The following is a 57671-nucleotide window of genomic DNA, read 5'->3' as shown; positions in this document are numbered from 1 at the left end:
GTGATCGTCGGAGAGCTCGGGCAGCGCGGGCACGAGGTGTGGTTGGAGGCGCGGCACCGAGCGATCCTGGACGGCGCGGTGGCGGCGGTCCGCGTGAAGACCGCGACGGAGATCAGCCACGAGGCAGCGGAGGCGGCAGCGGCGGCGGACGCGCAGCCGAGCGGCAGCGGGGCGACGCGGGGAGAGCGGGCGGACGCGCTGCCGGTGATCTCGTTCGAGCAGACGGGGATCGCGCGCGAGGGCCGGCCCTACGGCAAGCGGTTCGGGACGCTGGTGCACGCGGTGCTGGCCGAGGTGGACCTCCGGGCGGGCGAGGACGAGGTGCGGACGGTGGCCGCGGCGCAGGCGCGGATGCTCGGGGCGCCGGCCGAGGAGGTCGACGCGGCGGTCTCGGCGGCGGTGGCGGCGCTCGATCACCCGCTGCTCCGGCGCGCGGCGGCAAGCGCGGCGCGCGGCGCGTGCGAGCGGGAGACGCCGCTGCTCCTGCGGCTCGAGGACGGGACGATCGCCGAGGGCATCGTCGACCTCTCGTTCCGCGAGAGCGTGGGCGACGTGGGGATCTGGACCGTGGTCGATTTCAAGACCGGCTCCGACGCGGGCACGGCGCACGCGGCGCAGGAGGCGCAGGTGCGCCTCTACGTGCAGGCGATCGCGGAGGCGACGGGGGAACGCGCGAGAGGGGTTGTGCTCAGGGTGTGAGTGGCGCCGGCGTCACGCGCCGGCGATCGGCGGCTCAGCTCGGCTCCCACACCGTACGGATCCTGAACTTTCGCGTCGGGAAGCTGCTGCCATTGTCGGTTCGGGCGGTGGCGACGATGCGATAGCTGTGGGTGGCCACCATGGGAGTATAGAACTTGAGTCCGTAACTGACGCCAACGTTGCAGCCGCTGCCAGCGACGTAGTGGCCGGGTCTCTGCGCCATCTCCACGGGGACCATCACCCCGTCATCCTCGTAATACAGGGTGGCAGCCATGAACAGATTGCGACACGCCTCCGGGTCCGTCGGCAGGGTGTCCGCCCAATCCACGTACGTATTCAGCTCGTAGTTGGGGCCGGGCGCCGGAGTGAAACCGGCCTCATAGCTGACAACGTCGACCGCCAGGCTCTTGTAGCAGCCGGTCGTGGTGTACGTCTGCGGCGAGTAGTAGTTGTAGCCACCAGTGTAGGTCGCCACCGGAGCGACGGTAGCGCACGTAGCCTCGCTGTACGCCTGCTCCACCTCAGCGACGTCCTCGTCGACCGAATCGACCCCGTCGACCTGATCGTCCTGCATCTCCACGGTGCAACCCGTGGCGGCCATCGCGACCATCGAAGCGAATAGACACCCCACCACAGCATAAGTTCGGCTCATCGTGCGACTCTCCATGTGTAAAGCGTATGAGTACGGCGTCTCGACGTTCAGCGGGGGACCGCGGAGCTCATGATGCGCTGGTTCGCCCAGCCGGAGGTGTGGAGGCGAATCGCCTCTTCAGCAGCGCATCCCCTCGCCCGGCTCATCGTCGCCGCAGGGGCACTTCGCAACAGAGATGCCAGCCCGGCCCCCTCTGCTTCAACGTCATCGCCGAGCCCCCTGGCCCGGACCGATACCGCTCCTCGACACGGGAAATTCAGCCAGAAGCGAGCTCCTCGCGTCGCGCGAAGAAGCCGCAGCGCTGCCCGCGCGAGCAGCTGCAAGGCCGTGACATGTCACGCAGCGCGCCGTGACATGTCACGCAGCGCGCCGTGACATGTCACGCAGCGGGCCGTGCCATGGGAAGGTGGGTACCCCGGTGAAGCTCTGACCGCCGGTCACGCCTCAACCCCCGAGCCGTCGCGATAGGAAACGCCTGTGGGCGAGGGCGCCGGGGTCCGACGGGCGCTCACCGCCGGCCGGGGGTCCGCACGAACCGCTCGTCGTCCACGGTGGTGGGAAAATCGTCGGCGTCGATGTGCTTGTACAGATCGCCCTCGCGGATCTCGTAACGCATGTACATGGCGGGCTCCTCGATGGGCTCCTCGACTCCATCCTGCAGGATGCGGGTGTACTGGAGCGCGATGTGGCCACGCTCGGTGTCGTACGAGACGACGCGCGCGTAGAGGTCACGCGGAGCGCCCATGTACGGAAAGCGGTGGTGGAAGCTTGTAGCGCTCAGCTCGATGAGCGAGCCATCATCCTCGCTGACCCACGTGCCCACGAAGGGCAGGCGCTCTGTCTCGTTGACCCGGGACCCCGGATCGTCCGCCGCCAGCTTGGGCACCGGCGCGCCAGGGCGCGAGGGCGGAAGCACGAGCTCGACCGGGGCGGCGGCCCCAGACGACAGCTGAGCTGGCGAGGGACCGCAGCCGATGATGTAGAGCGTCGCGAGCGCAAGGGCGGCGCAGGTCGCGCGAGAGCCACGTCGGTACATGAGGCGAGTCTACACCCGGGCGGTGGGCGCCGGCCCCCTGGGCGCGCGATCTACGGCGGGCCCCGGCGCCGCTCGACGCCAGCACCGAAGGGCCTCTCCGAGGAGCTCGGCGTTCCTCGCACCGGAGCGCATCCGGTGACACAATCGCGGCCCGTGAGCGCCCTCCTCGCCGCAATCGAGCGGTTTTACGATGCCGTCCCTCGTTGGCGCGCTGACGCAGAGGACCACGGACCGCTGACCCTCTTCGTTCGCCGCGGCAACGGCTGGCCCTACTATGCCCGCCCCGCCTTCGGCCATCCCGGCCCCGTATCGGTCGAGGACGTGGCCGCGGTGCGCGCGCGTCAGCGCGAACTCTCGATCCCGGAGGCGTTCGAGTGGGTGCTGGAGACCACCCCTGGGCTCGACGCCACGGCCGAGGCGGCCGGCCTGCACGTCCGGCGCTGCCCGCTGCTCGTGCTCTGCGGCGAGCCCCACCCGGCGCCTTTGCCGGAGGACGTCTCGCTCTCGATCATCACCGCCCAGGACCCGGATCTCGCCGCCGTGCAGGCCGTCGCGCACGTCGCCTTCGGCGCGCTCGACAGCGCGGTCGGTTCTGCGGGGCCGGCCGAGCGGGACGCCGCCGCAGCCGTGCTCCCGGCCGGGCAGGCGGCCGCATGGCACGCGTCGCTGATCGAGGGGACGCTGGTACACGCGGCCGCTCGGGGCCGCGAGGAAGCGCTCGCTGGTCCGCTCTGCACCGGCAGCTACCAGCACGCGCGGGACATCGCCGAGATCGTCGGCGTGGGGACGCTGCCGGCGGCCCGGCGGCGCGGCCTCGCCGCCGCGGTCACCGCGGTTCTGGCCCGCCATGCCCTGAACGCCGGGATGCGCACGGTGTTCCTGTCCGCGCAGAACGACACCGTCGCGCGCGTCTATGAGCGGGTCGGATTCCGGCGCGTCGCCACCGCCTGCGTCGCCGAACCGCCCGTGCAAGCGGAGAACGTCAACGTCCTCGAGACGTGACGCAGCGCCACACCGCGGCGCCGGTCAGCCAGCGGCAACGTGGTAGTCCGGCCCCTCTTCTCCACGCAGGATCTCGGTGTGGACGACCGATGCGTCCCGCAGATGCGCCACCGCCCCGAGCTCGGCATCGCGGCGATATGCCGAGAAGGCTTGTTCGTCCGGAAAGGTGACGAGGTGAATCTCCTTGAGGGTGAGCCCAGCGCCGTCGGGCGCGGTCACCACGGTCCGCTCGATCGCGCCGCCGTACCGCGCCATCACAGCCGCGGCCTTCCTCTCGTACGCGCGGAACGCGTCGAGCGCCGCGCACCGCACCGTGAGGATCACGACCAGCGTCACCGGGACACCCGCTCCTTCACGCCACCGCAAAGCACCAAAGAAAAAGAGCGCCCATTCGACGGTGGGGGGGGAAACCGTCACGGGCGCTCTGTCGTACGTGATTAGCAGGATGCGGGCCAAGGCATGCCCACTCGCCATCCGCGCATTTCCCCTAGGGGACCTGCGTACTCCTTTCGTTCCTGAAACCAGCACCTTCAATCCTGATATCCCTGACGCTACCGGAGCCCCGTCCAGAGGGTGGCACGGCCGGCCGACGTCGGACGCATGACGCAGGAACCACGCATACGAGCGCGGACGCGCGCTCGCGACACACACGCATCATGGATCCGCGCGACAGCTGACATCGCGGCCCGCCCGAGTCGTCGGGCACCGCTGAGGAGAGCGCACCATCGCGGGCCGACCGCGAAGCGCATCAGCCCGCCATGGGGTGGCGTGGCGCATCGCGCAGCGGCCCCGGCGCGCCGGAGGCGAGCGGCCGCCCCTTGAATCGCCCGCGCGCCGCGCGCCCATGAGCGGCGTTGACATCACCGCCAGGCTTGCTCCAATGCGAGTGCCCGTTCCGCGCCGTTCAAACGAGGAGGCATCCGATGCGGCACTTCCTGACCACGATGGACTACACCCGCGCAGAGATCGAGGGCCTCCTCGAGCGCGCGCAGCGCTTCAAGCGGCGGCCGATCGAGCCGCGCCTCAAGGATCGCACCATCGCGCTCGTCTTCTTCAACCCATCGCTGCGGACGCGCACCTCCTTCGACGTCGGCATCCGGGAGCTCGGCGGCCATGCCGTCGTGCTCGAGCCTGGCCGGGGCGCCTGGCCCATCGAGTTCGAGGAAGGCATCGTGATGGACGGCGAGCCGGAGGAGCACATCCAGGAGGTCGCTCGCGTGCTCTCCCGCTACGCCGACCTCATCGGCGTGCGCGCGTTCCCCAAGTTCCAGCGCTGGGAGGACGATCGCCAGGACAAGGTGCTCCAGGGCTTCGCCCGCCACGCCACCGTGCCGGTCGTCAACCTGGAGACGATCACCCACCCCTGCCAGGAGCTCGCGCTCGCGCTCGCCATGAAGGAGCGCCTCGGCCGCCTCGAGGGCAAGAAGTTCGTCCTCACCTGGACGTATCACCCGCGCCCGCTCAACACCGCGGTCGCCAACTCGGCCGTTCTCATCGCGTCCAAGCTCGGCATGGACGTCACCCTCCTCTGCCCCAGCGAGGAGTACCACCTCGACGAGCGCTACCTCGACGCCGCCAGGAAGAGCGCCGAAGGCAACGGGCAGAAGCTCTCGATCACCTACGACATCAAGTCCGCCTACGAGGGCGCCCACGTCGTGTACGCGAAGAGCTGGGGCGCGATTCCCTACTTCGGGCGCTGGGAGCAGGAGAAGCCCATCCGCGACAGGCACAAACACTTCATCGTCGATGAGCAGAAGATGGCGCTCACCGCGGGGGGGCTCTTCTCCCACTGCCTGCCGGTCCGGCGCAACGTGAAGGTCACGGACGCGGTGATCGACTCGCCAGCATCGATGGTCATCGACGAGGCCGAGAATCGGCTGCATGTTCAGAAGGCCGTGATGGACGTGCTGGCCAACGGGTGGTGACCACGATGGGTTCGACGCAAGACGTCATCGTCCGCCTGCTCAGGAACCTCGGCAGCCGCAAGGAGGTCGAGCAGTACCTGAAGCAGTACGCGGCCGTCGATCAGCAGAAGTTCGCCATCATCAAGGTCGGCGGCGCCATCCTCGACGAGGACCTCGAGGCGCTCGCGACCTCGCTCGTGTTCCTCAACCAGGTCGGGCTGTATCCCGTCGTCATCCATGGCGCCGGGCCGCAGCTCGATCGGGCGCTCGCCCAGGCGGGCATCCCGACGGAGCGGGTCAATGGCCTGCGCGTCACGACGCCCCGCATCCTCGAGATCGCCCGCCGCGTCTTCCTCCGCGAGAACCTGCGGCTCGTCGAGGCGCTCGAGGAGATGGGCACGCGCACGCGGCCGATCACGGCGGGCGTCTTCGAGGCGTCGCTGCTCGACGAGCCGCGCCTCGGGCTGGTGGGCAAGGTGGAGCGCGTCCATGTCGACGCGGTGAGGTCCAGCCTCCGCGCCGGGCACCTGCCGATCCTGGCCTGCCTCGGGGAGACGCCGGGCGGGCAGATCGTCAACATCAACGCCGACGTCGCCGCGCGCGAGCTCGCGCTCGCGACGCAGCCGTTCAAGATGATCTTCCTCACGAGCACGGGTGGCCTCCTCGACGAGCACGGGCGCATCATCTCGGCGATCAACCTCGAGGAGGATTTCGCGGGCCTCATGGCCCAGCCCTCGCTGAACGGGGGCATGCGCCTCAAGCTGCAGGAGATCAAGCTCCTGCTCGACGGGCTGCCGGCGACCTCCTCGGTCTCGATCACATCACCGGATCACCTGGCGAAGGAGCTCTTCACGCACACGGGCTCTGGCACGCTCGTCCGCCGCGGCGAGCGGATCCTCCGGCACGACGCGCTGGACGACGACATCGACCGCATCCGGCTCCGCGATCTGCTGGAGACGTGCTTCCAGCGGAAGCTCGATGAGCACTACTTCGAGAAGAAGCCTTTCTATCGCATCTACCTGTCCGACTCGTACCGGGCGACGGCGATCCTCACGCTCGACCCGGGCGGGAGGGCCCCGCTCACTCCGTACCTCGACAAGTTCGCGGTGACCTCGGAGGCGCAGGGCGTGGGTATCGGCGGCTCGCTCTGGACGCGGATGAAGAACGAGAACCCGAAGCTGTTCTGGCGCGCCCGGAACGGCAACGAGATCAACCCCTGGTATTTCCAGCAGGCCGAGGGCAGCTACCGCAACGAGAACTGGACGGTGTTCTGGTACGGCCTGTCGAGCTTCGACGACATCCGGGCCTGCATCGATCACGCGCTGTCCTTGCCGGCGACCCTGCGCCAGCACGGCACGGCCTAGAGCGACGGTCACCCGCTTCGGATACGGGCCCACCTCGACGTTTTCGGTGCTCAGCGCACCGGAGTGCGCTTGCGCGCCGAAAACGCCGATCTGGGCCCGTCTCCTGTGCGGGAGACCGCCGCTCTGCTCGACATGGTGCAGAGGGGGGCGGAAACCGCTCTAACCCCGACCGACGCCGCCTTTATCCGCCGTGGCGAGGGCGCCTCGTCGCGCTCCGGGCTCACGGCGGGTCGCCCCCGCCGTCGGTCTCCACGTCTTCGAGCAGATCGCTCTCCTCGTCCGTCGCGGGGCCCGGCGGGCGCGACGCCGGCGGCGGGGCGCTCGACCTCTTCTCGCCGGCGCGCGCCTTCGGCGGCCGCCGCGGCGCTCGCTTCGGCTTCGCGGGCGCGCTGAGCGCCTCCGGGTTGCGGGGCTTCTTGAGCGCCCGAGGCGGCAGGAGCTCCGCGTCGACAGCGACCTTCTTCGCCATGAAGATCGCGGCGTCGAGCCGGTAGAAGCTGCGCTTCCGGTAGAACTTGAGGGCGCCGTCGTTGTTCTCGGCCACCTCCAGCACGAGGTGGGTGCAGCCGTGGATGCGCGCGAGGTGCTCGAGCTGCTCCAGCATGAAGGCGCCGACGCCGCGGCCCTGGTACTCGGGGTGGACCGCGAGCTCCTCGACGAAGAGCGGGCGCATGTCGTGCTTCGTGAAGTAGCGCTCGTTCATCCAGTTGTCGGTCCCGGTGATCTCGAAGGCGCACTCCGCGTAGCCGACGATCTCCTGACCATGCGCCGCCCGGACCTCGAAGAGGAGCTGCTCGACCCCTTCTTCTTCGTAGACCTCGAGGAACCGCTTCTTCGAGCGAGGCCGCTGGTATTCGACCGTCTCCCGGTTGACGTCGCGGAACACCTTCTTGAGGAATTCCCAGACCCGGTTCAGGTCGCGCCGGTGGATCCGGCGCACGTAGATGAGGCACTCTTCCCCGGCGCCGCGGGTGCTCGACTCGGCCTTGCTCATCGCCGCGCCCAGTCTACAGGACGAACGCGGCCGGGGCACATGGCGCGAGCGACGATCCGGAAAGCAGCCTCTCGCCTGGCAGCCCGACCCGAGGGGAGGTGGCCGTCACGCGGCGCGCGCACCAGGTCATCATCACGCCTTGGCGGGCGCTCGTCTCAGCCTGCGACGGACATGAGGCCCGAAGCGGCATCACGCGCTGAGAGGCGTCAGTGGATCGCGGGGTGGTGGGGCCCCACCGAGCTTAGCTCGGTGGGGCGGCGGGGGCGCGTGCCCCCGCCGTTGAACTGAAGGCGCGTGCCCCCGCCGTGTAACAACAGAATCAACCCTGCTGAGCGTGCGGCCCGATCTGCGCGAGGCGCGCGTTGATCACGTCCCAGTTCAGGCCCGAGAGCACGTTGGCCACATAATCCGCCTTCTTGGTCTGGTAGTCCGCAAAGTACGCGTGCTCCCAGGCGTCGATGGCGACCATGATATGCGTGTTCGCGAACAGACCGACATCGTGCTCGGTCCGGACGAGGTTATTGAAGAGCTTCTGCTCCTGGTAGTCGTACACGAGCACCGTCCAGCCGTGCGCGCTCAGGAGCGACGCCTTCGCGTCGGCCAGCCAGGCGTCGAAGCTGCCGAACGACGCCTCGATGAGCTTCTTCGACTGGGCGCTCGGCTGCGTCGAGCCGTTGCCGATGTTCTCGAAGTACAGCTCGTGGAGCACCGTGCCGTTGAAGGCGACCGGCTCGCGGCGCTTCAGCTCGCTGTACGCGTTGTACGAGTAGTTCGGCGCGCTGCGGTCCGCCTTGCCAAGCTGCTCCCAGATCTCGTTGAGCTTCTTCACGTAGCCCTGGTACAGCGTGAAGTGCGCCTTGAGCTGCAGGTCGCTCAAGCCCTTGGCGTTGCCGCCGAGGAGGTTGTCGAAACTCTTAGGTTCGCGTGACATGGAGCCTCCTAAACGAGTACCGCAAGCAGTGCGTGCCGCGGGGTGAGGTCGCCGCTTTACCGCTGCCGCTCCCCGGTAGCAACCCTGCCGTGCGACGTCACACACAGCCGACTCACGACGCCATCGGGCCTGACCTTCCGCGCAGGAAACTCCGGACGCCGGCTCGAGCCGCACCGTGAGCCCGCGTAGGGACGCCACACCCCCCCGCGCCACAGCGCGCAGCACCCGAGCTGGCCCGATCGGCCGGCGTGCGCCCAAAAACCTCGTGAAACGTTGAACGCCGCCGCCGTTTCGGTCGATACTCCTGGTGCTTGCTGTTCCTTCGCGCAAGGAGGCGACCTCGTTCATGCCGGCTCGTACACAGGGGACCCATCCGACGGCCGCGCTCGCGGCGACGCTGTGCCTGCTCGGCGCAGCGGCTCACGCCGAGGCGCAGGAACCCGCGAGACCTGAAGGCTTCGCGCTCGACAGGTTCCAGCCTGCACCCGCCGGCGACAGGATGTTCGGAGTCCAGTCCGCCTACACGGCAGGAAGCACCGCACCCCACATCATGCTCCTCGGCGATTATGCCCAGGATCCGCTCGTGTTGCGGCGGTTGTCGGGGAACGAGGATATCGGCGACGGCAAGGTCGTCGGCAGCCAGCTCCTGCTCCACCTGAGCGCCTCGCTCTCGCTCTGGGAGCGCCTCACGGTGAACATCGATCTGCCCCTCGCGCTCCAGTCGGGCGACGGCGGCGCCGCCTCCGGCGCCTTGCTGCCGCCGCCGACCAGCAGCGCCCTCGGGGATCTCCGGCTCGGCGCGCGCGCGACGCTCTTCGGCGGCTACTTCGATCCGTTCCAGATCGCCCTCGGCGGCTACGTGTGGCTGCCGACCGGCGACCCGGAGGCGTATTCGGGCGACGGCAGCGTGCGCGGCGGTCCGCAGCTCATCCTCGGCGGCCACCTGGATCGCGCGGTGTGGTCGCTCGCCGCGGGGCCGGAGTTCCGGTCCACGAAGCAGTTCGCCAACGTCGAGCAGGGGATGACGGTGCACTGGGGCGCCGGCGTCGGGCTGCTGCTCGACGACGAGCGACGCCTGCAGATCGGCCCTGAGATCACCGGCGCGCTCACGGTCACCGACGTCCAGCAGCGCACGACCAACCTGGAAGCCCTGCTCGGCGGGCGCTACCGCTTCGCGGACGACTTCGAGGCCGGGCTCGGCGTGGGCCCTGGCCTCACCCCCGGCGTCGGCACCCCCTCGTTCCGCGCGGTGGCCATGGTCGCCTACTCGCCCGAGGTGAAGCCGCCGGTGCAGGACCAGGACGCCGACGGCATCGCCGACGCGGACGACGCCTGCCCGCACACCGCGGGCGTCCGCAGCCCGGATCGCGCGAAGAACGGCTGTCCGCCGCCCAAGGACGCGGACCACGACGGCATCCTCGACGCGGTCGACGCCTGCCCCGCCGTGGCCGGCATCGCCTCGCCGGACCCGAAGAAGAACGGCTGCCCGCCGCCAGGGGACCGCGACAAGGACGGCATCACGGACGACGTCGACGCCTGCCCGGAGCAGGCCGGCCCGGCGAACGACGACCCGAAGCAGCACGGGTGCCCGCCGCCGCCCGATCGCGACGGCGACAAGGTCCCCGATGCGTCGGACGCCTGCCCGGATCTGCCCGGCCTCACCACGACCGATCCGGCCACGAACGGCTGCCCGGGCGACACCGACGGCGACGGCATCCGCGACGACAAGGACGCCTGCCCGAACGAGAAGGGCAAGCCGAACGAAGATCCGACGCAGAACGGGTGCCCGGTCGCGGTCCGGGTCACCGAGACCGAGATCGTCATCCTGCAGCAGGTGCAGTTCGACATTGGCAAGGCGACCATCCGTCCGGTGAGCAACGAGCTGCTCGACGAGGTCGCCGGCGTGCTCAAGGACCACCCGGAGATCCTCAGGATCGAGGTCCAGGGCCACACGGACGACCGCGGCACGCGCCAGTTCAACACGAAGCTGAGCCAGGCCCGCGCGGAGTCGGTGCTGAAGGCGCTCGTCGAGCGCGGCATCGCGGCCCAGCGCATGCAGGCGAAGGGCTACGGCCCCGACGTCCCCATCGCGGAGAACAAGACCGAGGCGGGTCGCCAGAAGAACCGGCGCGTCCAGTTCAACATCATCGAGAAGGAAAAGAAGCAGCCCTAGGCTGGAGGCGTCGATGGCAAAGCGATTGGCATTCACGGGGCTCACCAGCGCCGCGCTGCTCGGGGCGCTCACTGCGACCGCGAGCGCGGCTCCAGTGCGGCGGGTCCAGGTGGCGCAGCGGGGCGATTTCGTCCTCATCGGCAACACGCTCGCGCACGACTGCGCGTCGTCCACGCCCGCGCCGGCGGCGGGCAGCACGGTCGGGACGTGCGGCACGGCCGCGACGCTGGGGGACTCCGCGCCCGATATCTACTGGCGGGCCGACAGCCCCCTCGCCGGGCAGGCCGAGGCGAACAACACCATCGATCCCGCGGCTGCCCGCAGCACCGCGGTCCTCAGCCTCCCCGCGGGCGCGCGGGTGACCCACGCGTACCTCTACTGGACGGTGAGCCGCGACAGCGGCACCTCGGCCGATCTCTCCGTGACCCTGGATCGGCCTGGCGCCTTCTCTTCCAGCGTGACCGGTACGCTCTCGGGCCAGACGGAGATCTCGGGCCTCGCCCACGCCCAGGTGGTCGCCAACGTCACCTCGATCGTGCAGACGCGCGGCCAGGGGGCGTATCGCCTGAGCGGGATCTCCAACGGGACCGATCTGGACAGCGTGAGCCAGCAGATCGCGTTCGCCGGCTGGTGGATGGTCGTGCTCTACGAGCTGACGACAGCGCCCGCGCGGAACCTCGCCGTCTTCGACGGGCTGGATCAGGTGATCGACGGCGCGACGGTGGCCTGGAGGATCTCGGGGTTCGTCGTCCCCTCGGGCGCGGGCCAGGCGAAGCTCGGCGTCGTCGGGTACGACGGAGACAGCTCGACCGGCGACGCGCTCGAGTGGAACGGGACCGCGCTGTTCGACGCACAGAACCCGGCGAACAACTTCTTCAACAGCTCCCGTTCGTTCCTCGGCGCGCCGATGTCCTCGGCGGGCGATCTGCCGAGGCTCACCGGCGGGCCGCTGAGCATGAGCGGCATCGACATCGACGTGACGCAGGTGCCGGCCAACCTGCTCACGGCCGGCGACACGGAGGCCAATGTCGGAGCGGCCGTCAACGGCGCCGACAGCTACCTGCTCGGCGGCCTCATCACGTCGGTGCCGACGCGCCTCCCGGATCTCTCCACGTCGACCAAGTCGGTCCTCGATCTCAACGGCGGCGGCGTGACGCCTGGCGACACGCTCGAATACACGATCCTCGTCGCCAACACCGGGGATGACAACGCCGCGGCTGTCGTGCTGAACGACCCGCTGCCCGCCGGGGTCACCTTCGTGCCGGGCTCGCTCGAGATCGCCGCGGGCCCAAACATGGGCGGCGTGACCGACGCGCCCGGCGACGACGAGGGCGAGTACGTCGCCGGCTCGCGGACGATCCGCGTCCGGCTCGGCGACGGCGCCGACGCGGCCCAGGGCGGGTCGCTCGGCGTCAGCGAGACCACGACGGTGCGGTTCCGCGTGACCATCGATCCGGGCACGGACGGCGAGATCGCGAACCAGGCCATCATCACCGGGCAGAGCCCCGAGGGAGGCGCTGCCCAGGACTACCCGACGGACGGCAACGGCGCGGAGCCGGGCACGCCGCCCACGGAGATCCTCGTCGACAGCGACGGCGACGGGCTGAGCGACGGCGACGAGAACGGCGCTGGCACGGACCCGAACGACGCCGACACGGACGACGACGGCGTGAGCGACGGCGACGAGCAGCTCTGGGATCGCGACACCGACGGCGATGGCCTCGTCAACGCGCGGGACGTCGACAGCGACGACGACGGGCTGTTCGACGCGACGGAGATCGGCTTGACGGACTGCGATGGTCCGGGCACCGACGCGACGGCGGGGCACTGCGTGCCCGACGGCGACGCCGGCGCGACGACGACCGACCCGCTCGACGCGGACACCGACAACGGCGGCGTGCTCGACGGCTCGGAGGACGCCAACCTGAACGGCGTGCTCGACGCGGGCGAGAGCGACCCGGCGGCCGGGCACGGCGCCGACGACCAGCGCGCCGACGCCGACAACGACGGGCTCGGCGACGAGCTCGAGGAGACGCTCGGCACCGATCCGAACGACGCCGACAGCGATGACGACGGCGTGCGCGACGGCGACGAGCCGAACCCGACGGACGACAACGACGGCGATGGGCTGATCAACCCGCTCGACGTCGACAGCGACAACGACGGCCTCTTCGACGGGACCGAGCTCGGGCTCGGCTGCGACGGCCCGGGCACCGACGCGACGGCGGGCAGCTGCGCTCCCGACGGCGACGCGGGCGCCACCAGGACGTCGCCGCTCGAGGCCGACACGGACCGCGGCGGCGCGAGCGACGGCTCCGAGGACGTCAACCTGAACGGCGTGCTCGACGCGGGCGAGACCGACCCCCGTCTCGGTCACGGAGACGACGATCCGCAGAACACGGACACCGACGACGACGGGCTGAGCGATGATCTCGAGGTCTCGCTCGGCACGGACCCGAACGACGCCGACACCGACGGCGACGGCGTCCGCGACGGGCTCGAGCCGAACCCGGCGGACGATACGGACGGCGACGGGCTCCTCAACGCGCTCGACGTCGACAGCGACAACGACGGCCTCTTCGACGGGACCGAGCTCGGCCTGGGTTGCGACGGCCCTGGCACCGCGCCGTCGCGGCACTGCGCCCCGGACGAGGACTCCGGCGCCACGAAGACGTCGCCGCTCGACGCGGACACGGACAACGGCGGCACGAGCGACGGCTCCGAGGACGCCAACCTGAACGGCGTCGCGGACAACGGCGAGACCGACCCGACCCGCGGGCGCGGCGAGGACGACGGCGACAACGACGACGCGGACGAGGACGGGCTGAGCGACGATCTCGAGGAGACGCTGGGCACCGATCCGGACGACGCGGACTCGGACGACGATGGCGTGCAAGACGGGCGGGAGCCGAACCCGGCGGACGACGCGGACGGCGATGGGCTCATCCATCCCCTCGACGTGGACAGCGACGACGACGGCCTCTACGACGGGACCGAGCTCGGCCTCGCCTGCGACGGCCCTGGCACCGACGCGGACGCCAAGCACTGCACGGCGGACGGGGACAGCGGGGCCACGACGACGTCGGCGGTGAGCCGTGACAGCGACCGGGGCGGCGCGACCGACGGCTCAGAGGACGCCAACCTGAACGGCGCGCCCGAGGCCGGCGAGACCGACCCGACCGCCGGCCACGGCGCCGACGACAGCCAGAACGCCGATGGAGACGGCGACGGGCTGAGCGACGATCTCGAGGTGTTCCTCGGTTCGGATCCGGAAGATCGCGACACCGACAACGACGGTCTGCTCGACGGCGAGGAGCCGAACCCCAGCGACGACGGCGACGGCGACGACCAGGCCGACGTCCTGGACGCGGACAGCGACGGCGATGGGCTCTTCGACGGCACCGAGGCGGGGAAGGACTGCGCGGACGCGGACACCGATGCCGCCGCCGAGAGCTGCACGCCCGACGCCGACGGCGGGACCACCACGACGAGCGTGGTGAATCCCGACACGGACCGCGGCGGCCAGAGCGACGGCGATGAGGACGTGAACCACGACGGCAAGGTCGACGAGGGCGAGACCGATCCGAACGACCCCGGGGACGATCGCGGCGATCGCGACGGCGACGGCCTCTCGAACAGCGAGGAGACGGCGCTCGGCACCGATCCGGACGACGCCGACAGCGACGACGACGGCGCGCTCGACGGCGAGGAGATCGAGCCCGGCGTCGATACGGACAAGGACGGGAAGATGAACGCGCTCGATCCCGACAGCGACGGGGACGGGCTCTTCGATGGGACCGAGCTGGGCAAGGGCTGCTCGCACGAGGACACCGACGCCGACGCGGCGACCTGCGTGCCGGACGGCGACGACGGGGAGACGACGACCTCGCCGACGCAGGCCGACACCGACGGCGGCGGAGCGATCGACGGCGACGAGGACGCGGACCACGACGGGGTGATCGACGAGGGCGAGCGCGATCCGAACAACCCCGCGGACGATCAGCCCGCGGAGTGCGAAGAGGACAGCGCTTGCGGCGCAGGGATGGTGTGCGACGAGGAGACGAAGGAGTGCGTCCCGGGTTGCCGCAACCCCGACGACACGATCGGCCCGTGCACCACGCCGCTCCCCGGTGACGGCGTCGTGGTGCAAGGCGGCGGTTGCGCCTGCACGGTGGGCGCGGACGGCGACGGCAGCCGCTCGGCGCCGTGGGCCTTGCTCGTGGCCGGCGCCTGCGCCGCCGCGCTGCACCGGCGCCGCCGACGCAGCTGAGCTCTCCCCCCCGGGCGCCTCCGCACCCGCAGCAGGGGGCGCCTGTGCTACAAGCCAACGGAATAACTATGCTTTTATGCGAGGCGCGCCCGCTGGCGGGGCGCCTCCGCCTGCGGCGACCGATGCGCCGCGGGTTGCCATCGGCCGTCCGTGGCCTAACGATGATTTCTCACGGGAGAGTGCCTCTTGCCCCGACATTCTGATTCCGTCGTCCGCGCCATCACGATGGATGGCGCTTTTCGCGTCATCACGGCGCTGACCACCGAGACCGTGCGGGGGGCCGTCGCGGTGCAATCTGCGACCGGCGCGACCGCGCAGCGGCTGGGAGAGCTGATCACCGGCGCCATCCTCGTGCGTGAGGCGATGGCCCCGAACCTGCGGGTCCAGGCGATCGTCAAGGGCGCGGCCGGCCACGGGAGCCTGGTGGCCGACTCGCACCCGGACGGCACGAGCCGCGGCCTGGTCAACCTGGGCAAGGGGGCCCCGGCGGAGAGCGCGGTGGAGATCGGCGAAGGGTCGCTGCTGCAGGTCATGCGCACGCTGCCGAGCGGCATGCTCCACCAGGGGGTCGTCGAGATCCCGACCTCGGGCGGCATCTCTGCGGGCCTGATGACGTACATGCAGGAATCGGAGCAGGTCGTCTCGATGATCGCGGTGGCGACGCTGATCGGCGAGGACGGCGTCGGCGCTTCCGGCGGCTACCTCGTGCAGCTGCTCCCGGAGGTCGAGCGCGGTCCGCTCATGGTGATGACCGAGCGGCTCAAGGACTTCGAGCGCCTCGACGACGTGCTCGCGCACGAGGGAGCCTCGGCGGACGTGCTGCTTGGGGAGCTGCTTTACGGCATGCCGTTCTCACGGCTCGAGGACTCGCCGCTCAGCTTCAGCTGTCGCTGCAGCGAGCTCCGGGTGATGGCCACGCTGGCGAGCCTGCCGCGGAGCGACATCGAGGAGATGGTCACGGACGGGAAGGTCCTCGACATCCGCTGCGATTATTGCGGGAAGGACTACCAGGTGTCGCCGTCGCAGCTCCGCTCGCTGCTGACGACGAGCTGAGCCGCCGCGCGCCCGCGCGCCCGGCGCGACCTCACGCTGGCAGGCCGGGCGAGAGGCCGCGGCTCACGAACGCGATGACCCGCTCGATCTCCGCCTCGTCGTCCCACGCCGCGTCGGGAGCGATGAACACGCGGTGGAGGATGTACCCCGCGAACGTCGAGATGATGGAGCGCAGGACGAGGGGAGGCGGCCACGGGACGATCTGCCCGTCGCGCTGGAAGTGCTCGATCAGGGTGATCGCCTTCGCGAGGATCGGCGCGTACACCCGGCTGGCGATGCCGATCCGCAGCTCGGCGTCGAACGGCAGCTCCTGCGCGAGGATGCGCACGAGCTGCGGGTGCGCGCGCACGAACGCGGTGCGCTCGGCGAGGAGCGCCCGCAGGAACGCCTCGAAGGTCGGGTAGCTCGCGTCGAAGAGCGGGTCCATGGAGCGCGCCATCGCGGGCCCCACGAGGTGCTCGATGGCGGGACCGAGCACCCCCAGGAGGAGGTCCCTCTTGCTCGGGAAGTACTTGAAGATCGTCGCCTCGGCGACCCCTGCGCGCCGAGCGATGTCCCGCGTCGCGGTCCCGTGGAAGCCCTGCTCGGCGAAGGCCGCCACCGCGGCCTCGACGATCTTCTTCTGCGCCTCGGTCAGCGTGTCGTTCGAGCGCGGTCGTCGGCTCATCGGCGTTCGCCCTGGTCACCAGCGGCTTCGGCCCTGCGCGTGAAGAGCCGGTCGAGGGCCCGGCGGAGCTCGCCCTCGTCGAGCGGATCGCTGCGCACGCTGACATGGCCGTCTGGCCGGACGAGGACGGCGGCCGCCGACGCGGCGCCATACGCCGCGTGGGCGTGCCCGTCGGGATCCGCGTATCCTCCGGCGTCGGGCGCGCCGATGACCAGGACCTTGAGGTCGGGTCCCCCGAGCTTCGCCGCGAGCTTCCGTGCATGCTCGCGCGCCCCGCCGTCCGCCTGCGGGCCGGTGAAGAGCAGCAGCATCCATTCTGCGCCGCGCATCAGGTCGAAGAGGTGGACCTGCGCGCCCGCCTCGCTGCGCAGCACGGCGTCCGGCGCGCGATCCCCGGCGTGGGGCCCGTGCTCGGGAGGGCTTCCGATCTGCACGGACAGCGGGCTCTTCCGGTAGCGGATCTTGAGCTGCGAGAGGAATCCCAGGATCCGGCGCTGCACGGCGGGGATGCCGAGGAGGCGGACCGCGAGGCGCGGCGCTACCGCGCGCAGCGTCCGGCCCAGCAGACCGTGCCCTGCCATGAGCCCGAAGAGGCGGTCTGTGAACTCGACCAGCCGGCGGGCGACCGGCAGCCGCTCCAGCTCGTAGGTGTCCAGCAGCCATGCTGGCATCCGGCCTTGTTCGACGGCTGCGAGCTTCCACGCCAGGTTGTAGGCGTCCTGGATTCCGGTGTTCATGCCCTGCCCCCCGGCCGGGCTGTGGATATGCGCCGCGTCTCCGGAGAGGAAGATCCGGCCCTTGCGCAGCCGCGTGGCCACGCGGTGGTGCAGCCGGTAGCGCGAGAGGACGTTCGCTCTCTCGACCTTGAACGATACCGGGATCATCTCGCGCATCGCGGCCTCGAACTCCTCGAGCGAGACCGGCGCGCCGTGCGCCGGCGACGGTTCGGGCTGGATGAGGATGACGCGGAACCGATGGCTGCCGGGCACCGGAAAGGCCGCTGCGACGCCGCGACGCGAGGGGCTGATGTAGATGTCTCCGTCCGGGAGCGGCCAGTCGACGATGAGGTCGCCGAGCATGCAGTGATCGTCGTAGGTGTCGCCCTCGAAGGCGATGTCCGCGCCCTTGCGGACGGCGCTGTGCGCGCCGTCGCAACCGAGGAGCCACCTGGCGCGCACCTCGTCGATGGTCCCGTCGGCCCGGCGGAGCGTGCAGGAGACGCCGGCGCTGTCCTGCGTGTAGGAGGCGAGCTCGACGCCGCGCTCGAGCGTCACGCCGAGCCCGGAGAGCCGGGAGCCCAGGACGCGCTCGGTGTCGAACTGCTGGATGGTGAAGATTCCCGGGAGCGGCGTGGATAGCTCCGGGAAGTTGAAGATCGGCAGCCGGGCGCGCTGTCCGTTCGAGAGAAGGACGTTGAGCCCTCCCACGCGCACGGCGTGTTCCATGGCGGCATCGAGGATCCCCATCCTGCTGAAGAGCTCCATCGTCCGCGTCTGCACTGCGAGTGCTCGCGAGTGATCCGACGGCGGCTCCGCTGCCTTGTCCACGATCCGCACCGTGAGCCCTCGCCGGGCGAGCTCCCCAGCCATCGTCAACCCGGTCGGCCCTCCGCCGACCACCAGCGCATCCAGTGCTCCCGCCATGACCCGCCTCCGATGATGGTGAGTAAGTACTCACTCACTATAGGTACGAGCGGCAGGTTGGCAAGAAGCGACCGCACCGGGGTTGGGCGACGGCGGAGCGACCGCACCGGCGGATGAGCGCACTGGGGTTGAACCGCCGACCGGGGTTGAGGTCACCCAACGGATCCGATCCGACATGATCGGATTCCTCGGTCAGGAACGCATCTGTCCTCACCGAGGTTGAGCTAGCAGCTCACCGTGGTTGAGCTTGTATGTGTGTGTGAGCTCGCGCCCACCCTTCCAAGCCCATCCCAACCATATTCCGTCCCGGAAGGACTCTCTCGCAGCCTCCCCGCCCGAGCACACCGCCTGCCGCCGCTCCCCGGGCCCTTCAAGGCGCAGGCGTCAGGCGCGTCCGGCCGGCTGCCGGCCGGACCTCGCGAGCGCATCGATGGTCACTGCCGCGAGGAGCGCTGCGCCGGTCACCATGAACTTCACCGACGACGGCAGTGCCAGCAGATCCATTCCGTTCGAAATGGACCCGATCAACAGCGCCCCGGTCAGCGCCGACCAGACGGACCCTCGCCCTCCGAACAGGCTCGTCCCCCCGATCACCGCGGCTGCGACCGCGTTGAGGAGCACGTCGCCGCCGCCAGACGACTGGTTCACGGCAAGCAGCCGCGATGTGGCCAGGATCCCCCCCGCGGCCGCGAGCGCCCCACACAGCGTGAAGACCGCCACCCGGATCGCGTCCACGCGGATGCCCGCGCGCCGCGCCGCCTCTGCGTTCCCGCCCACCGCCAAGATGTGCCGCCCAAACCGGGTGCGCCGCAGCAGCAAGTCGAAGCCGATCACGAAGCCGAGCAGCAGCAGCAACGCGAGCGGCACCCCTCGGTCGGCGTTGAGCAGACCGACGACGGCCGGTACCAGGACGACCACCACCGCGAGCCGCGCCGCCACAGCGCCCCTCGGGACGGGCGATAGCCCGGCCCTCACCCGTCGCTGCCAGGTCACCGCCTGCCCCGCCACCGCCATCCCGACGCCGATCGCACCGAGCGCCCACCCGAGCGCGGGCGAGAGGAACGTCCCGACCAGCCCCGAGATGAGCGGATCGTAGACGTTCACGGTGCCTGTCGTGCCGAGCACCCAGAGCAGGGCTCCCTGCCACGCGAGGAGCCCCGCGAGCGTGACGACGAACGAGGGCACCCGGAACCGGGTGAACCAGAACCCCTGCAAAAACCCGATCGCGGAGCCGGTCGCCACCCCGGCGAGCAGGGACAGCACCGAGCTCACCCCGTGCTGCACGTTCAGGATCGCCATCACCGCCGCGCTCATCCCGCTCACCGCGCCGACGGAGAGATCGATCTCGCCGAGCAGCAGGACCAGCACGAGCCCCACCGAGATCGTCCCCATGGCGGCGATCTGGAGGACCAGGTTGGTCAGGTTGCGCGCGGAGAGGAAGTTCTCGTTCTGAGACGCGAAGATGCCCCAGATCAGGATGAGCCCGAGCAGCACCGGCAGCGAGCTCGCGTCCCCCTGCCGCACGCGCCGCACGAGCGCAGCGAGGCCGGCCGCCGGCGGCTCGGAGGCCGCGACCTCGGTCTGTCCCGAGACACCCGTCATCCCGCCCTCCTTGTCTCCGCGACCTCTGCGCCGGTGATCCTGCCGACGACCTGCTCGCGCGACGCCGCGCTCGTGGTGAACGCGCCGGCGAGCTGGCCGAGCCGGAGGACGACGATGCGGTCCGAGATCTCGAAGACGTCCGCGAGGTTGTGGCTGATGACGAGGACGCCCAGCCCCTGCTGCTTGAGCCGTGTGATGAGCTCCAGGACTTGCTTCGTCTGGGCGACGCCGAGGGCGGCCGTCGGCTCGTCCAGCATGACGAGCTTCGCCTCCCCCATGACCGCGCGCGCCACGGCCACGGATTGCCGCTGTCCGCCCGAGAGCGCGGCGATCGGCGTGCGCACCGAAGGGAGTGTGACGTTGAGCGTCCTCAGCACCGAAAGGGCGCGCCGCTCCATGTGCTCCTCGTTCATGGCCCGCGAGAGCGGCTCGATTTCCTCCCTTCCAAGGAAGAGGTTCGCGACCACATCGAGGTTGTCGCACAGCGCGAGGTCCTGATACACGGTCGCGATCCCGAGCCTCGACGCGTCCTTGGGCCCCCGGAGCGTGACGGCCTGCCCGGCGAACCGCACCTCACCGCTGTCAGGCGGGAAGATGCCCGCGATCGTCTTGATCAGGGTCGACTTGCCCGCACCGTTGTCACCCACGAGGGCGACCACCTCGCCGGGGAAGACCTCGAGATCGACCCCGGAGAGGGCCTGCACCGCGCCGAATCGCTTGGTGATGCCGCGCAGTTCGAGGATCGGAGTTCGCCGCTCAGTGCTCATGGGCGTCGAGGACAGCTCCGGACCTAGAGGATGCCTGCCGCCTTGCAGGCCTCGACGTACTGGGCCGTGCAGATCTCCTCTTTGGACCAGAAGGCATCTGCGATCACCGTGTCCTTCAGGTTCTCCTTGGTGACCGCGAGGGGGACCAGGAGCACCGAGGGGACGTCCTTTTTCCCGTTGTTCACCGTCTTGCCCCCCGTGACGTCGGTGGGCACGGGCTTGCCCGTCGCGAGGTGGTACGCGATCACCGCCGCGGCCTCCGCCTGCGGCTTGATGGCCTTGTACACTGTCATGTACTGCTCGCCGAGGAGGATCCGCTGGACGGCCGCGAGCTCGGCGTCCTGGCCCGTCACGGGCGGCAGCGGCTTGATGCCGGCCGCCTTCATCGCCGCGATCGCGCCGCCGGCGGTCCCATCATTGGCCGCATACACCCCGTCGAGCTGGTTGTTCAGCGCGGTGAGGGCCTGGGTCATCTCGTCCTGCGCCTTGTCGGGGCTCCAGTCCGGCGTGTCGTATTCCTTGACCACCTGGATCTTGCCGTCGAGCGCGACGTGCGCCCCCTTCTTGAAGAGCATCCCGTTGTTGTCGGTCGCCGCGCCGTTGATCATCACCACGCGGGCGCTCGCCTTGTTGTCGAGCGCCTTCAGCAGGGACTCGCCCTGGAGCCGCCCCACGGACTCATTGTCGAACGAGACGTAGTAATCGATGGCGTCCGTCCCCGGGACGAGGCGATCGTAGGCGACGACAGGCACCTTCTGGGCCTTCGCCTTGGTCGCGATGACGGCCGCCGAGGCGCTGTCGACGGCGTCGAGGACGAGCACGCTGGCGCCGTTGGTCAGCGCCGCTTCGGCCTGGGCCTGCTGCTGCGACGCGTCCTGGTTCGCGTTGCTCGCGAGGACCTGGCAGTCCGGACAGAGGGCCTTCACCTTCGCCTCGAAGAAGGGGCGATCTTTGGACTCGTAACGCGCCGTCTTCGACTCCGGCAGGAGGAGCGCAATCTTGGCCCCGCCCGGCTTACCGCCCTTGTCGCCCGCGGCGGCGCCCTTGTCGCCCTCGGCGCCTCCCCCTTGCTTCTGCGAGCACGCGCTCAAGATGAGGCCACTCAGGGCCCACACTGCCAGTCGACCGCTGATCGCTGTGGTCTTCATGAAACCCTTCCCCTCGACGTGAACTACGGCTGGGCGGACCTATACTCTCGCTGGAGCGCGCCGTCCACAGAGGGCACGGGCGACGCGTCCTGCGGTTCGGTGCTCCCGTTTCGCGACGGGGAGAGACGGGCGCAGTGGTCAACGCGGTTCATCGAGGACCCCGAGTTCAACGGGCTCCACGGACCGCCTCCGCTGGAGGACGCGCAGCGCGGCCCCGTCACCCCACATGACCGACGCCAGGAACGCCACATCGACGCCGCTGGCGCCGCGGAGCGCGGTGTCCGCAAAACACACGAAACGTCGTCCAATGTATGGCCAGCATTCATCCGCCCGATCTGTGTGTAATGCATGTAGACGAATACCCTATCATCTACGACATCGCCGGAAAGTTCCCATGGCAAGCCGCTTGCTGATGCCATGCGGTTCCCTATAAGCTGTTGACCTCAACTTCCTTCCGTTCGGCCCTCGGACTTGGTCGAGCGGTCGCAGGGGTGTTCAAGATGCGACCGATGGCAAGGTGTGCGCCGCTGCTCGGCCCGATGACCTCGGGAGCAACTCGTGTCCGGGGTTCCAGGGGGAAGACGTCGACGAGGGCAGGAGCGCTGGCGCAGGTGGGCAGTCGCGGCAATCGAGTCAACCGAGTCAACGGGTCGAGCTCCTGGCCGAAGAGAACCACCGCGCTCTGCGCCATCTCGCTCCTGACCCTCGTGGCATGTGCCCAAGGCTCCAGCCTGGACGGCGAGAACACGGGGGGCGGGGGCGGCGCCAGCTCGGGCGGAACGCCGTCGTCCAGCTCAGCCGGCGCCGGCTCCACCGTGTCTGCAACGAGCAGCACGACAGCGAGCGGTACGACGGGCTCCGCGACAGGCGGCTCGTCCAGCGCGAGCGGCACTGTCACGAGCGCAGCGGTGAGCAGCTCGGCAGGCTCCGGTGGTGCCGACGGCACTGGCGGCGCCGGGGGCCCAGGCGGCGCTGGCGGCGAGGACGCCACGAGCTCAACGACGAGCAGCGCCGCCAGCTCCTCGGCGAGCAGCTCCGCCAGCTCCTCGGCGAGCAGCTCGGCCAGCTCCTCGGCGAGCAGCTCGGCCAGCTCCTCGGCGAGCAGCTCGACCAGCTCCAGCTCCACGACGAGCAGCACGACAGGCGCCGGAGGTGGTACCGCCACGAGCTCCACCACCGCAAGCTCCACCACCGGCGGCGATCCCACAGGGGAACTCGAGGTGCACTACGCCACCAGAGACGCCGCCGCCCAACCCTCCTCTCTTTCCTTCAAGGTCCGAGTCAAGAACACCGGAAGCACGAGCGTCGCGCTCAAGGATGTGACGATTCGCTACTGGTTCACATCCGACGGTTTCACGGCGGCACTGCTGAGCCGATGCGACTTCGCGTCGGTCACCGACGGGTGCGACAGCGTCACCAGGGCGATCCACGAGGCGTCTGGCACGGACGCCGATCACTACCTCGAGCTCGGCTTCTCCTCCGCAGCAGGCAACCTCGCAGTGGGCGCCACGTCGGGATACGCAGAGATCGCCATCTACAACGCAGCCTACGATAAGCTGACGCAGGCCAACGACTACTCCTTCAGCGCGACGACGACCACGTTCACACCTTCGATGCAGGTGACCGGGTACCGCGCCGGCGAGCTCGCCTGGGGTATCGAGCCCTAGCTCGGCCGCACACGCCCACGACGCCCCAATGCCATGCTGAGCCGCCCGCGGCGGGCGCGCCTCCGGTAGCCACCGGCGCCTCGATGCGCCCCTCGTTCGCCTTCCCAGAGCTCGCGTCGATCCAGCGCCGCTGTGGAAGGGTGCCCCCGCCCCCCCGTCGGTGGGCTGTGGCAGCCTGACTCGCCGCGCGCGCACGCCACACCCCGCAACATGCCGTTACACGCCCTGGCCCGTCCCAGGTTGCCGCGATGTAACGAATTTTCCATGGAATTCCGTCGCGCCATGGGACGCGAGCGCTTCCGCTCCATCTGGAGACGGGCAGCACGGGCGGCACCATCCTTGAATGGCCCCGCTCGGACCCTGAACTCTATGGATGCCACCGCGCGCGCAACTCCTTCTCCCCCGCCGTCCCACACCCGACCTGTGCAGTCCCCGATCTCGCGTGATGCGCCGCGGAGCGGGCCACGGCTCAGACAAGGCCTCGACCCGTTCGAGCCCCTGAAACGGCGGGCCACGGACACACCTGGCCTCATCAGCTTCGCGGGCGGGCTGCCCGCCCCGGGCGAATTCCCGCGCTCAAAGCTCGCAGCCTCGTTCGTGCGCGCTCTTCAGAACCCCAGCTGCCCGGCGCTCCAGCGCAGCTGGCCCGAGGGCGACGAGGACCTCCGCGCCTGGATCGCCGGGCAGCTGCGCCGGCGCGGCGCACAGGTGGCTCGCGACGACGTCATCGTGACCAGCGGCGCACAGCAGGCCGTGTCCCTCGCCGTGCAGCTGGTCCGTGGATCGCGCGCCTGGATCGGCGTCGACCCCGAGAGCTCCCCCGGCGCGCTCGATCTGTTCCAGGAGCTCGGCGCGACGGTCGTCGACGGCGGCAGCAGCGTCGATGCCTATTACCTCATGCCGGCCGTCTCCACTCCGCGTGGACGCAAGCTGTCGCGCAGCGATCGAGCCAGGGTCCTCTCGACCCTCCGGCCCATCATCGAGGACGACGCTTATGCGGATCTCTCCTTCGACGGCGCCGCCCCGCGACCGCTGCTGGCCGAGGCGCCTGATCGCGTGTTCCATGTCGGGACGTTCTCGAAGACGATCTGCCCCGGCCTCCGCGTCGGCTGGCTCGTGCCCCCGCGCTCGCTCCGGGCCGACGTCCTCCAGCTGCAGCAATCCACCGACCAGCAGGCGGCCAGCCTGCAGCAGGCCGTCCTGGAAGACTACCTCCGCACAGGGGACTTCGATCAGCGGCTCGTGCGCCTGCGGGAGTTCTACGGTCGCCGCGCCGCCCGCATGGAGCGGGCGCTCCGAAAGCACCTGCCCGGCTGGCGGTTCGACCCGCCCGCCGGCGGCTTCGCGATCTGGGTCGAGCCCGACGCCGAGCCGAACGAGGCCTTCTTCCTGGCCGCCGCCATCGAGCACGGCGTCGCCTTCGACCCGGGCTCGCTGTTCCGGGCTCACGGCGCCGTGCGCCCATTCGCCCTCCGGCTCTGCTTCTCCTCGGTGGCGTGCGACGAGGACCTGGACGAGGGCGTGCGCCGCCTCGCGCGGTGCTGGGCCGAGGTCGCGTAGCGTCGCCAGCGCGTGCCGATTCACGCCAGCGCCCTGCGCGACCTCTCTCCCTCTCTCTCCACTCCCGCTCTCCTTGAGCGCCGCTGCAGGCCGCTCACTGCGCCAGCGGGCCGCCTGGTTTGTGCGGGACGGGCGGACGGCGATCGAGCAGCTCCCGCGCCGCGGCCCGAACGACCGCGGGCACGTCCGCCGCCGCCGCGAGCCGCAGGAGCTCGGGCCGCAGGAGGAGGCGCACCATGGGCACCGCGATCTCCTGCGGCGCGCCCGGGTTCTGCACGATCGCCATGCGCACCCGCGCGCGCTGCGGCCACTCGGGGTGCTTCGCGATCTCCGTCAGGACCTCCGCGTTCGCCGGGCGGCGGGCCGCGAGGCGGACGACGTCATCCTCGGTCAAGCGCGGGTTCGCGAGCAGGTTGCGGATGACCAGCGGGTGCGGGTCCCGGAGCAAGGCTTCGAAGGCCGCGCGGGTCGGCCGCCGGGCCAGCGCGCGCCGCTCGCCGAGCGTGAGCGCGCGACCGGCGCTCGACGTGGCGACGAGCCGCTCGTCGGGCGCCGGCGAAGCCGGCTGCGCCTCGGGCCGCCGCGCCTTGCGGCGCAAGAGGCGCGAGAGCGGCAGCAGGGCATGGGAGGACGCGAGCTCTCGGAGCTGCTCGACGCGCTCCGAGAGCTCAGGATCCACGAGGACCGGCACGACGGCGCCCAGCACGTCGCGCGCAAGAGGGTTGGCCTGCTCGGCGTCGCGGCAGAGGTCGTCGAGCGCGCGGGCGACGGAGGGGAGATCGGCGCGCAGCACCTCGCTCCGCAGGAACGAGACCCGCAGCCGGAGCTCTTTCAAGGACGAGACGGCTCGCCTCCATCGCCCCGCCAACGCATCCACGCCGTCAATCTACATCGCCGGCGTCCCGGCGTGGAGCGGATGCCAGGCAGTTTGCGCTACGCAACGTGCGCGGGGCGATTATCCTGCGCCGCGCCATGAGGGGACGGCGAAGCCGGTCCCCGATCACCGACGGGACGGCATAGCCGATCCCTGATCACGGACGGGACGGCGCAGCCCACCCCGTCTCGAAAGGGAGGAGTCGCATGTCCGAAAAGGTTTCGTTCCCCGCGAAGGACGGGTCCTCGGCGACCGGCGAGATCGTCTGGCCGAAGCAGGGCGACAAGTCGCCTGCCGTCGTCTTGATCCAGGAGTGGTGGGGTGTGAACGACCACATCCGCTCTCTGCTCGATCGGCTCGCCGCCGCCGGGTTCATCGCCCTCGCGCCCGACCTCTACCACGGCAAGACCACCAAGGATGCCACCGAGGCCAACCAGCTGATGGTCGAGCTCGACAAGCCGCGCGCCCTCGCGGAGATCGCCGGCGCCGTCCGCTTCCTGTCGGCGCACGAGCGGTCGAACGGGAAGGTCGGCGTCATCGGGTTCTGCATGGGCGGCGCGCTCAGCTTCGCGGCCGCCGCGACGATCCCCGAGCTCGCGGCCGCGGTGCCCTTCTACGGCATTCCGAGCCCCGCGCCCGACTACGCGCGCGTCAAGGCGCCCATCCTCGCCCACTTCGCCGCGCGCGACGGCTGGGCGACGCCGGCCGCCGCCGAGGCGATCCAGAAGGAGCTCGCCGCCCACGGCCAGTCCATGGAGCTCCACGTCTATGACGCCGACCACGCGTTCGTGAACGACACGCGCCCCGAGGTCTACGCCCCCGAGGCCGCCAAGCTCGCGTGGGAACGGAGCATCGCGTTCCTGAAGCAGCACCTCGGCTGAGCACGACGCCATGATCCTTCCCGGGGATCCGCGGGGCGCGCGGGGCGCGCGGGGCGTCAACCGGGCGCGTTCTTTGCCGCCGCGCAATGAACCCTGATATACACGCTTACATGGCCCTCCCCCCGGTACTCCCGGGCTCGATCCAGCAGGCGGAGTCGCCGATCGACCGAGCGCTCTCGCTGGCGCTCGCGGGAGAGCGGGACGCCGCGCTGCGCTGGGCCGCTGCGCTGGTCCGGCACGACCCGACGATGCCGTCGGCGCTCTGCCTCTGCGGTCGCCTCCTCGGCGAGCTGAACCGGCACGAGGCCGCGCGCGAGGCGTGCTCCACCGCGACCGCCCGCGCGATCGACCTCGAGAACCTGCCGCTCGCCGTGGCGGCCGCGCGCGAGAGCGAGCGCTTCGGCGGCGATGCCGGGCCCGGGCTCGACCTGATCGCCGAGGCGTTCTGCCGGGACTCGCCGCGGCTCGGCGAGGGCGCGCCGCCGCCGCCGCCCCTGCCGGCCGCCGAGGCGTTCCAGCCGCTCGCCTCCGTGCTCACCGGCGCGCTCCTGCTCAACAAGGCGACGGAGATCATCCACGACGCCACGCGCAGGCTGGCCGCCCAGGCCGATCACCCCGGGATCGCGCCCCAGCCGGTCTTCTCGTCCGTCGGGCGCGACGCGCTCCGCGCCCTCTGCACCGCCTTCACGCCCATCTGGGTGGCGGCGGGGACGACCGTGATCGAGCAGGGCGCCGCGCGCAGCGAGGCCTACTTCGTCGCGCGCGGGGAGCTCGAGGCGCGGCGCCGGCGCGTGGACGAGGAGATCATCCTCGCCCGGCTCACGAACGGCGCCATGTTCGGGGAGATGGCGCTGCTCTCTCGGGCCCCGCGCACCGGGAGCGTCGTCGCCACGCGGCCCTCCATCGTGCTCGAGGTGAAGCGCGACGCGATCGACGACATCGCGCAGCGCGAGCCCGAGGTGGGCCTGGAGCTCGCGGCCTACTGCCGGGACCGCATGGTGGAGAACCTGGTCCGCATGAGCGACGTGCTCCGCGTCGTGCCCGAGGCCGACAGGCCCGCGCTCGTGAAGCGGTTCCGCACGCGCACGTTCGAGAAGAACGAGCGGCTGCTCATCCAGGATGAGCGGCCCCCCGGCCTGTTCCTCATCGCCTCCGGAGAGGTCGCCGTCGTCCGGCGCGACGCGGCGGACGACGCCCGCGTCGAGCCGCTCGTGCTCTCGACGCTCGGCCCCGGCGACGTCGCCGGCGAGATCGCGATGGTCCTCCGCCGCGCGGCGAACGCCGATGTGATCGCCGTTCACCCCACCGTGACGCTGTACCTTCCGGCCACCGAGTTCATGGGTCTGGTCGAGGATCACCCGGCCGTGCTGGCGCAACTCTACAAGCTCGCCGTCCAGCGCGACGACGAGACCACGAGCATCATGGCCGAGGAGGTCTCCGTGGCCGAGGACTTCGTGTTGATCTAGGGTACCGATCCGATCGAAAAATTGACGAAACGAACCACGGATGCGTCGAGGTTTTGTTGTTGTCGCTTCTGTGTCTCTGTGGTTCAAACTCTCTCTCGCGCGGCGTTTCAACCTGTTCGGTGCTCTAGCGACGTCCTGCGAGCACGCGGCGGGTGCACCGATTGACGCTCCGCGCCACGCCCCGTAGACTTTCAGTCTATCCGTTGTTGTTGTTGACCAGCACTGAACAACCACCAGCGTAGGGAAGGCCACGCGCGCACCACAGGTCCTGCGACAATGACGACGAACGCGTTCGGGCTGGAGGGACAGGTGCTGGTCGGCCGGTATCGGCTGCTCCGCCCTCTCAGCTCGGGCAGCATGGGCACCGTCTGGCGCGCGGACGATCTCACGCTGGGCTCGCCGGTCGCGATCAAGGTGCTCGGGCCTCTCTACGCGAAGGACGAGACGGTCCGCGCGCGCTTCTACCAGGAGGCGCAGGCGGCGGCGGCGCTCCGCAGCCCGAACGTCGTGCAGATCCTCGATCACGGCGTCGAGAACGATGTCCCTTTCATCGCGATGGAGCTCCTCGAGGGTGAGGACCTCGCGCATCGGCTCGACCGTGTCGGCGCGCTCGATCCGGCCGATACGGCGCGCATCTTCGCCGACGTCGCGCGCGCCGTGCGCAAGGCCCACGACGCCGGCATCGTCCACCGCGACCTCAAGCCCGACAACATCTTCCTCGCCCGCGACGACGACCGGGAGGTGGCCAAGGTCCTCGATTTCGGCGTCGCCAAGACGCGCCTGTCCGGCAAAGAGGGCATCGGGACGCAGGCAGGCGTGCTGATCGGGACGCTGCCGTACATGAGCCCTGAGCAGGCGCAGGGCGCGACCGTCGATTACCGGTCGGACCTCTGGGCGCTCGGGGTGATCGCGTTCGAGTGCGTGTGCGGCCGGGCGGCGATCACGGCCGAGGCGCCTGGCGCGATGATCCTCGAGATATGCAGTGATCCGCTGCCTGTCCCCTCGAAGGTGGCGTCTGTGCCCGTGCCGCCGGCGTTCGACGAGTGGTTCATGCAGGCGTGCAGCCGTGACCCGAACGGGCGGTTCGCCTCGGCGACGGCGATGGTCGACGCGCTGCGCGACGCGCTCTTGCCGCCCAGCGACGCGCAGGAGGGCGGGCGGGCCTCGGTGAGCTCGATCCCCGGTGGCGCGGGCACCGCGTCGCCCTCCGTCCCGCCGATCTCCGCTGCGCCGCTCTCCGCCGCGCCGCTCTCCGCCACGCCGCCTTCCGCCGCGCCGCTCTCCGGTCCGCCGATCTCCACCTCTCCGCTCTCCGTCTCGCCGGGTGGGAGCGTCGCCTCACCGCCGGGCCTGTACGACGAGGCCGGGGTCGACTCGAGACCTCGCCGCAGGATGCCGGCCCCGGCCGTCGCGCTCGGCCTCGCGGCTTCGGTCCTCTGCGGGGTGCTCTTCATCGGCTGGCGCGCGCTCGGCGACGACCCGATCCCGCATGCACCGCGGTCCGGCGCGGCCTCGCCGCCGGGGACGCTCGAGACACCGCCTGTCGCTGCGCCGACGAACAATCCGCCGGCGGAAGCGAATTCGTCCAGGTTGGCGCCCGAGATCGCGCCTTCCCAGGACACGACGGCCGCGGCGACCTCGACGCCTGCGCCCCGCGCCGGCCCCGCGCTGGCCGCCGGCGCTCCGGCCGCGGCCGCCTCCTCGGCCCGGGCGACGCCCGCTCGCCCGGGCAAGGCCGCGTCCTCCTCGCTGCGGCCCAGGCCCTCGTCCGCGGCCCCGCCCGCGGCCTCCAGCGCGACGCGCCCCAAGTCCGACCGCCTCGGCTTCTGAGGAGACGAATGCGCGCGCGATCGAGGGTCTCGGGCACCGCCACCATCGCGTTCGCGCTCGCGTTCGCGCTCGCGACCACCGCGCGGGCGGCCGACGTCGACCCCGCCACCATGAACGCTGCCCGGGCCCTCGCCGAAGAGGGCCTCGACCTCTTCGACAAGGGACAGTATGCGGCGGCGCTCGACAGGTTCGGGCGCGCGGACCAGCTGATCCAGGCGCCGACGATCGACCTCTATGCCGCGCGGTGCCTCGAGCAGCTCGGGCGCCTCATCGAGGCCTCCGAGCGCTACCTGCAAGTGAGCCGCACCTCGCTCGACGCCTCGGCCAGCGACGTCTTCGAGGCCGCTGTCGCCGACGCCGGGAAAGCGTACGACGATCTCAAGCCACGAATCCCCAGGCTCTCTGTGGGGGTGCGCGGCGCCCCGGAGCGCGAGGTGCAGATCACCATCGACGGCAAGCCGATGCCACCCGCGCTGGTGGGGGTGAGTCAGCCTGTCGATCCTGGCAAGCACGTCGTCGAGGCCGCGTGGGCGGGGCGTGTCGTCCGGCGGGAGGTCGCGCTGCAGGAGCGGCAGGAGGCGGCGGTCGCGCTCGAGTTCCCCGGCGGTGTCCGCCCGCCGATCGTCCTCCCCCTCCCCTCGCCCGCCGGCCCCGCGCCGGGCACCACGCAGCGCGTGCTCGGCTGGACCGCCGTCGGCACGGGCGCCGCGGCGCTCGTGGCCGGTGGGATCACGTTCGGCATCACGAGCGCGCGGCGCAGCGAGCTGATCGACCTCGGGTGCACCGAGGACGTCGTGTGCCCGGACACGCCGCAGACGCGCGACAAGCTGGGCTCGTACAACGACATGCGCCTCGTCCCTGCGCCGGCGTTCATCGTGGGCGGGGCGCTCGCCGCGGGCGGCGTCGCGCTTCTCCTCACCGCACCGTCTGCGGCGGCGAGGTCCAAGGGCGCCGCGGTCCGTCCATGGATATCGCCGTGGGGCGCCGGGATCGCGGGGGTGTTTTGATGAAACGCAGCGGCTTCATGGTCCTTTGCGGCGCGGTCGGCGTGGCCGGCGCGCTGGGCGGGTGCTTCGACGAAGGCGTGATCGTGCCCGGCGCCATCAGCGGCGGCGGCACCGCCCAAGGCGGGATGGGCGGCGTGGGCGCCGCCGGAGGCGCAGGCGGCGTTGGCGGCGTGGGCGGCGTGGGCGGCGCGGGCGCCGCTGGAGGCGTCGGCGGCGCAGGAGGCGCGGGTGGCGCGGGGGGCGCAGGCGGCTGCGCGCCTTGTTATACAGGCCCCGAAACGACCAAGGGAAAAGGCGAGTGCAAGGAAGGCTGCCAGCGAGGCGACTCGTGCGTCGACCAGGTGGTCCCCACGGCCGAGAGCTGTACGACGAAGCAGAATGACGAGAGCTGCGACGGTGTGGCGGAGTGCACCGGAGATCACGAGTGGAGCGCCAAGCTCGGAGCGAACGGCGAGCAGATGGGCTATGACGTCACCTTCACCAGGGAAGGGAACATCCTGGTCGCGGGTGCCTTCAGCATCAGCCTGGATTCCGTCAGCAGCCAGGGATCGTACGACGGCTTCGTCGTCGAGCTCGCTCCTGGCGGCGCGACGGAATGGTCGAAGGCGTTCGGGGGGAACGGCTCGGATTCTTGCAATCGCGTGGCGCTCGACAAGAACGGCGGCGTGATCCTGGCCGGGACCTTCGAAAACACACTTAACTTCGACGGGACGCCCCTCACGAGCAGAGGCAGCTCGGACGTGTTCGTGGCGAAGCTCGACGCAGATGGCGTCCTGGACTGGATCAAGACCATCGCCGGTCCGAGCGTCGATAAAGTGAACGGGCTCGCGGTGGATTCGGACGACAACATCGTCGTCGCTGGCAGTTTCACCGACTGGGCCGACGTGCTGGGCGGGGACCGCCTGGCGAGCGAGGGTGGAGAGGACATCTTCGTCGCGAAGATGGACGCCCGCGGCAACTTCGTCTGGAGCAAGAACTTCGGCGATTCGACCGCTGAGGTCGCGAACGACGTTGCCGTCACGCCCGACGGAGGCGTGGTCGTGGTCGGCCGCATCGCGGGCAAGGTGTACGTCGGGACGACGCTCCTCAATGCTCAGGGCGACGACGCCTTCATTGCGAAGCTCGACGGGGGTGGGACGCCGCTTTGGGCCAAGATCTTCGGCGACACCATGAGCCAGGAATTTACGGCGGTCGCGGTGGACGCGAAGGAGGGAAGCATCTTCGTCGCAGGGAACACCGGGGGAACGATCAACTTCGACGGAGCGCCGCGGAGATACGCCGGAGGAACCGACGCGGTCGTCGCCGCCTTCGACGCGGACGGCAAGCATCGCTGGAACCGTCTGTACGGGGATGCGCAAGATCAGAAGGCGCTGGGGGTGGGGGCCGATCAGGCGGGCAACGCCATCGTGGTCGGAGAGTTCAAGGGCGCCCTCGACTTCACCGGCTCGAGGCTCCAGTCCCTCGGCGGCAACGACGCCTTCTTCGCGAAGCTCGCTCCGAACGGCGATACAGCCTGGGCCAAATCGTTCGGCGACGCGAACGAGCAGCGCACCCGGGCCGTCGCCGTGGATGCGCTGGGGGCCATCGCGCTGACGGGCAGCTTCAGCGGCAGGATCGATCTCGGGGGCGAGCCCCTGACGAGCGTCGGGGGCGCCGACGCCTTCGTCGCCAAACTGCAGCCCTGACGGCCACCTCGCGGCGAGGTGCAGGACCTCCGTTGGACCAGGGGACGCATCGAGGTCCGGTGAGCGATCCATGCACCAGAACAAGTGATCCACCCGGATCTCGCGCGACTCGCCTTTGGAGCGCCTCGCGCGTCCTCGTTTTGCGGTGTGAGTCCTCGTTTTCCGGCGCGAGCCCTCACTTTACGGTGTGAGTCCTCGCTCTGCACCTCTGTTTGCTTCAGGGACAATGCACGCGGTGCCAAGTCAAGGCGCGCTCACCTGGCATCACACTTGCTTAGAGGCCCCCCCACTTGCTTAGAGGAGGAATGGCTCACGCAGGAGGAGGTCTCGCGCGATGATGAACACGCAACAAAGCCCGGGAGTGCTCTACCAGGGGACGAGAGGGCCCAACAGCATCGCGCCGGTGGCGGCGAGCGTGCCGCCCATGTCGGGGGACCTCGAGCGCGAGCTCGAGGCGATCGCCCAAGGCGTGCGGCAGAAGCGGCGGGGCCGGTTCGCGTTCGGGATGGGTCTGGTCGTGGCGGCCGTGGCCGCGGTCGCGGTGACCACCTTCGCCGGCAAGATGAAGGAAGCCGAGGCGGCTCAGGCCGAGGCCGTGGCCGCCCGCGTCGCCGAGCAGGACAGGATCGCGCAGCTCAACCTCCAGCTCGACGAGCGCAACCGGAAGATCACCGAGCTTACCCTCGCGCTCGACGCCGCCAAGAGCGACGCTGAGAAGGCGCAGAAGGCGTTCACCGATTACAAGGCGACAGCGGCGACCAAGGCGCTGGCCGAGGGCGAGGACGTGGCCGACGTGAAGACGTCGAACGTCAGGGGGGCCGCGACCCTCCGCGGCCGAGCGGCGACGTCCGGCAAGGCGGCGCGGGGCGCGAGCGCGGCGGCGCCGGCCAAGAAGGGCGGAAAGTGCGTGTGCAAGGCGGGCGACCCGCTCTGCGGCTGCCTGTGAGCGCCCGCACACGGCTCATTCCTTCTTGAGTTCTCCCCACCCTCTCCAGACACAGCTGACAGGACGAAGACACCGGCGCGCGCGGCGTGGACCGCGCGGCGGCGCCGGGCGAACAGCGGGCCTCCGAGGCGCGCTGCGCTGAGGAGCGCAGCGCCTCGGCCGGGGCTCACGGCGCGTTCGCCGCACCAGGGGTGATCGTCGCGGAGAGCGCCCAGTCGGCGGCGGCCTGGTTCGTGTCCGTCCCGTCGGGCAGGCGGCAGAGCGAGCCAGCCGCCATGCCGCCGTCCGCCACGGTGGCCGGCAACGCGTCGCCTTCGACGAGGCTCACGCTGGCGCCCCCGATCGTGACGGCGGTGATGCTCCCCTCGTAGGAGAGCGCGTCGATCACAGCCCCTGTCATGGTGTTTATCAGCGCGATCCCGTCGGAAGCTCCGTTCTGCACCCGGTCGGTCTGCGAGCCCGGAAACGCGATCGTCACCGCACCTTCCGCCACGACGCCTGGCATGGTGTCGGTGCCGACCACTGCCGTGCTGCCGACAACGAGGTACTGGCCAGCCGCGAGCTTACCGGCGGAGCTCAGATCGAGCGTTCTGTAGGCGGAGGGCGCGCTGCTGGATCCATCGACCAGCACGACCGCATGGCCCGTGAGATCCACGGGCGCGCCGGTGCCATTGTAGATCTCGATGAACTCGGCTGCATCGCCGCCCGGCTGATCGTAATCCACCTCGTTGATCACGAGCCCTCCCGTCGCGGCTGCCACCTCGAGGTCCTCGACGCCGCGCGGCTCGACCTTCGAGCCGTCGTTCCGGTGGCTGAGGATGCCGCGGATGCTAGCGAAATGGTCGCCTTCCGCCGGAAAGGGGTCGGACCGGTACAGGAGGTCGTCCACGCAGAGATCGCCTGTGACGATGAATTCATAATACATCGTATCGAGCCCGAGCACCGTGACGGCCTCCACCTCGACGAGGACCCCCTCGAGCTCGCCGGCGCGCGCGCCGCCCGTCGCGATGTCGGCCGGCGCGACGTGCTCCGGCGCCGGCGCCGCCTCGCCGAGCGACGCGATCACCTCGATCACGGCGGACCCGAGCTGGATCTGCCCGAAGAAATTCGTGATCACCGCGCTCGTGATCCGCACGCGATCGCCGACCAGCACGGTGCTCTGCGGGCTGTACACGTAGACGCCGGAGTACGCTGGCCCTGCGTACCCCGGGTCGCCTGGCTTCGCCTGGACGAAGAAGCCGCTCGCGTGCTTCCCGGTGACAAGCACGTTCTCCAGGGCCACCGTCTCGCCTTCCGCGCGCGTGCCGTCCTTGATATCGTAGATCTCCACCGTGCAGCCCAGGGCCCCTGCGTTCGCCTGGTCCGGGCACAGGTCGCACGGGTCGCCCTTGCCGTCGCTGTCCGCGTCGGCCTGATCGGGGTTCTGGAGGTTCGGGCAGTTGTCCGCGCCGTTCGGCGTGCCGTCGTTGTCAGCGTCGTTCGGGTCCGGCGGCGAGCAGAGCGTGCTGCCCGCGTCCAGCGGGCACGCGTCGCAGGCGTCGCCGTCGCCGTCGCCGTCGAAGTCGGCCTGGACCCCGTTATCGAGCGGCCGGATCGGGTTGAAGACGCTCGGGCAGTCGTCCGCGCCGTTCTCGATGCCGTCGCCGTCGAGATCCGCGTCCGCCGGCTGCCCTGTGTAAACGGTCGAGCCGTTCACCGAGGCGTTCAGGGGCCCGCTCTCCGCGCGCGACGGGATGCAAAGCGGCTCGCGCTCGGGCTCGCCGCAGAAGAAGGTCGGGTAGATCTCGCCCGCCTGCTGCTCGAGGTCCTCCAGCGTCATCCCGATCTCGTCCTGCAGACAGACCTGCTTCGACACGCCGCACACCTCGACAGCGTCGCACGCGTCCGCGCCCCGGACCGCGGACACCACGGCCGCGTCGCCATACAGGACCTTTCCGCCGCGCATCACGAGGACAACGTCCTCGGGATCGGCGGCGACGACCGCGCGGTGGTCTTCGCGCTCCCTGCCGTCGAAGATCGCGATGTCGGCGACCTTCCCCGTGGACAGCGCGCCGATCACGTCGTCCGTCGCGGTGACCGCGGCGGCGCTCCCGGTGACCATCCTCCACAGCTCCTCATCGGTGAAGAAGCCGTCGTAGTACGTCTGGTTGAGCGCCGCCGCGCACCGGAGCTCGCGCAGGAGGTTCATCGACCCGGTCGCGATCCAGTCGGTGCCGAGCGCGATCTGCACCCCGAGGCGGGCGGCGGCGGTGACCACGGCGGTATCGCCGTAGAGGGTGATATTGGAGCGGGGAGACCAGATGAGCGCCGTGCCCTCCGCCGCCATCGCCGCGTAGTCAGGCGCGGTCAGGCCGATCCCGTGGATGAACGCGCTCTGCGGCTCGAGCACGTCGTTCGGCGCCGTCTTCAGGCAGACGAACTCGTTGCGCGCCGACGCCTCGATCCCCTCGGCGACGTGGGGGCAATAAGCGTCCTCGCCCTCGACGTCCTCCCCCGTCACCCGGTCGGCCGAGTAGCCGCAACCGCTCACGATCTCGCGGCCGCCCGTGTCGTCGAGCGGGAACGTATCGAAATGGACCGCCTTCTGGCCCAGGCCCTCCTGGTCGCCCCGATCCAGGTTCCGGAGGAGCCCTGGCGCGCTCCCCGAGCCGACGATCGAGGTCGCGCCGCCCATCAGGAAGCGGAGCTCGCCCCAGTGGATCTGCGCCTGGCTAGCCATGCCGGGCGTGTCGATTCTCGTGTGCTTGTTGTTGCCGGTGCGCCAGTCGTGCCGGTGCTCATAGCGCTCCTCGGTCGGGGTATACGGGCTGTTCTGCGTGTACGTGATGTGGTCATGCGTGTTGATCAGCGCCGGGGAGACGACGCCGGTCGGGCACGTGATCTCCGTCGCCCCCGCCGCCTCACAATCGCAGCCGACGCACGCGATCGCTCCCCGCTCGTCCACGAGCACCCGCCCGCCCCGGTACACCCTGCCCGGGGCCAGCACGACGCCCCGGATCAGCGTCGCGCCCGCGCCGGCGACCACCTCGCACGCCCCCTGCGCGAGCGGCAAAAGCTCCTCGCAGACGGTCTCCTCGGCTGGCGTCTTCGTGCAATCGATCTCGCAACCGTCGCCCGTCGCGACGTTCCCGTCGTCGCACTGCTCCCCCGGATCGAGCGCGCCGTCGCCGCAGCGCGGGGGCACCTCGATCTCGCATACCGACGAGCAGCCGTCCCCGCCCGCCGTATTGCCGTCATCACACGCCTCGCCCGCGTCGACGGCGCCGTCGCCGCAGCGGGGCTCCGCTGGCTCCTCGCGCTGGCACGTCGGCGAGCAGCCATCGCCCTCCGCGGGATTGCCGTCGTCGCACACCTCGCCCTCGTCGACCACGCCGTCGCCGCAGACGTCGAAGCGATCGCCCGCGCCGTCGTCCCCGCAACCATTGAAGAGCAAAAGTCCAACGTGCACGGCGATCCGCCGCGCGAAGCGCGCCGAGCTGTGAGGCATGCCTCACCTGTCGGCGACAAGAGCGCTCGAGTTGCCTTCAAACGACGCGGCGGCGGCGCACCATCGCGATCGCGCCGATCGCGAACAATGCGAGCCAACCCACATCTGGCCGCGTTCCGCCTTCGCTGGTCGCGCCCGCCGCATAACTGCAGGCGCTCGCGCGCCGCTTTCCGTCGATCGGCCGCCCCATCTGTCCGCTGCTGCCGGGCGGCGAGCCGGCTGCGACGCCGCCGCCGCTCGATCCGCTCCCCCCGCCGCCGCTCCCCGTCCCCCCGCCTTGCTCCGTCGGCTCGCACTTGTCGGCCGACTCGCTGAACGCGGCGAGCGCGAGCTTTTCCACGCCGGCCTCGTCGACGAGGCCGAAGGGCTGCTCGTCGAGCGGCGCGTCCTGGAAGCTGGCCCAGACCACGCCGGCGACGTCATCGCGCTCCGAGAGGAGCTCGAACGATGTGGTCAGGTTCGCCGCCTGGAGCTCCTCGCCGACGAGCGCGCTCGACCACGCGATCCCGGTCACGGCGAAGGGGCTCTCGTCCCCCTCCTCGTCGGCGAGGTCGCGCAGCTCGTCGAGGTAATCGCCGAGCGCCACCGGATCGACCTCGGTGCCCTGATGGAAGAACAGCTGTTGACCGAGGCGAGACCACGGCGTCCGCTGGCCGAAGCGCGCCTCGAGATCGTCCCACACCGGCTGCTCGTAGAGCTCGCGCAGGTAATCGACCCCCGAGAACGGCGCGGCCGCGTCGTCCGAGGCGAGCAGGCCGCCCGTGGTCAGCGACAGCTCGTCGACGTTGAAGAGCGCCTCGTTGCGGATGCGGATCTGGGCGAGGATCTGCGCGAGCACCCGGGGCAGGACGAAGGTGCAGCCGGCGTGCTCCGGATCGAGCGCGGGGTCGGGGAGGTCGGAGCAGTTCGGCTGACTCCAGATCTCCCACTGGACGACGTCCCCCGCGTACCTCGTCATGAGCGCCTCTGCCGTCTCGGCGAACGCCTCCACGTACGCGTTGTCGCCGTCCCGGTCCGGATCGTCATTCCAGACGTCCTGTCCTTCTCCGAGCGTACGGTGAGAGAGGAGCCCCACCGGCTCGAGGCCAGCGGCGCGCGCCGCGTCGATGATGTCGTCGTACTGCTCGAGCTTGTCATCGTCCCAGGCCTCGGCGTCATCGAGCACGAACTCGACGCGCACGGCGCCGGCGCCCGCCCGCGCGAGCCGTTTCGCGTGGTCGTCGTCGAGGATCACCTCCCCTGCGTCGACGGGCGCCCCTGGATCGATGCCATAGAAGCCGCACGGCACGCCTCGGGCACCGAGCGCCGGGGGCGCGACGAAAAGGGCGGAGGAGGCGGCAAGAGCGACAATGGCTGCACGCATGTCGCGAGGATAGCTGGGATGAGCGCCTCGACCAAGAAACGACCCCGACATGAACCATCCATGGTAGGGAGAGGCTTCACATGGCTTTCCTGGAACCGGAAGAAGCAGAGCACGGGCAACTCGGGGTCGCCCCTCCGAGCGGCGAGGCCGACGGCGACATGGAAGCGGCGGACGACGGCGCCGTCGAAGGCGCACCCCCGGCCCGGAGCTGGCGCGACTGGCTGCGAGGCGCGCCGCTCTCCGAGCGCTTGCACCTCGCGTTCGGCCTCGTGTTGCCGGCGTTCCTGCTCGTCGTGAACATGGTGCGTGTGCGCTCGTTCACGATCGACGACGCGTACATCTCCTACCGCTACGCGCGCAACTTCGCCCGGGGCCTCGGGCTCGTCTACAACGCCGGCGAGCGCATCGAGGGGTACACGAACTTCCTCTGGACCGTGCTGCTCGCGGGCGGCATCAAGCTCGGCCTCGACCCCGACGTCGTCGCCAAGGTGCTCGGCGGGCTCGCCGCCTGCGGCTCGCTCGGCGCGCTCTACCTGCTCTCGGCCCGGCTTCGCCCGCACGGCGCGGTCCCTTGCATCGCCACGTGGCTGTTCGCGAGCTCGATCGTGCAGAGCGGATATGCCGTCTTCGGCCTGGAGACGCCGCTGTTCGTCCTGCTCGTCCTCGCGGGCACCGAGATGATGTTCCGCGAGCGCGATCGGGGGACCGGCTTCCCGTATTCGGGCCTCGTCTTCGGGCTCGCTGGCCTGACGCGCCCGGAAGCACCGATGTTCATCGGCATACCGATGCTCTTCCTCGGCCTGCGCTTCTTCGGGCGGCAGAACCTCCTCCGCGGCGTCGTCTTCGCCGCGCCCATCGCGTGCCACATGCTCTGGCGGCACAGCTACTACGGCACGTGGCTGCCGAACACGCTGAGCGCCAAGACCGGCAGCCTCGCGGAGCAGCTGGCCGGCGGGCAGCGCTACATCGCGGAGTACGCGGAGCACACGTGGCCGGCGCTCCTGCTCGCGCTCTTCGGCCTCTGCGTGGCGATCGTCGCGCGCCACCGCGACGCGCTCTGCGTCGCGGCCCTCGCGCTCGCGGTGGGCGGCTACGTGCTCCTCGTGGGCGGGGACTGGATGCCGTACTACCGCTTCATGAGCCCGTTCGAGCCGTTCTGCTTCCTCCTCGCGGGCCTCGGCGCGCGCGCGCTGCTCGAGCCGCTGCTCGCGGATCTCTCGGCCCGCGCCGCGGACGCGCCCGAGGGCGGGGCGCTCGCCCTCGCCGCGGGGGCCGGCGTGCTCGCGCTCGGCGGCCTCATCGCGCTGGGCGTCTTCCGGGCGCAGCGGATAGAGCACGCCCAGCACCGGATCCTCGACGACGAGAAGCGGTTCTGGGACAGCGCCGCGGGCGGCGTGGCCGCCTGGTTCCAGGAGCACGCCAAGCCCGGCGAGGTCGCCGTGGGCGACATCGGGTACATCGGGTATGTGACCGACTATCCGGTGCTCGATCTCCTCGGCCTCGTCGATCCCGTGATCTCCAAGCTCCCTGGCGGCTACACGCGCAAGACGGGCCCCGGCTACGTGCAGCACGTCTTCGACAAGATGCCGCGTTACTTCGTGTTCGTCGGCGGAGCCGACACGTGCGACAAGCTCCCGTTCCCGGCGCAGGAGAAGCTCCGCAAGGACCGGCGTTTCCGGGGCGTGTACGAGGTGGCCGGGATGGTGCGCCACAGCAAGAACGGCTACTGGTGCGTCTTCGAGCGGCCGGACGACGCCGCTCCGGCCCCCGCGCCCTGAGCCCCACCGCACCGCGGGCGCGCGCGACCCCACCGCAGCTCCGCGAGGTTTGCTAGCATCGCCGCCCCATGCCCTGGCTCTGGTACGTAGGTCCCCTTGCGTTGCTCGTCGTCTGGTTCCTGACCGGCTTGCGCGGTCGGCACGAGGCGCGGCGCGACCGCGAGCTCGCGCGCTGGCGCGCGCTGATGACCCCGGAGGCGGCCCCGGCCCGATCCGGCGCGAAGGCCGGCGGCCGGAAGGCCGACGCCGGCGGCGACGGCCCTCGTCCGGTGCGCTCGTTGCCGTCCAGCCTCGAGCACACGCTGCAGGAGACAGGCGGCGGCGCGGTCCTCGCCCGCTACGAGCTCGTCCCGAAGCTCGCCTACGTCGCGGTCGTGGGGCCGGACGCGAAGAACGGCAGCGAGTACCAGGTGGTCCTCACAAAGCTGGCCAAGGCTGCGCCCCGGCTCACCGTGTGCCCGCTGCCCATTGTCGATGGCAGGCGTGCCCCCAACACCGGCGTCCAGTTCAAGAAGGACCCGGAGTTCATGGAGCAGTTCCTGGTCGAGGGGCCCGAGGCGAAGGCCATCGGCCGGTGGCTCTCGAAGAGCATCCGCGACGCCCTGCTCGACTTCCCCGACGCGTGGCTGTTCGTGCAGGATCGCGCCATGGCGCTCGCCGTGTACGGCCCCGTCGACGCCGACCGCATGGAGGAGCTCGTGATCGCCGCCGACGCGATCTTCGCGGAGCACGGCAACGAAGGCGCTCCCTCCCTGCTCTTCGACGGCAGCGACGACGCTGGCGACGACAGCGAGGAGGACGAGGATGAGGACGAGGAGGACGAAGACGAGGACGAGGAGGCCGCGGGCGCCGAGGGCGCCGTTCGCTGACCACGGCCGAGCCGAGCCATGGTAGTCCTCGCAGGTGGGCCTGATTGAACGCGAGATCGCTGCTCTCCTCCGCTCTCCTGCTCTCGCTTTGGCTCACGGCGCCACCTGCCGCTCCGGCAGAAAAGAACAGCTGGGCTAAATCCCAGGGATCGCGCGCGGAGCTCGAGCTCGACGTCCTGAGCAAGTCGGCCTCCTGGGCCATGGACGATGTCACGTCCGAGGTGAGCACGTTCGGGCTGACCTTCGACCTCAGAGGTCAGCTCGAGCGGTTCGGCCGGCTCCACCTCGACGTGGATCTCCCGCTCGCCTACGGCAACGTCTCCGCCACGTTCCGGTCCACCCGGCTCGGCGTCGACGAGAGCAGCAGCGCCGGCAGCCTTCTCTTCGGCAACCCCACGGTCGGCGCCCACTACGCGCGCGCCCTCTCGCGCAAGCTCACCGTCTTCGGCGGCGGCGCGCTCTCGATCCCCGTCCTCAGCGCCCCCGACGCCGACGCCCGCGCCACGCTGCAGGCGACCGCCCCTGCGCGCGCCTCCTACGACCTGCACAGGCTCACCGCCGGGCACCTTCCCCTGAGGGCCTTCGGCGGCATCGAGGCGGAGCTCGCCACGCGGCTGGTCTACCGCGCGGACACCGCGGTGATATTCGCCCTCCCGACCAGCAGGGCCGGCGTCGAGCTCGTGGTCGAGCAGGGCGACGAGCTCGAGCTGCGCGGCCGGGGCCCCTATGGCGGCGGGCTCCGCCTCCAGGCCGCGCTGACGCTCACCCGCGACGACATGATGCAGCTCGCGATGGAGCCGTTCTTCACCTACACGCTGAAGCAGCCTGGCTTCTACGCCCGGGCGGGCCTGCTCGTGGCGATCGACGCGCCGCTCGGGTTCGGCCTCGCCGAGGACAAGGTCGCCACGCTGCGGCTCGCGGCTGGCCGCAGCTTCTGACCGCGCCGGGCCGCCGCGCCGCCCGCGCCGAGCCAGAGGCCCGCTGTCCCGTCAGGGGATCCCCTGCGCCCCCTGCCGCTCGCCGTCGTAGGCTTCCCTGGAGCGGAAGCGAGCGAAAGGCGGGGCGATCACCATGGGCGAGCAGCACGTCTCCGAGCAGGCGAGCGAGGAGCAGCACAAGGCGTTCATGCGGGCGCTGCTCGACGACGTGGAGGCGCTCGAGCGCCTCCTCCTGGAGGATCGCATCGAGTCCGGCGTGCGCCGCATCGGCGCCGAGCAGGAGATGTTCCTCGTCGACCGCGCGCTCCGGCCCGCGCCGCTCGCGCTGGAGGTGCTCGAGCGGGCCGCCGACGACCGGCTCACGACCGAGCTCGCTCGCTTCAACCTGGAGGCGAACCTCACCCCCCTCCCGTTTGGCGGCGACTGCCTGCGGCGGCTCGAGGCCGAGCTCTCGGAGGTCATCGGGCGGGCGGCCGAGGCCGCGCGCGCCGCCGGCGCCGACGTCCTGCTCACGGGCATCCTCCCCACCCTGCGCGCTGGCGACCTCCGCCTCGAGAACCTCACGCCGGCGCCTCGCTACCACGAGCTCAACCGCGCGCTCCTGCGGCTGCGCCAGGGCGATTTCCGCGTCTCGATCCACGGGCTCGACGAGCTCGAGATGACCCACGACAACATCCTGCTCGAGTCGTGCAACACGAGCTTCCAGGTCCACCTCCAGGTCGGGGCGCGGGAGTTCGCGTCGCTCTACAACCTCGCGCAGGCGGTGACCGCGCCCGTCCTCGCCGCCGCGGTCAACTCGCCGCTGCTCCTCGGGCAGCGGCTCTGGCACGAGACGCGGATCGCCCTCTTCGAGACCTCGGTCGACACCCGCCCGACCACGCTGGAGGGCCGGCAGCACAGGCCCCGCGTCCATTTCGGCGACGGCTGGGTGCAGGGCGGCGTGCTCGATCTCTTCCGCGAGGACATCGCGCGGTTCCGCGTGGTCATCACCGCCGAGACCGGCGAGCCCCCCGCGGCTGTGCTCGCGCGCGGGGAGGTGCCGGATCTCAAGGCCCTGCGGGTCCACAACGGCACCGTCTACCGCTGGAACCGCCCCTGTTACGGGGCCCTGGCCGGGGTCGCGCACCTGCGCATCGAGAGCCGCGCGCTGCCCTCGGGGCCGACGGTCCTCGACGAGGTCGCGAACGCCGCCTTCTTCTTCGGCCTCATGTCCGGCCTCGCCGCCGAGCACCCGCGCATCGACCTCGAGATGCCGTTCGAGGACGCCAAGGCGAACTTCTTCGCGGCGGCCCGCCACGGCCTCAAGGCGCAGCTCACGTGGATCGGCGGCCAGAGCCTCCCTGCCCCGGAGCTCATCCTCTCACACCTCCTCCCCGCCGCCCGGGCGGGCCTCTCGGCCGCGGGCATCGACGCCGCCGACGTCGACCGGTACCTCGGCGTCGTCGAGGAGCGGGTCCGCCGCGGCCAGACGGGCGCGCAGTGGGCGCTCGGCTCGCTCGCGGCCATGGCCGGGCGGGGCACCCCGGAGCTGCGCAACCGCGCCCTCTGCGCCGCGATGCTCGCCCGCCAGCGGGAGGAAGCCCGGGGCGGCGGGGCCGGGCGCCCGGTGCACGCGTGGGAGCCCGCCGCGCTCGAGGACGATCTGAACCTCGTGCGCGACAGCTACCGGACCGTGGGCCAGTTCATGTCGACCGATCTGTTCACGGTGCGGCCCACCGACATCGTCGATTTCGCCGCGAGCGTCATGGACTGGCGGCACGTGCGCCACGTCCCGGTCGAGGACGAGCAGGGCCGGCTCGTCGGCGTCGTCTCGCACCGCGCGCTGCTCCGGCTCGTCGCCCGCGGCGCCGCGGCGGCGCCGAGCGGATCCGCACCGCCCACGGTCGCGTCCATCATGCGGCCCGACCCCGTGACCGTCGCCCCGGACACGCCGACGCTGGAGGCGATGCGGATCATGCGCGAGCAGCGCGTCGACTGCCTGCCCGTCGTCGCGGGCGAGCGGCTCGTGGGCATCGTGACCGAGCGCGATCTCCTCGACGTCTCGGCGGCGCTGCTCGAGGCCTTCCTGCGCGAGGCGTGAGCAGGCGCGGCTGCCGGTGACGCGCGCGCCGGAGTGGCAGAGAGAGAGAATGAAACGCAAAGGCGCAAAGGCGCAAAGGCGCAAGAAGAAGCGAGAAAAATTCTTCTCGACGTCTTTTTGCTTCTTTGCGTCTTTGCGCCTTTGCGTTCTTTATTCTTCTAGAAACCCTACGCGGAGCTCACAGATCGCTGATCTCGACGCACGTCATCGCGTCGCCCTTGGCCTGGCAGTCGAACACGGTGCCGTACGCGTTGAAGAAGCCCTGCTTCGTGCGCGTGACGTGGTACCGCGTCCCGTCGATCTGCCGGATGCTCGTGTAGCTCCCCTGACAGCCGATCGCCCCGAGGCTCGCGAGCAGGAGCCCGAAAATCAAAGAACGCTTCATTCGGCCGCCTCCGTCGTTACCTCGACCTCGGTGCACTCCGCCTTGCCCGGCGCGTCAGGGCACATCCACATCGCAGGCTGGTTGTTCTTGTGACCGGCCACATACACGTAACCCGGCGCCGCCGGCGCCGAGTCGCTTGCAAACGTCGCACACCCAGCGAGCGCCGGAGCGCCGCAGAGCAACGCACTGCATAGAATGAGTTTCCGCATGGCCAACCACGCTATCGGCAAGCTCAGCCGTGGGCCAAATTAGCGCCCAGGCTGTCCCAACCGTCCTTCCTCCCAGCTCGCTTTCTCGTGGAGCGCCTCGCCGCCTGCGACGCCCTCGCCGCCTGCGGTTGACACGCCGCGTTAGCGCACCTAAGGGAATTACCCCAACCGGTGTGCGCTGGCACGCCGGGATCCGGGGGGCTGCGCGGGGCGCGCGGGGCGGGCTCGCGATGGGCTCTCCGGCAGCAGAGGAGTCGACATGGCTTCAGCCAAGAATGGGAAGGGCGGCAAGGACCGGGTGGCGGTCGTTGCCGGGCTGCGCACGCCGTTCACCAAGGCGGGGACGGCGCTCAAGGCGCTGCGCACCGTCGATCTCGCCGCCACGGTGGTCAAGGAGCTCCTCCAGAGGAGCGAGGTGACCCCGCGCGACGTCACGCTGGTCGTCTACGGCCAGGTGGTGCCGACGCTCGACTGGCTCAACATCGCGCGCGAGGTCGTGCTGCGCACCGGCCTGCCCAAGGACATCGACGCCTTCAGCGTCTCGCGCGCGTGTGCGACGTCGCTCCAGGCCATGACGAGCGCCGCCGAGGCGATGCTCGCTGGCCAGCACCACGTCGCCCTTGTCGGCGGCGCCGACAGCATGAGCGACGTGCCGCTCGGCGTCTCCCGGAAGCTCGCCTCCGCGCTGACCGACTTCCAGAAGGCCAGGACGCTCGGCGCCCGGCTGGAGATCGTCTCCCGCCTCTCGCTGAAGGACCTCGTGCCCCCGATCCCGGGCTTCTCGCGCGAGCCGACCACGGGCGAGCAGATGGGCGAGGCCGCCGAGAAGATGGCGAAGCAGAACGGCATCTCGCGCGCCGAGCAGGACGCGATCGCCCACCGCTCGCACACGAACGCCGCGCGCGCCTGGCGCGACGGCACGTATGCCGCCGAGGTCATGCACGTGATCCCCCCGCCTTACGACAAGCCGGTCGAGCGCGACAACGTGGTCCGGGACGACTCGACCCTCGACGCCTACGCGAAGCTGTCGCCGGCCTTCGATCGGCGGCACGGCACGATCACCGCAGGCAACGCGTCCCCGCTCACCGACGGGGCGAGCGCCCTGCTGCTGATGCGCGAGGGCAAGGCCAAGGCGCTCGGCTACCAGCCGCTCGGGTACGTCAAGTCGTGGTCCTACGCGGCGGTCGACCCTGGCTGGCAGCTCCTGATGGCCCCGGTGCTCGCCGTGCCGCGGGCGCTCGAGCGCGCCGGCCTCTCGCTCGCCGACATGGATCTCGTCGACATGCACGAGGCCTTCGCCGCCCAGGTCGCGTCCAACCTGAAGGCGCTCGCGTCGCCGTCGTTCGCCGCGGAGAAGCTCGGCCGGTCCGCCCCCGTCGGCGAGATCGATCCGGAGAAGCTCAACGTCAACGGCGGCTCGATCGCGCTCGGCCACCCCTTCGCCGCGACGGGGGGACGCATGGTGCTCTCCACGCTCCGCGAGCTCAAGAAGCGCGGCGGGCATCACGCGCTCCTCACCGTCTGCGCGGCGGGCGGCCTCGGCGCTGCCGTCGTCCTGGAGGCCGCATGACGACGACATCCGCCGCCGCCACGCCGGCCCCCGCGGCCGCGAGCCCGCTCTCCCTCGAGGTGCGCCCCGACGGCGTGGCCGTCGTCACCTACGATGTCCCGGGCGAGGCGGTCAACACGCTGAAGCCCACGTTCACCGGCGATCTCGAGCGGATCGCGGGCCAGATCGCGAGCAACCCGCTCATCAAGGCGGCGATCCTCGTGTCCGGCAAGGCCGACACCTGGATCGCGGGCGCCGACATCGAGATGCTGAAGAGCGTCGCCACGGCGGCCCAGGCCGAGGCGATGTGCCGGGCCGGCCACGAGGCGATCCTGCGGATCGTGCGCTCGCCGAAGCCGATCGTCGCCGCGGTCCACGGCGCCGCGCTCGGCGGCGGCCTCGAGGTGGCGCTCGCCTGCCACGCCCGGGTGCTGAGCGACGACCGGAAGACGGTGCTCGGCCTGCCCGAGGTGCAGCTCGGCCTGCTCCCCGGGATCAACGGGCTCCAGCGGCTCGCGGAGCGCGCCGGCCTCCAGGCCGCGCTCGACCACGGCCTCACCGGCAAGAACATGCGCCCCTCGAAGGCGCGGCAGCTCGGCGTCGCCGACGACGTCGTCCCCGCGGCCATCCTGAGGGAGACGGCCGCGGCGCTCGCGCTCAAGCTCGCGCGTGTCGAAGGCAGCCCGCCGTTCCGGCTCAAGCGTGGGAGCGCGCCGAAGCTCGACTCCGCCGCGCTCACCCGCGCGGCCCTCGAGCGGAACCCGATCGGCCGTGCCCTGCTCTTCCAGCAAGCAGCGCGGCAGACGCGCAAGAAGACCGGCGGGCACTACCCGGCGCCCGAGCGGATCATCGACGTGCTGCGGACCTACGCAGAGAAGGGCTTCGAGGCGTCGAAGGAGGTCGAGGCGCGCGCGTTCGGCGAGCTCGTCGCGTCGAGCACGGCGCACCGGCTGATGGAGCTCTTCTTCGCAACGAACGCGATGAAGAAGGACACCGGCGTGGACGACCCCGCCGTGCAGCCCAGGAAGGTCGAGAAGATCGCGATGATCGGCGCCGGCCTGATGGGCGCCGGCATCGCCTATGTCAGCCTGAACGCCGGCATCCCCGTGCGGCTCCGGGACCGCGACGACGCGTCGATCGGCCGCGGGCTCAAGTACGTGGCCGACATCCTCGGCGAGCGGGTGAAGAAGAAGCAGCTCACCCCGCTCGAGCGCGACGAGAAGCTGGCGCTGCTCACCGCGACGACGGACGGCTCGGGCCTCCGGAGCGCCGATCTCGTGATCGAGGCGGTGTTCGAGGAACTCACGGTGAAGCACGCGGTCCTGCGGGACGTCGAGCAGCACGGCAAGGACGGGGTGATCTTCGCGTCGAACACGTCGTCGATCCCGATCTCCCGGATCGCGGCCGCGTCGAAGCGGCCGGAGAACGTGGTCGGGATGCACTACTTCAGCCCGGTGCACAAGATGCCGTTGCTCGAGGTCATCCGGACCGAGGCGACGTCTCCCGAGGTGGTCGCGACGGCGGTGGCGATCGGCAAGCGCCAGGGCAAGACGGTCATCGTCGTGAACGATGGAGTCGGCTTCTATACGAGCCGCATCCTCGGGCCGTACATGAACGAGGCGAGCTGGCTGCTCGCCGAGGGGGCCGCGATCGAGCAGGTCGACGCGGCGCTCGTCGCGTGGGGCTGGCCGGTCGGCCCGCTCGCGCTGCTCGACGAGGTGGGCATCGACGTGGCGGCGCACGTCGGCCCGATCATGCTCGAGGCGTTCGGCGACCGCCTCGCGCCGCCTCCCACGATGGCCAGGCTGGTCTCCGACGACCGGAGGGGCCGCAAGAACGAGCGCGGGATGTACCTGTACGGCGCGGCGGCGAAGAAGAAGGGCAAGGGGAAGCACGCCGACGAGAGCGTCTATGGCGTGCTCGGGCTGCCGGTGCCGAGGGCGAAGGACAGCCCGCCGGTGCCGATCGAGGAGATCCAGCTGCGTTGCTCGCTCCAGCTCGTGAACGAGGCGCTGCACTGTCTCGGCGAGGGGATCCTCCGGAGCCCGCGCGACGGCGACGTCGGCGCGATCTTCGGCCTGGGCTTCCCGCCGTTCCGCGGCGGGCCGTTCCGCTACGTCGACAGCCTCGGCGCCGCGGAGGTGCTCCGCCGCATCGAGATCTACGAGCGCCGCTTCGGCAAGCGCTGGACGCCCGCCCCGGCGCTCGCCGAGGCGGCGAGGACCGGGAAGCCCTTCTACGGCTGAAGAGAGAGAAGAAAAAAACGCAAAGGCGCAAGGGCGCAAAGGCGCAAGGAGAAGAAGAAACAACTCTTTCTCTCTCCCTTGCGTCTTTGCGCCTTTGCGCCTTTGCGTTTTAAATTCTTCATCCATCCACCACGCTCGCCGTTTCTATCGAGCTCCGTGGCCACGTCCGACACAGCCCCTGGGCCCTGATGGCCCGCGCCTTGCTCTCCTCTCGGCGAGAGGCCGACCGCGCGGGAGGGGGCCAGTCATGCGGAAGTGCATTCGCGACGCGGTGGTCGTTATCACCGGGGCATCTTCGGGCATCGGCAGGGCGGCGGCGCTCGCGTTCGCGAAGCGCGGCGCGCGGGTCGTCATCGCCGCTCGGAACGAGGCGGCCCTCGAGGAGGTCGCCGCCGAGTGCGCCAGCGTCGGCGCGAGGGCGCTCGCCGTCCCGACGGACGTGAGGGACGAGCACGCCGTCAGGGCGCTCGCCCGCGCCGCCGTCGAGGTGTTCGGCAGGATCGACGTCTGGGTGAACAACGCCGCCGTGTTCCTCTATGCGCGCGCGGACGAGGCGCCCTATGAGACCTACCGCCAGGTCATCGAGACGAACCTGTTCGGGTACCTGCACGGGGCGCGGGCCGCGCTGCCCTATTTTCGCGCGCAGGGCGGGGGCGTGCTCATCAACAACGCCTCCGTGCTCGGCAAATTCGGCGCGCCGATGATGAGCGCCTATGTGATCTCCAAATTCGGCATCCTCGGCCTCGCCTCCTGCCTGAGGCAGGAGCTCGCCAGCACCCCGGGCATCCACGTCTGCACGCTCCTGCCCACGACGATCGACACCCCGATCTACCAGCACGCCGGCAATACCACCTGCCGCGCCGTCCAGCCGATCCCGCCGATCGCCGACGTCCAGCGGGCCGCGGCGGCCATGGTCTCCCTCGCCGAACGGCCGAGGCGCGAAGTGTACGTCGGCTCCGCAGGCCACATCGCCACCGCGGCGATTGTCGCCCTCGCGCGCCTCTCCGAGCAAGCTCTCGCCGCGTACGTGATGCGCGCAACGTTCCTCCACCGCGCGGCGCCGCGCACCGACGGCAACATCTTCACGCCCATGAAGTACTGGACCGGAATGACGGGCGGCTGGCGCACGACGTCGCGCCTCGCCGAGCTCCTCGACGCCGCCCGCGCGGCCGCCCGCCTCGCGCTCGCACTCCCGTCCACAACGGCAGAGCGCCTCAGGCCACGATGAGATTGCCGTCCTGGCACCTTCCGTACGCGATTCTCCAGCGATCTTGACGCGCCATCGCCCCCGACGTGTCTCTCAACCTCGGGGGTCCTGTGACGTGTTCTCCACGGAGTCCCGGCATGCTGCGCCCACAACGACGATTCAATTAGAATAAGGAGGCGCAACAATGAGCCGTTATGTGGCGCGCACGCTCCGAAGCGATGACTTTTCAACTCTGATGGAACTGGAGTCGACCCTCTTCGGCGGCGCGGGCGAAGGGGAGCTCGGGCGGTATTACATCCGTCTTTGCTGCGACTTCTTCAAGGACTCTTGCTTCCTGGTCGAGGCCGCGGGGAAGCCCGCGGGCTACCTGCTCTCCTTCACCCGCGGCAAGGAGGTCTACTGCACGACCCTCGCCGTCCTGCCCGAGTATCAGGGCTCCCGCGCCACGCACACGCTGCTCCGCGCGTTCGTCGGGTCGATCCTTGGATGGGCGGAGTCGTGCTGGTTCACCGTCGAGGAGGACAACCACGCCGCGCGGGCGCTCCACGCCATGCTCGGCGCCAAGGAGATCGAGGTCCGCCCCGATTTCTATGGAACCGGACACCCGCGCATCATCTCGCGCATCGATCGCGACGCGTTCATGGCCCTCCGGGCCCGCTTCGAGAAGGTGGGGCTCGTCGATCGCCAGGGCGACGCGAAGGAGCCGCGCGCGGCGGAGAGCGGCGGCATCGCCGCGGTGGCCTGAGGCCGAGAGACCATGACGACCACCGCTCCGCTCGACCACGGCCGCCGCGCGCCGGCGGCGGGCGACCGGCCCTGGACCGAGGCGCTCTCCATCGCCAGCCGGGTCTCCGGCGTGATGGGGCTCGCGCTCGACACCATGTTCCGGACCAGCCTGCTGCCCACGCTGCCCGCCTCGCGCCACCGCGAGAGGGCGCGCCTCCTTCACGGTATCGCCCGGGACCTGTGCGCGCTGCACTCCCTGCGCGTCCGCGTGACCGGCGCGCTCCCTGCGTCGCCGTTCGTGGTCGTGGCCAACCACGTCAGCTACCTCGATCCGATCCTCCTCGCGTCGCTCACACCCTGCACCGCCATCGCGAAGCAGGAGATCGGCAGCTGGCCGATCATCGGCGATCGCGCGCGCGATCTCGGCGTGCTGCTCGTCGATCGGCAGCGCCCGGCGAGCGGGGCGCGCGTGCTCCGGAGCGCGCTCCGGGCCCTGCGCCATGGCGTCCCGGTGCTGAATTTCCCGGAGGGCTCGACGACTCGCGGAGAGAAGGTCCTCCCCTTCCGGAAAGGCATCTTCGGCGTCGCCCGGATCGCGGGTGTCCCCATCGTGCCCGCGGCCATCACCTACGATGATCCGGAGCTCTGCTGGGCGGGCGACGACACCTTCCTCCCCCATTTCCTCCGCTTCTCCAGCCGCCGAGAGGCGAGCGCCCGCGTCGCCTTCGGCCCGCCGCTCGGCGACCACGGCGGCCCGGCGGATCTCGCGGACCGCGCCCGCGCCGTGATCCTGGACCTCTTGAGCCTGTAGGAGATCTCATGTCTCAACAACGAGCAGCCGCGTACCTGCGGCACGGGCAGACTCCGTTCTTTCGCCTCCCGACCGCGGGATTCCACGAGGCTGGCGCGTCCGCCTATTCCGGCGCCGACGCCGTGCTCCTCGGCGTCCCGTGGGACGGGAGCGTCACGTACCGCCCGGGCACACGGTTCGCCCCCTACGAGCTGCGCCGCGTGAGCGCGCTCGTGCAGTCGTATCACCCCGGCCACGGCATCGACGTGTTCCGTGCGATCAACGTGCTCGACGGGGGCAATGTGCCCTTTCCCCCGTTTCACGCCGACTCCGTGCGTGAGCTGATCCAGGCCTCGGTCGACGAGGTGCTCGCGGCCGGCGCGGTCCCGTTCGTCGTCGGCGGCGACCACTCCATCGCGCTCCCGGTGCTCCGCGCGCTGTCGCGGCGCCACGGCCCCGTCACGGTCGTCCACGTCGACGCGCACCTCGACACGAGCACCTCGGAGGTGTGGGGCGAGCCGTTCCACCACGGCACGCCGTTCCGCAACGCGATCGAAGAGGGGCTGATCGGGCGGAGCGCGCTCCACCAGATCGGCATCCGCGCCACGTGGGGCCACCCGGAGGAAGGCGCCTTCGCGGCGCACGCCGGGGCGACCCTGTACGGCATGGATCGGATCGACCGCGACGGCGCTCGCGCGATCGCCGCCGCCATCAGGGCAGCCGCGGGCGAGTCGCCCGTCTACATCTCCTTCGATATCGACGGCATCGACCCGGCCTATGCCCCGGGCACCGGCACGCCCGTGCCCGGCGGTCTCACCTCACGCGAGGCAATCCAGCTGCTCAGCGGCCTCGCGGGGATCAACCTGGTGGGCATGGATCTCGTCGAGGTATGCCCCGCGCTGGATCATGCCGACATCACCCTCCACCTCGGCGCTCACCTGCTCTTCGAAGGCCTGGCCCTCCTCGCGACGCGAAAGGGCGACCTGCCGCGCGGATGACGTGAATCGTGGAATCGTGGAATCGTGGACGGCGAGGGAAAGGTGAAGGGCGCGGGAGCAGGAGCGCTCGGAATCGTTAAGGGAAAGGGAAAGGGAAAGGGAAAGGGCAAGCGAACGGGAACGGGACGAGGACGGCGGCGAGCAAGGCGCACACCGCCCGCATGACCGAAGCGAAAAAGTCCAGCCACGCCGCGCGGCAGGTCGAACCGCTCAATCCGCTGGCGTCCGCCGCCATTCCGGTGTCACATAAGAGACACTGGGATGACACGCTCGCCCGATCTCTGTGGCCGCTACGCCGATCTCCCGCAGCTCGATGATGCCTGGGCGCGCCTCGCGCGCACCTACGGCGGACGGGAAATAGCGATCGGGACGTCCGCAAACGGAAGACCATTGCGGCGCTACGACTTCGGCAATCCGCTGGGTCCGACGTTCCTGCTGACGTCGCTCATGCACGGGGTCGAGGTGATCGGCGGGCTCGCGCTGCTCGATGCGGTCCGGTCGATCCTGGCGAGCGGACGAGCGGGCGTGGCGGCGCGGGCGCGGCTCGTCGTGGTGCCGGTCGTCAACCCCGACGCGTTCGCCGACAACCTGGAGCGCCTCCGCGGCGACCGGCGAGCGTCGCAGCGCTGCAACGCCCGCGGCGTGGATCTGAACCGGAATTTCGCGCCGCTGTCCTCGTCGCGGCCGCTGCACCCGTTCGCGGGCTCGCGGCTCCGGTGGTCGCCGCACTACACGGGGCCTCACGCATTCTCGGAGCCCGAGTCGCGCGCCCTGCGCGACGTCGCGCTGGAGACGCGGCCTGCGCTCGCGATCGGCTTTCACAGCTGCGGCAACTTCCTGCTCTACCCGTGGGCGCACACCGACGTGCCCAACCCGCGCGAGCCGCTGTACCGGGCGCTCGGCGATGCCTTCTGCCGGGCTCTGCCGCACGAGCAGTACGAGGTGCGCCAGGCGGCGCACTGGTACCCCACGGTCGGCGACATGGACGACTGGCTCGACGCCAACCTGGGAACGCTCGCCTTCACGGTGGAGGTCAGCCGTCCTGCACGCTCCTTCCGCGACCTCCGCCGGCTGCTGAACCCGTTCTGGTGGTTGAACCCGCGCGAGGCCGACGAGGCGATCGCCAACGTCGTCCCCGGCGTCGGCGCGCTCCTCTGCGACGCCCTCGACCGCGGCGTGGGCAGCGCGGCCTCGCGGGCGGCCCTGCCGATCGACGCGCCGCCTGTGGAGTTCTTCGCCGACGCCGCCGAGTGAAACGGCCGCGCTCGCGGCTGTCGGCGGCCGCCATCCCGCGCTGGCCAGCGGGCGACGGCGGCGAAGGCTGTCGAAAAGTGCCAGTCCCGCGCGCAGCATCCACTATCCTTCGGGCGTGGACGCCGCCACGCCCCGCATACCGCCGACCGTGCGGATCAGCCCGAGCGCGGCGGCTCGTCACGCCGGCGCCGACGAGTCGGATATCTGGCAGCACACCCCCGACGAGGTCGTCGACGGCAAATACCGGCTGGTACGACCGCTCGGGCGCGGGGGCATGGCCGAGGTCTGGCTCGCCGTGCACGTCACGCTCAAGACCGAGCTCGCCGTGAAGTTCCTCAGCGCCTCGCTGACCGGCGACGCGGAGCGGAGCCGCACCGTCCTGGAGAGGTTCCGGTTCGAGGCCCAGATCTCGGCCCGCTTAAGCGCGCGCACGCGGCATATCGTCGCCGTCCACGACGCGGGGGTTCACGACGACATCCCTTACCTGGTGATGGAGTACATCCCGGGGCGAACGCTGTTCACGGAGGTGCGCCAGAAGGGGCCGATCGATCCGGTGCGCTTCGGGGACATCCTTGATCAGATCGGGGACGCGCTCACCGTGGCGCACGACATGGGCATCGTGCACCGCGACCTGAAGCCTTCGAACGTGATGCTCGTCGACACGCCCGGCGCGGAGCTGACGGTGAAGGTCGCCGATTTCGGCATCGCCAAGGCGCTGCACGGCGATCTAGGCCTGGATCGGCCGCAGGAGACGGAGGCCGACGTCATGCTGGGCTCGCCGAACTACATGAGCCCGGAGCAGCTCGCCTCGCCGCTCGCGGTCGACGCGCGGGCCGATGTCTGGGCGCTCGGCGTGCTGACCTACGAGCTGCTGACGGACTGGACGCCTTTTCACGGCAACAGCATCGCGGAGATCATCGTGGCGGTCAGCACCCGCGATTTCGAGCCCGCCACGGAGGTCCGGCGGTCGCTTCCCCCGGGGCTCGACGCCTGGTTCTCGCGCGCCCTCGCGAAGGGGCCGGCGCAGCGGTTCGCCTCGATCCGCGAGATGGTCGGGGCCTACCACGCCGCGCTCTCGGCGCCGCCGCCCGAGCAGCCCGCGGAGGTCGCGCCGCCGCGGCGGCCTCGAGTGGCGACCGCCGTGGCGCTGGCCTGCCTGAGCGTGCTCGCGGGGACCGCCGCGCTGGCGGCGCGCCTGCTCGATCGGCCGCGCCTGGAGCAGCCGGCGCGGCTCATGGCCCCCGGCGTGCGGGGCGCGCTCCAGGCGGTCGCGCTGCGCTCGCCGCCCCCGCCGCAGCAGCCCACCGCGGCGGAGCCGCCGGCCTCCGCAGCGGCGCCTGCGCCGCCTGCTTCCGCAGCAGCGCCCGCGCCGCCGGCCTCCGCAACGCCTGCGCAGCCGCGCTCGTCCCAGCGCCGCTCCGGGAGTGACAAGGCCGCCCCGCGCGCGACGGCGACCGCCGCGCCCACGGTGCCCCGGCGCCGCAAGGAGATCGACAAGAGTGAGACCTTTTGAGCGACGGCTCATCACGCTCTGCAGCGTCGCCTTGCTCGCGGCGGCGCCGGCGCGCGCGCTCGCCATCGGGGCCGAGGAGGACGCGAAGACGCTGTTCGCCCGGGGCCGCGAGCTGCGGAGCGCCGGACAGTGCGAGCAGGCGGTCATCGCCTTCCGGAGCGCGCTGGAGATCTACCCCGAGGGGCTCGGCGCGCTCCGGAACATCGCCGAGTGCGAGGAGGAGCTCGGCCGCTATGCCTCGGCGAGGCGAGACTGGTGGGATCTCCGGCGCGCCGCGCTCCAGTCCAACGAGGCGAAGTACGCCGGGTGGAGCGATGACGCCGAGGCCCGCTACCGGGCGCTCGGCAGCAAGGTCGGGACGCTGACCGTCCGGCTGAAAGGCGCCGAGGGGCGGCCGCCGGTCCAGGTGGTGCTGGATGGCAAGCCCCTCGACCCGAGGCTCCTCGGCGTCGAGCTCGAGCGCGATCTTGGCGCCCACACGGTCGAGCTGTTCTACGGCGGCGCCGCGCCCATCGCGGAGCGCGCCGAGCTCACGCCTGGCGCCCGTCAGGTCGTGACGCTGACCGTGCCCGCACCGCTCCCGGCGCGCGACGCGCTCTCCGCGCCGAGCGCCTCCGGCACGCCGCCCAGCGGCATTCGCATGGGCGGCTACGTCGCGCTCGGCGTCGGCGGCGCGGGCGCGATCGCGACCGTCGTGGCGCTGGCCGTGCGCGCCGGCGCGCTGTCCGCGGTCGAGGAGGGGTGCGCCCCTGCCGGCGGAGGCGCCTACGAGTGCCCGCCGTCGCTCCAGGGCGACTACGACACGGGCAAGACGGCCTCGACGCTCGCCGGCGTCTTCGCCGGCGTCGGCCTGGTCGGGATAGGCGCCGGCGTCACGCTGCTCTTGCTGAGCCCTTCCGAGCCCACGTCGCCGGCCCCTGGCAAACCGGCGGCGGAGCTCGTCCTCACGCCAGCCCCGGGCGGCCTCGGCTCGCGCCTGCTCGTGAGGTTCTGAGGTCCGGCGATCGGGCGCGACCGGCGCCGTGACGTGACAGCGTGGGAGCGCGGGTCGCTGAGCTTGTCTTTCCGCACCCGGGCGCTACCCCATGATCGAGGCGAGGGCGCGCGAGGCGGGGAGGTCGAGATGAGCTCACAGCGAAACAGGATCCTTGGTTCGATTGCAGGGAGCGGCGCGGTCGCCGTCCGCGGGGCGGCGGAGGCGCTGTTCTCGGCGGCGGGCAAGAGGCTCCTCGACGAGGGCGCGCGGGAGGGCCTGCGGCGCGTGATGGTCGAGAACACCACGGCGGTCGTGGACGCGCTCGCGCCCGGGCTCTCGCAGGGCGCGCAGACGACGGCGAAGATCATCGCGGATCAGGGCGGAACGCAGGCCGCCGCGATCGTCGCGCAGGCAGCAGGGCGGTACGCGGGCCAGGCGGCGCTCACCGACGGCGTCTCGGCCGCGGTCGCGAAGGGGCTGGCCCGAGAGGCCATGAGGGCCGCGGGCCGGGAGGTCCTGAAGGGCGCGGGCAAGGCGGCCGGTATCGGGTTCGTGATCGACGGCGCCTTCGGTGCCTACGAGGGCGTCACGGCCTACCAGCGAGGCGAGATGACGAAGAAGGAAGCGCTCGCGCACGCGGCGCAGGAGGCCTCGACAGGCGCGGTGGCGACCGGCGCCGGCGTGCTGCTCGCGGCGGGCCTCGTCGCTGTGACCGGCGGCGCCGCGGCGCCTCTCGTCTTCGCGGTGGGCGCTGGCGGCGCGATCGGAGCGAAGCAGGTATTGCGGCGGCTCGTCGGCCGTGTGTCCTCGAAGGTCCTGGCCCGTAACGTCGCTGACGAAGGCCAGGTGGGATGACGCCGCGAAGGTGGCGTGTGTCCCGGCCAGCGCGCTTACCGACTCGACCTCTCATTGCGCGCAACCCTGCGTTCCTCTCGTGCATCGGCCCCGCGGCGCCCATGTGGCAATTGCCTTCCGTGCCTTTCGCGTGATGGTGTTCCGACGTAGATCATCCCCATGCGACGACGCATCCCGAGGCGTTCATTCTTGCGCGTCGGTGGAGCTGCAGCCGCGACGCTGACCCTACCGTTCTCGCTGATCTTCTCGCGGAGAACGCAGGCAGCCGGCCGGTTCGGGCCTCTCGTGCCCGATCCCGCGGGCATCCTCGACCTCCCTGCGGGCTTCACGTACCGGGTCCTCGAGCGCGCCGGCGGCGCGATGGACGACGGATACCGAGTTCCCGGCCGGCCGGACGGCATGGGGTGTTTTCCTGGGGCAGACGGCACCGTCGTCCTGCTCAGGAATCATGAGAACTCGCCTACGGACAAGGGCATTGGCCCGTATCGATCCGGCCAGGGCGCGCCGGCGGAGGCCTACGACGCGGAGAGCATGGGCGGCGTCACGAGGCTCGTTCTGGACGCGACGACGTTCGAGCGTCGCTCGAGCAATCTCGTGCTCGCTGGCACCAACCGGAACTGCGCGGGC

Annotated in this window: 46 protein-coding genes (2 of these 46 cut by a window edge); 30 read left to right on the top strand and 16 right to left on the bottom strand. The window is 70.8% G+C overall.

Annotated elements, in window-relative coordinates; genetic code table 11:
- Window positions 1–699, top strand: partial view of a UvrD-helicase domain-containing protein gene (locus WME79_RS00435; protein WP_437530860.1) — the 3' end only. 3021 nt of this gene lie to the left of the window's left edge; only the last 699 of its 3720 coding nucleotides appear in the window; the start codon falls outside the window, past its left edge; it ends in the stop codon at window positions 697–699.
- A 34-nt stretch (window positions 700–733) separates the two neighbouring features.
- Here WME79_RS00435 and WME79_RS00430 read toward each other — a convergent pair whose 3' ends face one another.
- Window positions 734–1351: a hypothetical protein gene (locus WME79_RS00430; protein ID WP_437530858.1), complete on the bottom strand. Its 618-nt coding sequence runs from the start codon at window positions 1349–1351 to the stop codon at window positions 734–736.
- A 508-nt stretch (window positions 1352–1859) separates the two neighbouring features.
- Window positions 1860–2387 (bottom strand): hypothetical protein, encoded by a 528-nt coding sequence (locus tag WME79_RS00425; RefSeq protein WP_437530857.1) that lies wholly within the window; start codon window positions 2385–2387, stop codon window positions 1860–1862.
- A 153-nt stretch (window positions 2388–2540) separates the two neighbouring features.
- Between WME79_RS00425 and WME79_RS00420 the strand changes: the two genes are divergently transcribed.
- Window positions 2541–3389, top strand: a complete 849-nt coding sequence (locus WME79_RS00420) for a GNAT family N-acetyltransferase (RefSeq protein ID WP_437530855.1) — start codon at window positions 2541–2543, stop codon at window positions 3387–3389.
- Between the two features lie 24 nt (window positions 3390–3413).
- Here the strand turns inward: WME79_RS00420 and WME79_RS00415 are convergent, their stop codons facing one another.
- A complete protein-coding gene (locus tag WME79_RS00415; protein ID WP_437530853.1) occupies window positions 3414–3845 on the bottom strand; it encodes a hypothetical protein in 432 nt (143 codons plus the stop codon).
- 467 nt (window positions 3846–4312) lie between these two features.
- On the opposite strand from WME79_RS00415, the gene WME79_RS00410 reads away from it, so the two are divergent.
- The gene (locus WME79_RS00410) at window positions 4313–5314 is read left to right on the top strand and encodes an N-acetylornithine carbamoyltransferase (RefSeq protein ID WP_437530850.1); all 1002 of its coding nucleotides are present in this window, start codon (window positions 4313–4315) and stop codon (window positions 5312–5314) included.
- A gap of 5 nt (window positions 5315–5319) precedes the next feature.
- Entirely contained in the window at window positions 5320–6657 is a 1338-nt protein-coding gene (locus tag WME79_RS00405) for an acetylglutamate kinase (RefSeq protein ID WP_437530847.1), read from the top strand.
- Between the two features lie 220 nt (window positions 6658–6877).
- On the opposite strand, the gene WME79_RS00400 is transcribed toward WME79_RS00405, so the two are convergent.
- Together WME79_RS00400 and WME79_RS00395 are read right to left on the bottom strand one after the other, a co-directional pair.
- A complete protein-coding gene (locus WME79_RS00400; protein ID WP_437530844.1) occupies window positions 6878–7651 on the bottom strand; it encodes a GNAT family N-acetyltransferase in 774 nt (257 codons plus the stop codon).
- Window positions 7652–7970: 319 nt separating this feature from the next.
- Window positions 7971–8582, bottom strand: coding sequence for a superoxide dismutase (locus tag WME79_RS00395; protein ID WP_012232705.1), 612 nt, complete (start codon window positions 8580–8582; stop codon window positions 7971–7973).
- Between the two features lie 346 nt (window positions 8583–8928).
- On the opposite strand from WME79_RS00395, the gene WME79_RS00390 reads away from it, so the two are divergent.
- The 3 genes from WME79_RS00390 to WME79_RS00380 all read left to right on the top strand — a co-directional run bounded on the left by WME79_RS00390 (window position 8929) and on the right by WME79_RS00380 (window position 16078).
- Window positions 8929–10755: an OmpA family protein gene (locus WME79_RS00390; protein ID WP_437530840.1), complete on the top strand. Its 1827-nt coding sequence runs from the start codon at window positions 8929–8931 to the stop codon at window positions 10753–10755.
- A gap of 13 nt (window positions 10756–10768) precedes the next feature.
- Complete coding sequence (locus WME79_RS00385) at window positions 10769–15025, top strand: hypothetical protein (protein WP_437530838.1); 4257 nt, start codon at window positions 10769–10771, stop codon at window positions 15023–15025.
- A 186-nt stretch (window positions 15026–15211) separates the two neighbouring features.
- Window positions 15212–16078, top strand: coding sequence for an Hsp33 family molecular chaperone HslO (locus tag WME79_RS00380; protein WP_437530835.1), 867 nt, complete (start codon window positions 15212–15214; stop codon window positions 16076–16078).
- A 31-nt stretch (window positions 16079–16109) separates the two neighbouring features.
- On the opposite strand, the gene WME79_RS00375 is transcribed toward WME79_RS00380, so the two are convergent.
- The 6 genes from WME79_RS00375 to WME79_RS00350 form a co-directional block, all read right to left on the bottom strand.
- Window positions 16110–16745 carry a TetR/AcrR family transcriptional regulator gene (locus tag WME79_RS00375; RefSeq protein ID WP_437530832.1) on the bottom strand — a complete coding sequence of 212 codons (636 nt, stop codon included), beginning with the start codon at window positions 16743–16745 and terminating at the stop codon, window positions 16110–16112.
- The gene (locus WME79_RS00370; RefSeq protein ID WP_437530829.1) at window positions 16742–18388 is read right to left on the bottom strand and encodes an FAD-dependent monooxygenase; all 1647 of its coding nucleotides are present in this window, start codon (window positions 18386–18388) and stop codon (window positions 16742–16744) included. The genes WME79_RS00375 and WME79_RS00370 overlap by 4 nt, the downstream gene beginning before the upstream one ends.
- Window positions 18389–18772: 384 nt before the next feature.
- Window positions 18773–19990 carry a sugar ABC transporter permease gene (locus WME79_RS00365; protein ID WP_437530826.1) on the bottom strand — a complete coding sequence of 406 codons (1218 nt, stop codon included), beginning with the start codon at window positions 19988–19990 and terminating at the stop codon, window positions 18773–18775.
- The gene (locus WME79_RS00360; protein ID WP_437530824.1) at window positions 19987–20757 is read right to left on the bottom strand and encodes an ATP-binding cassette domain-containing protein; all 771 of its coding nucleotides are present in this window, start codon (window positions 20755–20757) and stop codon (window positions 19987–19989) included. The genes WME79_RS00365 and WME79_RS00360 overlap by 4 nt, the downstream gene beginning before the upstream one ends.
- 23 nt (window positions 20758–20780) lie before the next feature.
- Window positions 20781–21905, bottom strand: coding sequence for a sugar ABC transporter substrate-binding protein (locus WME79_RS00355; RefSeq protein WP_437530821.1), 1125 nt, complete (start codon window positions 21903–21905; stop codon window positions 20781–20783).
- Window positions 21906–22332: 427 nt separating this feature from the next.
- Complete coding sequence (locus WME79_RS00350; protein ID WP_437530818.1) at window positions 22333–23097, bottom strand: hypothetical protein; 765 nt, start codon at window positions 23095–23097, stop codon at window positions 22333–22335.
- 28 nt (window positions 23098–23125) lie between these two features.
- Here WME79_RS00350 and WME79_RS00345 point away from each other — a divergent pair, with 28 nt between their 5' ends.
- Entirely contained in the window at window positions 23126–23572 is a 447-nt protein-coding gene (locus WME79_RS00345; protein ID WP_437530815.1) for a cellulose binding domain-containing protein, read from the top strand.
- A 597-nt stretch (window positions 23573–24169) separates the two neighbouring features.
- Window positions 24170–25132, top strand: coding sequence for a PLP-dependent aminotransferase family protein (locus WME79_RS00340; protein WP_437530812.1), 963 nt, complete (start codon window positions 24170–24172; stop codon window positions 25130–25132).
- A 94-nt stretch (window positions 25133–25226) separates the two neighbouring features.
- Here the strand turns inward: WME79_RS00340 and WME79_RS00335 are convergent, their stop codons facing one another.
- On the bottom strand, window positions 25227–25967 hold the full coding sequence (locus WME79_RS00335) for a hypothetical protein (RefSeq protein ID WP_437530809.1): 741 nt from the start codon (window positions 25965–25967) through the stop codon (window positions 25227–25229).
- Window positions 25968–26212: 245 nt separating this feature from the next.
- Here WME79_RS00335 and WME79_RS00330 point away from each other — a divergent pair, with 245 nt between their 5' ends.
- The 6 genes from WME79_RS00330 (at window position 26213) to WME79_RS00305 (ending at window position 33821) form a co-directional block, all read left to right on the top strand.
- Window positions 26213–26887: a dienelactone hydrolase family protein gene (locus WME79_RS00330; protein ID WP_437530807.1), complete on the top strand. Its 675-nt coding sequence runs from the start codon at window positions 26213–26215 to the stop codon at window positions 26885–26887.
- A gap of 110 nt (window positions 26888–26997) precedes the next feature.
- Entirely contained in the window at window positions 26998–28353 is a 1356-nt protein-coding gene (locus tag WME79_RS00325; RefSeq protein WP_437530804.1) for a cyclic nucleotide-binding domain-containing protein, read from the top strand.
- A 276-nt stretch (window positions 28354–28629) separates the two neighbouring features.
- On the top strand, window positions 28630–30183 hold the full coding sequence (locus WME79_RS00320) for a protein kinase domain-containing protein (RefSeq protein WP_437530801.1): 1554 nt from the start codon (window positions 28630–28632) through the stop codon (window positions 30181–30183).
- Between the two features lie 8 nt (window positions 30184–30191).
- Window positions 30192–31190 (top strand): tetratricopeptide repeat protein, encoded by a 999-nt coding sequence (locus WME79_RS00315; RefSeq protein ID WP_437530799.1) that lies wholly within the window; start codon window positions 30192–30194, stop codon window positions 31188–31190.
- Window positions 31148–32875, top strand: a complete 1728-nt coding sequence (locus tag WME79_RS00310) for an SBBP repeat-containing protein (protein WP_437530796.1) — start codon at window positions 31148–31150, stop codon at window positions 32873–32875. The genes WME79_RS00315 and WME79_RS00310 overlap by 43 nt, the downstream gene beginning before the upstream one ends.
- A gap of 334 nt (window positions 32876–33209) precedes the next feature.
- The gene (locus tag WME79_RS00305; RefSeq protein WP_437530793.1) at window positions 33210–33821 is read left to right on the top strand and encodes a hypothetical protein; all 612 of its coding nucleotides are present in this window, start codon (window positions 33210–33212) and stop codon (window positions 33819–33821) included.
- A gap of 166 nt (window positions 33822–33987) precedes the next feature.
- Here the strand turns inward: WME79_RS00305 and WME79_RS00300 are convergent, their stop codons facing one another.
- Entirely contained in the window at window positions 33988–37308 is a 3321-nt protein-coding gene (locus tag WME79_RS00300; protein WP_437530792.1) for a lamin tail domain-containing protein, read from the bottom strand.
- Window positions 37309–37345: 37 nt separating this feature from the next.
- Window positions 37346–38596, bottom strand: coding sequence for a hypothetical protein (locus WME79_RS00295; RefSeq protein ID WP_437530790.1), 1251 nt, complete (start codon window positions 38594–38596; stop codon window positions 37346–37348).
- 155 nt (window positions 38597–38751) lie between these two features.
- Between WME79_RS00295 and WME79_RS00290 the strand changes: the two genes are divergently transcribed.
- From WME79_RS00290 to WME79_RS00275, 4 genes are all read left to right on the top strand, one after another.
- The gene (locus WME79_RS00290; protein ID WP_437530788.1) at window positions 38752–40449 is read left to right on the top strand and encodes a hypothetical protein; all 1698 of its coding nucleotides are present in this window, start codon (window positions 38752–38754) and stop codon (window positions 40447–40449) included.
- 68 nt (window positions 40450–40517) lie between these two features.
- Entirely contained in the window at window positions 40518–41318 is an 801-nt protein-coding gene (locus tag WME79_RS00285) for a hypothetical protein (protein WP_437530785.1), read from the top strand.
- A 200-nt stretch (window positions 41319–41518) separates the two neighbouring features.
- Window positions 41519–42256 (top strand): hypothetical protein, encoded by a 738-nt coding sequence (locus tag WME79_RS00280; protein ID WP_437530783.1) that lies wholly within the window; start codon window positions 41519–41521, stop codon window positions 42254–42256.
- Between the two features lie 133 nt (window positions 42257–42389).
- The gene (locus tag WME79_RS00275; RefSeq protein WP_437530781.1) at window positions 42390–44336 is read left to right on the top strand and encodes a CBS domain-containing protein; all 1947 of its coding nucleotides are present in this window, start codon (window positions 42390–42392) and stop codon (window positions 44334–44336) included.
- A 178-nt stretch (window positions 44337–44514) separates the two neighbouring features.
- On the opposite strand, the gene WME79_RS00270 is transcribed toward WME79_RS00275, so the two are convergent.
- Both WME79_RS00270 and WME79_RS00265 read right to left on the bottom strand, forming a co-directional pair.
- Window positions 44515–44721, bottom strand: coding sequence for a hypothetical protein (locus WME79_RS00270; protein ID WP_437530778.1), 207 nt, complete (start codon window positions 44719–44721; stop codon window positions 44515–44517).
- The gene (locus tag WME79_RS00265; protein WP_437530776.1) at window positions 44718–44930 is read right to left on the bottom strand and encodes a hypothetical protein; all 213 of its coding nucleotides are present in this window, start codon (window positions 44928–44930) and stop codon (window positions 44718–44720) included. Before WME79_RS00265 ends, WME79_RS00270 begins: the two co-directional genes overlap by 4 nt.
- A 259-nt stretch (window positions 44931–45189) precedes the next feature.
- On the opposite strand from WME79_RS00265, the gene fadI reads away from it, so the two are divergent.
- The 11 genes from fadI to WME79_RS00210 all read left to right on the top strand — a co-directional run.
- Window positions 45190–46500 carry an acetyl-CoA C-acyltransferase FadI gene (gene fadI / locus WME79_RS00260; protein ID WP_437530774.1) on the top strand — a complete coding sequence of 437 codons (1311 nt, stop codon included), beginning with the start codon at window positions 45190–45192 and terminating at the stop codon, window positions 46498–46500.
- Complete coding sequence (fadJ, locus tag WME79_RS00255; RefSeq protein WP_437530771.1) at window positions 46497–48725, top strand: fatty acid oxidation complex subunit alpha FadJ; 2229 nt, start codon at window positions 46497–46499, stop codon at window positions 48723–48725. The genes fadI and fadJ overlap by 4 nt, the downstream gene beginning before the upstream one ends.
- Before the next feature lie 247 nt (window positions 48726–48972).
- The gene (locus WME79_RS00250) at window positions 48973–49953 is read left to right on the top strand and encodes an SDR family oxidoreductase (protein WP_437530768.1); all 981 of its coding nucleotides are present in this window, start codon (window positions 48973–48975) and stop codon (window positions 49951–49953) included.
- 163 nt (window positions 49954–50116) lie between these two features.
- Entirely contained in the window at window positions 50117–50677 is a 561-nt protein-coding gene (locus WME79_RS00245) for a GNAT family N-acetyltransferase (RefSeq protein WP_437530766.1), read from the top strand.
- A 12-nt stretch (window positions 50678–50689) separates the two neighbouring features.
- Window positions 50690–51469, top strand: coding sequence for a lysophospholipid acyltransferase family protein (locus WME79_RS00240; RefSeq protein WP_437530763.1), 780 nt, complete (start codon window positions 50690–50692; stop codon window positions 51467–51469).
- An 8-nt stretch (window positions 51470–51477) separates the two neighbouring features.
- On the top strand, window positions 51478–52446 hold the full coding sequence (gene speB / locus WME79_RS00235; protein ID WP_437530760.1) for an agmatinase: 969 nt from the start codon (window positions 51478–51480) through the stop codon (window positions 52444–52446).
- Between the two features lie 261 nt (window positions 52447–52707).
- A complete protein-coding gene (locus tag WME79_RS00230; RefSeq protein WP_437530758.1) occupies window positions 52708–53700 on the top strand; it encodes a M14 family metallopeptidase in 993 nt (330 codons plus the stop codon).
- 115 nt (window positions 53701–53815) lie between these two features.
- Complete coding sequence (locus WME79_RS00225; protein ID WP_437530755.1) at window positions 53816–55213, top strand: serine/threonine-protein kinase; 1398 nt, start codon at window positions 53816–53818, stop codon at window positions 55211–55213.
- The gene (locus WME79_RS00220; protein WP_437530752.1) at window positions 55200–56207 is read left to right on the top strand and encodes a tetratricopeptide repeat protein; all 1008 of its coding nucleotides are present in this window, start codon (window positions 55200–55202) and stop codon (window positions 56205–56207) included. Before WME79_RS00225 ends, WME79_RS00220 begins: the two co-directional genes overlap by 14 nt.
- A 129-nt stretch (window positions 56208–56336) precedes the next feature.
- Window positions 56337–57044 (top strand): hypothetical protein, encoded by a 708-nt coding sequence (locus tag WME79_RS00215; protein ID WP_437530749.1) that lies wholly within the window; start codon window positions 56337–56339, stop codon window positions 57042–57044.
- Between the two features lie 159 nt (window positions 57045–57203).
- On the top strand, window positions 57204–57671 hold the 5' portion of the coding sequence (locus tag WME79_RS00210; protein WP_437530746.1) for an alkaline phosphatase PhoX. 858 nt of this gene lie beyond the right edge of the window; 468 of the gene's 1326 nt are visible here — the first part of the coding sequence; the start codon lies at window positions 57204–57206; the stop codon falls past the right edge of the window.

This window comes from Sorangium sp. So ce726 (genome assembly GCF_051521405.1).
Lineage (GTDB): Bacteria > Myxococcota_A > Polyangia > Polyangiales > Polyangiaceae > Sorangium.
This window is presented reverse-complemented; position numbering and strand designations above follow the sequence as displayed.

Excerpts from the sequence above, each read along its gene's own strand:
- WME79_RS00430 (WP_437530858.1), bottom strand. The coding sequence starts at position 1,351 with ATGAGCCGAACTTATGCTGTGGTGGGGTGTCTATTCGCTTCGATGGTC.
- WME79_RS00425 (WP_437530857.1), bottom strand. The coding sequence starts at position 2,387 with ATGTACCGACGTGGCTCTCGCGCGACCTGCGCCGCCCTTGCGCTCGCG.
- WME79_RS00410 (WP_437530850.1), top strand. The coding sequence starts at position 4,313 with ATGCGGCACTTCCTGACCACGATGGACTACACCCGCGCAGAGATCGAG.
- WME79_RS00405 (WP_437530847.1), top strand. The coding sequence starts at position 5,320 with ATGGGTTCGACGCAAGACGTCATCGTCCGCCTGCTCAGGAACCTCGGC.
- WME79_RS00400 (WP_437530844.1), bottom strand. The coding sequence starts at position 7,651 with ATGAGCAAGGCCGAGTCGAGCACCCGCGGCGCCGGGGAAGAGTGCCTC.
- WME79_RS00395 (WP_012232705.1), bottom strand. The coding sequence starts at position 8,582 with ATGTCACGCGAACCTAAGAGTTTCGACAACCTCCTCGGCGGCAACGCC.
- WME79_RS00390 (WP_437530840.1), top strand. The coding sequence starts at position 8,929 with ATGCCGGCTCGTACACAGGGGACCCATCCGACGGCCGCGCTCGCGGCG.
- WME79_RS00385 (WP_437530838.1), top strand. The coding sequence starts at position 10,769 with ATGGCAAAGCGATTGGCATTCACGGGGCTCACCAGCGCCGCGCTGCTC.
- WME79_RS00375 (WP_437530832.1), bottom strand. The coding sequence starts at position 16,745 with ATGAGCCGACGACCGCGCTCGAACGACACGCTGACCGAGGCGCAGAAG.
- WME79_RS00370 (WP_437530829.1), bottom strand. The coding sequence starts at position 18,388 with ATGGCGGGAGCACTGGATGCGCTGGTGGTCGGCGGAGGGCCGACCGGG.
- WME79_RS00365 (WP_437530826.1), bottom strand. The coding sequence starts at position 19,990 with ATGACGGGTGTCTCGGGACAGACCGAGGTCGCGGCCTCCGAGCCGCCG.
- WME79_RS00360 (WP_437530824.1), bottom strand. The coding sequence starts at position 20,757 with ATGAGCACTGAGCGGCGAACTCCGATCCTCGAACTGCGCGGCATCACC.
- WME79_RS00355 (WP_437530821.1), bottom strand. The coding sequence starts at position 21,905 with ATGAAGACCACAGCGATCAGCGGTCGACTGGCAGTGTGGGCCCTGAGT.
- WME79_RS00330 (WP_437530807.1), top strand. The coding sequence starts at position 26,213 with ATGTCCGAAAAGGTTTCGTTCCCCGCGAAGGACGGGTCCTCGGCGACC.
- WME79_RS00325 (WP_437530804.1), top strand. The coding sequence starts at position 26,998 with ATGGCCCTCCCCCCGGTACTCCCGGGCTCGATCCAGCAGGCGGAGTCG.
- WME79_RS00320 (WP_437530801.1), top strand. The coding sequence starts at position 28,630 with ATGACGACGAACGCGTTCGGGCTGGAGGGACAGGTGCTGGTCGGCCGG.
- WME79_RS00315 (WP_437530799.1), top strand. The coding sequence starts at position 30,192 with ATGCGCGCGCGATCGAGGGTCTCGGGCACCGCCACCATCGCGTTCGCG.
- WME79_RS00310 (WP_437530796.1), top strand. The coding sequence starts at position 31,148 with ATGGATATCGCCGTGGGGCGCCGGGATCGCGGGGGTGTTTTGATGAAA.
- WME79_RS00305 (WP_437530793.1), top strand. The coding sequence starts at position 33,210 with ATGATGAACACGCAACAAAGCCCGGGAGTGCTCTACCAGGGGACGAGA.
- WME79_RS00300 (WP_437530792.1), bottom strand. The coding sequence starts at position 37,308 with ATGCCTCACAGCTCGGCGCGCTTCGCGCGGCGGATCGCCGTGCACGTT.
- WME79_RS00290 (WP_437530788.1), top strand. The coding sequence starts at position 38,752 with ATGGCTTTCCTGGAACCGGAAGAAGCAGAGCACGGGCAACTCGGGGTC.
- WME79_RS00285 (WP_437530785.1), top strand. The coding sequence starts at position 40,518 with ATGCCCTGGCTCTGGTACGTAGGTCCCCTTGCGTTGCTCGTCGTCTGG.
- WME79_RS00280 (WP_437530783.1), top strand. The coding sequence starts at position 41,519 with ATGGACGATGTCACGTCCGAGGTGAGCACGTTCGGGCTGACCTTCGAC.
- WME79_RS00275 (WP_437530781.1), top strand. The coding sequence starts at position 42,390 with ATGGGCGAGCAGCACGTCTCCGAGCAGGCGAGCGAGGAGCAGCACAAG.
- WME79_RS00270 (WP_437530778.1), bottom strand. The coding sequence starts at position 44,721 with ATGAAGCGTTCTTTGATTTTCGGGCTCCTGCTCGCGAGCCTCGGGGCG.
- WME79_RS00265 (WP_437530776.1), bottom strand. The coding sequence starts at position 44,930 with ATGCGGAAACTCATTCTATGCAGTGCGTTGCTCTGCGGCGCTCCGGCG.
- fadI (WP_437530774.1), top strand. The coding sequence starts at position 45,190 with ATGGCTTCAGCCAAGAATGGGAAGGGCGGCAAGGACCGGGTGGCGGTC.
- fadJ (WP_437530771.1), top strand. The coding sequence starts at position 46,497 with ATGACGACGACATCCGCCGCCGCCACGCCGGCCCCCGCGGCCGCGAGC.
- WME79_RS00250 (WP_437530768.1), top strand. The coding sequence starts at position 48,973 with ATGCGGAAGTGCATTCGCGACGCGGTGGTCGTTATCACCGGGGCATCT.
- WME79_RS00245 (WP_437530766.1), top strand. The coding sequence starts at position 50,117 with ATGAGCCGTTATGTGGCGCGCACGCTCCGAAGCGATGACTTTTCAACT.
- WME79_RS00240 (WP_437530763.1), top strand. The coding sequence starts at position 50,690 with ATGACGACCACCGCTCCGCTCGACCACGGCCGCCGCGCGCCGGCGGCG.
- speB (WP_437530760.1), top strand. The coding sequence starts at position 51,478 with ATGTCTCAACAACGAGCAGCCGCGTACCTGCGGCACGGGCAGACTCCG.
- WME79_RS00230 (WP_437530758.1), top strand. The coding sequence starts at position 52,708 with ATGACACGCTCGCCCGATCTCTGTGGCCGCTACGCCGATCTCCCGCAG.
- WME79_RS00215 (WP_437530749.1), top strand. The coding sequence starts at position 56,337 with ATGAGCTCACAGCGAAACAGGATCCTTGGTTCGATTGCAGGGAGCGGC.